The following is a 57,671-nucleotide window of genomic DNA, read 5'->3' as shown; positions in this document are numbered from 1 at the left end:
TCTCTTGGGTTTGTAGCTCAGGAATAAGATCTTTTTTTCTTTCGAAGGTGTTTTTATTTTCATTTTGTTGCGCTGTAGCAAATGTGCTAATGGCACAGAAAACGAAACTGTAAATTATCTTTTTCATATTGATTTTTTAAGGTAAAATGATCGCATCAAGGTACCTTCTTTTTACAACTATTACATTAAACTAAAAATCTAATTTAAGTCCGAGATTAAAACGAGCTTGGTAATATTCTACTTGTTTGGTATTTGCTACCACACCTTGATAATAACGTAACGGCTGGTTAGTTAAATTATTAGCTTCTGCAAAAATGCGAACATGCGGTGTCAATTTGTAAGAAGCATTAGCATCAAGAAAGAATTGCTTGTCATAATAACTATCTTGGTAATCAGTAGCGCCCAATTCATCCAAATAACTAGCTGTATAGTTGGCTGAAATTCGAGCAGAAAAACGTTTGTCTTCCCATGATAGTGATCCATTAAACATATGAGGAGCCGTTCCCGGAAGACTCACATTATCTCTTTCGTTACCATCTTCATCAGTAATTCCTTTTGCTTTCGAGTCAGTGTACGTATAGTTGACATAAATCCCGAAACCTCTCAAAAATTTACTATTGAAAAAATCTAGCTGACGCTGAAAGGCAACTTCAAAACCATACACTTCAACTTTATCCCCATTCCTAGCTTGCACAAAAGACCAGTTTTCTCCTGTTGGAATAGGATTTAATTGACCGCTGAAATCTGCATCAAATTTCTCTGTTGTAAATTTATTATCGCTGTAAGTATAAATAAAATCATTTAATCTTTTATAGAATACACCTCCAGAAATTAACCCAACCGACTTGAAATAATTTTCGGCCATGAAATCATAATTATAAGCGTAAGTTGCCTTTAAGTTTGGATTTCCTGCTGAGATTTCTTTATCCGCTGCTAAATTGTTTAAATAAGGTGCTAATGCGTAATAATTTGGTCTTGCTAAAGCAGTTGTAGCAGCTGTTCTTAATACCAAATTGTCAGTGGCGTTGTATTGCAAAGTAATACTTGGCATCACATTAGTATAGGTGTTTTTAGTGTTGATTTCGCTTTCAAACTCTTCCTCATCTAGGACACGATTTCCTTTATAATTAATGTGAGTAGTCTCAGAGCGCACACCTACAACCATAGATAATTTATCATTGAAGTCTTGATCCCATCGAATGTACGCTGCATAGATATTCTCTTTGGCGTTGTAATTTTGAGTCAAATATTCTGATGGATCCGCTTCCTTGTCAAATAAACTCGCATTATTAAGGTCTAATTCCCCTAAATAAGCTGTAGATGCAAAGGTTCCGGCCACATACTTTTCCCCAGGGTTGAAGCCAACACCGTCGAAATATTGTTGAGGAACATTTGATAATAAATCCAAATCACCATTAGTAGCTTCGTAAAAATAAAAGATATTGTTTCTCGATTTTTCTTTCATTCTTAATCTTAATCCGGTTCTAAGTCGGCCTTTTTCTGAAGGGATAATCGAAAACGGAATTCGGATATTTACTTTTGCACCAAATTCACTTTCACTGGTATCATCTGTATTTTCGCTAACCGAATCAAATGTAAAGTCTTCGATTGATTCATCCGTAGTTGTTAACAATGGAAATCTATGATCAGAGAAATCCTGAATCATCCCCACTCCTTTTTGGCGGTATTCAATATAACGTTCGCCCGGACGGTATTCTCTTGCCTTAGCGTAATTTGTAGACCAATCTAAATCTAAATTTGAATTAATTAAATGCTCCCCTCTTAAAGAGTAGTTTTGAACGCGCTGATCTTCTAGCCTTGTGTTTTTATTTCTACTGTTGTCTACTCCACCTTTACTTTGGCGTTTAACACGACCTTCAAATCCAGTAATCGTTGTCCCATCATAAATAGGATCAATATCATCATAAGTAGTTCTATAGCGATTTTCGCGGTCGTCTCTCCAGTTGTAAATGGCATTTGCAAAAATAGTATTGTTGTCATTGAATTTATAATCCAGCGCTATAGAAGCACTTCTTCTAATTCTTTGCACCAAGTATTCTCTAATTTCTGAAGCTTGTAGGTATTCATTTCCGAATTCATCTTTGGTCCATTCATTTTCAATATTATCAGAACCGTAGTTGACATTGTTGTAAGATCCGCTTAAAACAACTCCTAATTTATTATCAATAAATCGATTACCGTAAACAAAACCTCCCGTATACGTTGCTTTTTCTCTAATAGGTGCATACCCACTCGCTAATGTAGCCGAAATACGCTCCCCGTTAGGAGTCGCACGAGTGACTAAATTCACAGAACCACCAATGGCATCTGCATCCATATCGGGCGTTAATGTTTTATTCACCTCGATTGTTGCAATCATGTCTGAAGGGATTAAATCCATTTGAACATTTCTATTGTCTCCTTCCGCCGACGGTATTCTGTCGCCGTTCAAAGTCACTGAATTAAGCGAAGGTGCCAATCCACGAATGATAATATTTCTAGCTTCTCCTTGGTCGTTTTGCATCGTAACTCCAGGCACACGTTTTAAAGCGTCTCCCACATTGGCATCTGGAAACCTTCCTGCTTGGTCAGATGAAATGATGTTACCAATATTTTTATTTGTTTTTTGTTGGTTCAAAGCTTTTGCCTGACCTTTTAATCGATCACCCACAATTACCTCTTTCAGTTCTGTTCCTGAAGCTTTCAATAAAAAGTTGCTTACTGTATTTCCACCATCTGTTACACTCACATTTGCAGTCCCAAAAGCATATCCTATATAGGTCACTTTTGCTGTATACGAACCAACTTCTACATTTAGAAATTCGTACCGACCATTGAAATCTGAAACAGTGTATTTATTCATTCCTACTAATTGAACCATCGCTCCCGGTAATGGTAAATTATCCTCGGAATCTAAAATCTTTCCTGAAATCACTCCCTTTTGAGCATGACTAACAACTGCAAATAACATGAACATTACTAATAAAAAACACTTTTTCATTTTAAGCTAATTTTGATTTGATGCAAATCTAGAGGTCAAACTTTAATTTAAGCTCCTAAAAAAGTTAACATATCATTATGAAAAAATAGAGGAAAGCAAAATATGATAACTTAAGCATAATCCTATAAATCACGAAATTTACTATCTATTGCGATACAAACTATTTAGCAAAACTATCCGGTTTTAAAGACATTTTATTCATTAATAAAAATAATTAGACTTATGAATTTTAACACTTAAATAAAATATAACCAGGCAATTAGCCATTTACAATTATTTTGGCTTTAAATTTGCTAAGCTATTTCCAATCCGTTCACGAATAGCCATCACAATCAAATCAATCAAAATTATTCCATCATGTTAAAACGATTCTTCATCATCTGTTCTGGGGCAGATCAAGACATTCTAGGGGGATGTTCAAATGGCGAGCAAACAAAATACGTAGGTATTGGTGCCACTGTTTTCTTTACTGCAATTATGGCGCTTATCGCTAGTTCTTATGCTTTATATACCGTTTTTGACAGCCTTTATCCAGCGGTGTTTTTTGGGGCAATTTGGGCACTTCTAATTTTTAACCTCGATCGTTTTATTGTTTCTACTATTCGAAAGAGAGATCGTTTTGGGAGAGAATTTTTGCAAGCAACACCACGTATTTTATTAGCAGTTATTATCGCAATTGTTATTTCGAAACCTCTCGAAATAAAGATTTTTGAAAAAGAGATCAATACTGTGTTGTTGAAAGAGAAAAATGCTATGGCATTACAAAACAAAAAGGAAGTTGCTAATTACTTCAAATCTGATTTAGACAAAAATAAAGTAGAAGTTGATCAATTGAAATTAGAAATAGTCAACAAAGAAAAAGAGGTTAATACTTATTATGATACCTACATCGCGGAAGCGGAAGGAACGGCAGGTACTAAAAAATTAGGCAAAGGACCTGTTTTCAAAGAGAAAATTGCCAAACATGATTTGGCTAAAGCCGAACTTGACAGCTTACAATCAAAAAACTTATCTAAAATTGCACAGCTTGATAAAGCAGCAACAGCATTACAAACAGACTTAGATAAAAAAGTAAATGAAAGCCAACCTATAATAGACGGCTTTGATGGATTGATGGCTCGAATAAATGCCTTAGACAAATTACCATGGTTGCCCTCGTTCTTTATCATGCTTCTTTTTCTAGCTATTGAAACATCTCCCATTATTGCTAAATTATTGTCTCCAAAAGGAGAATATGATTTCAAGATCGAAGATCAAGAGACGGCACTACAGGCAACAATTGAACAGGATAAGTACCAGCGAGAATTGTTAGTAAAAACTTCTGCCGCTATGCATGATAAAATCTATGAAGACCTCGCAAAGGATAAAAGCATTTATGATTTGCAAAGGAAAAATGCAACAGAATTATTGAAACTGCAGTCCAATAATTTCTTAGAAAAACAAAAGCAAACTTTATAAAAACACAAAACCCGACTAGTTAATTGACCGTCGGGTTTTTATATTTTTAAGCTAAATTAACTTTACTTGCTAAGCGATTACATATAGCTTAATATTTCTTTTTTATAATTATCGTACTCGCCTTGCAGAATCAAGCCATTGTCTAACAACTTTTTATAATTCTGAAGTTTTTCAAAAAGCTCTTCTTGAGATAAATTACTTAATAGACGTGCGTTGTTATCTGGTTTTTCTGCTTTTTCGGTCACAGGTTCTGTCGTGAAATTATGTTGAGGAACAGAAATAATCTCCGCGTAATTTGTCACTTCTTCAGCTTCAACTTCTTCAATTACTTCTTCGTCTTGAATTGGTTCTGCTACGATTTCCTCAGTATTAATTATTGCTTGTGTAGCATTGAATTTTAGTAAATCCATTTGCTCTTTTGCGTACGTATACAATTTTCGAGCTTGCGTTTTCGGAATATAATCAATCGTAATGGTTAGTTCGCTTTTTGTCGAAAACGAGAAATCAGAACCCAATATGTTTTCCTTAACGAAAGCCGCAATTACATCCTGCCAATCATAATCTACAAAATCCATCGATAGCCCTAAATTTTTAGGTTTACACAAGATTATTCTTTTATTAGTAACTACGATACTATCTGGGAAAACGGTTAAAGCTGGCTTTTTTTGAACGCCTATATAACCAATCTCTTCATTTTTCATTAATAAATCCTGAAGCTTAATAGTTATTTTCTCTATCGCTTTTGGATCTTGATCTTCATTTAAGAATTTCTTTATTTGGTCTTTCATATTATAAGCTTCTTTATTAGACAGTCATTGCTACAACAACTGTTACTCTACAAAAGTAATACCAATTTAAGATATATCATTACAGAGAGAATTTTATTTAAAGGGGCACAAAAAAAGGCTGTGTTTTAATTACACAACCTTTCACTACACTAGTAATTACTATTTCTATTTTATCTATAATGGATCGCAATGTGACCTATTTGGAATACGATTTTTAACGAGTCTTTAAACGACAGTTTAGAGCCGTCAGCATGAATCCATCTTTTTAAAGGTTGCTCACAAACTATCTTTTTAGTTTCTTCATCACCGTAGATTTTCTTCATTCGCATAAAAATCTCCACGTCAAACAACCACTTTGTAATAAACTTAGTTTGAAACGTATTTTCGATAACATCTTTACTCATTATTTTGGCACCGCACTGCGTATCATTAAATTCCATCCCGATTGTTTTTCGAATAATGAAATTGATAATTTTGCTAATAATTGCACGCGCAGATTCCTTAGTAATATCTGCACCCATACGCGCCATTCTAGAACCACTAACCACTTTAAATTTAGAATTAGAAATTGTTTTTACAAGATCATGAAAGTCTTCAAAATCAGTAGATAAATCAGCGTCTAAAAAACCAATGTAATCAAACTGCTCTTGCTTGGCTAGATGCAGCATTCCCAAACGAACAGCCTCAGCTTTACCTCCATTTTTTTCACAATCATAAATACTTATGTGGTCTTCATGTCCTTTTCTTAGTTCTTCTAAAACCTCTAGTGTTTTATCAGTACTACCATCATTTACAAAGCATAAATGATATCCTAAATTAGAGTTTATAAAAGTCCTAAACTCATCACCTAATAATCGAAGCTCCTCGTTATAGCAAGGTATAACCACCCCGATACAATCATTTTGAATAATCTGATTTTTTTTAGTGTTTGTTGCAACCTTTTCCCCACTACCAATCAAGCGTTTCACACGAGCGCCAATTTCGCTTAAGCTTAAAGGCTTCTTCATGTAATCATCTACACCTAAGTCAAATCCTTTAACAATAATATCTTCATCAGTATTACCAGATAATATCATTACTGGCGTGGTATGTCCTCTCGTCTTTTTAACGTGTCGTGCTATTTCGAGTCCGTTATAGGCTTCCTGTCCCTCAATAATTTCAGAACCAACACTTTTCTCATTGCTATAGGGCATATTAATGTCAGCAATGACTAAGTCAGGGTTACTTTCATCGTATTTTGTAATACCATCAGATATCGAATTTGCAGAGACTACTTCATATCCTAAATCTAAAAGACTTTTCTCTAAAGAGAGAACAACTAATTCTTGATCATCAATTATAAGAATTTTCATAATGGTTTTATTTGGATTTGGTTACTGTAAATATATTAAATATCCACGAACAACCAACAAAATATGAATCCTTACCCTGTATAATTTATCTAATTAACAGTTTAATCATTACTTTTACAAAAACATAACATTCGAGCCTTGGCAAAAGAGAAATCAAATAAATATTTAATTGTAGCATTGCTTATTGGAGTTGTTTTTCATTCCAGTGCGATCTTTTTTACTTTAGAGAGCACTTATGATGCCTTGATACACATGTTTTTTGCCCAGCACTATGCCACAAGCTGGTTCGAGCCGTGGAATTACAGTTGGTACACCGGCTTCACCGTTATGGGATACCCGCCACTTGTTCATCAAGCCATAGGGCTGCTTTCCTTAATTGGCGGTTTAAAATTTGGAATGTTTACCGTAGCCATCATAGGAATTGTACTCTTTATAACGGGTGTGTATCGCTATACTTTGATGATTACGGGTAACCGCACAGTAGCGGGTTATGCTGCAATTGTAGCTGTATTTTCATCGTCTTTTGTCGAAACGCTGCACATTTTTGGTCAATTACCCAGCATTATAGGTGTTTCTGTATTGATGCATTGCATGCCTGAAATATATCTTTGGATAAAAAATGGTAGAATCAGGCATCTTATTACCTCCTTTTCTTTACTAGCAGTAACCATCACCTCACATCATGTGACACCCATCTTTGGAATGATTTTCTTTATTTTCCCTTTGATAGGAACTGTAATTATGGATGTCGCTCGAGAGCAAGTCAACTCTTATAAAGAAATTAAATTCAAGCTGTTCTTAACTACTTTTTTCAAATTATTCAAGCGTATTGTTGCTTTTGGTGCAGGTTCGTTATTCCTTATCATCTTTTGTATCTTTCCTTATTGGGTAAATTCAAAAGCAAACCCTATTACACAGGTTCCTATTCCGCATGGTAGTAGGGATAATTTTATCGAAGTAAACTCATCTGGATTAATGTTTTTTGTGATTCCGTGGGGGATTTTGTTCTTCATCTTACCCTACATCCTTTACCGTTATTACAGCAAGCGGTACATTTGTTTTGGGTTGTCTATTTCCTTATTAATTGTTCTGGGAACTGGAGGAACTACCCCTATCCCATTAAAAGTATTAGGAGAAACGGCATTCAATATTTTAACCCTTGACCGTTTTACTCTATGGGCGTCTATCATGAGTTTACCCATGTTTGGAGAATTTGTTTATCGCTTGATTGAAGGCGACTTGAAAACGGCCATTCAAAACCGATTTGGTAATGTGTACCACCGTATTTTAGGAGCGTTATTTGCAGGATCATTTTTGTTTTTTGCTGGTTTCACTATCACTCTTGGATATTTCAGACCTTTCCAACCTCAAAAAATAAACACTTTACCTCTTGTTAACTTTTTAAATCAGGATCAACATGATCAGTGGCGTTTTCTACCGTTAGGTTTTGGGGATCAAATGGCCACATTATCATCTCAAACAAAAGCCAAAACAGTAGATGGAAACTACCACTCCGCTAGAAGATTGCCAGAACTAACCTCGAGAGCAATCGAACGATTGGAGAATTCGAAGTTTAGAGGAATGGAAGGAATTGGTTCCTTACAGCAATTCTTGACTGTTCCTGAAAAGTACAATTTAAAGTATGTTTTTTCGAATGATAAATTCTACGATCCCATACTCTACTTTTGTGGCTGGCACCGACTATCATTATTAGAAAACGGCATTATGGTATGGGAAAAACTGAATGTAGCCCCCTTACCAAAAGTATTACCTAAAGACGAGGTTCCTTTATATTTGAAACTAATGTGGGGAATAATTCCAGTGCTTACTGTGATACTCGCATTTGTAATAAACATTCAAAGCATCTTTTTTAAAGCATTAAAAATTAAGGATGAAGTTAAACCTGACTTCTTTAAATTTGTTGTTCCCTACAGTAAATTTCCGTTCAAAATTATTGTAATTCTCCATCTCTGGATTGTATTATTATTAGGAGTAATTGGGTACGGAATTTACCAATCGTACCTTTTTAATGCCTCACAAATTAGTCCTACAAATGTGGTTAAAGCCTATTATGATGCACTCGATTTTAAGTATTATGAGAAAGCGCATTCGTTTATTAACCCCGAAAGCCACCTTTCTATTTCGCAGTTCATGCTAGAGACATCGGTTGCTGATGGTATTTTAAATTCTTACGCAAAACTCGATGCTATCGAAATTAAAGTTATTAAAAGCGGGGATAAAAGAGCGACACTAGTAGCCAAAACAAAATGGATTACGCCACTCGAAATTATCAATAAAGATTATTATCACGAGGCAGTAAAACAGAAAGGAAAATGGTATCTGGTGCCTAACAAACAGCCACTTGATATTCCGCCAGATCAATTCTTGGCAAATAACTCGACCGAATATTACAAACAAGGAAGACGAAAAATAACAACCCAGCAAACCTACCACGAGGATGTTTTAAAACAACCTGAACTCGAAATCTTATCGGCAAAACTTATACAATATAAAGGGGAATACATCATCATAGGTGAATTACAAAACATCGATAATTTCCCTGCAGATGTGGTACTCAAATCTACTTTGTACAACCATAATGATAAAGTTTTGGCTACCTTTAATGCTAAGGATGTTATCAAACATAAAATAATGCCTAAGGAGACAACGCCTTTCAAAGTGAATTTTGAAGAAATATCGTGGCTAAATAAGGGCGTGAGTCAACCTACAACTTTCAATCCTAATGAATATACACCAAAGGACATAAGTGAAACACCTGCTAATTTTGACATACAATCTGCCGGGAATGTTGCTATTACTGATTTCTACATACAAGTAGCTTTGTCTGACTTAAAGATTGAGAACAACCATCTTAAAGGAACGCTATTTAATTATGGAATACAAGAAGTGACTGTTCCTGAGCTTTTAATTTCTTACTACACTGATAAAAAAGAGTTATTATACGTGGACCACTACTTTTTAAGAGAAGGCGTGCGCGTGCAAAGAAAACAATATTTTGACTATAAAATGCTAGATTTATCGAGTTGTAAAATCATACTCTCGTCTTTAGAAAATTGCTATGTAAATGGTTTGCCAAACGGAAATCTCGCGAGAACGATTATACCAAACCGGGACAGAGAGGTCGAAAAAGACTTGCTGCAAAAAGTAGATGGGAAAGGTTTTAGCTTTATAAAAATAGAAATGAATAATTACATCGGTAATCCAAAATGATAAAAAAAAGCCTACATATTGTATTCCCCATTCTACTTGTTTTTTTGTTTGCTTTCGCTGCAGCGAAAATAAATAATCAAGCCGATAGTTTTATACTACAAAGTAAGCAACAGCGTTTTATTGCAGGCAAGCCTATCACTTTATCATTTAGTAGTACATCAAAAACAGCAAATCCAAAACTGTTTTTAATACATACTTATGGGAAAACGGTGCTGGATTCACAAAATAACAACGGACAGATTACCTTTAAAATCCCAGCCATGTATTGCTTGAAAACAGGCGTATTATCCTGGTATTTGATTCAAGATGAAACAAAAATTACTAATGGTAGTTTTACCATTTTACCTAACGACAATACTGTCACCAAAATCGAGAACTATCTAGGACCGCCTAGCTTGCTTACGGGCACAGACCATTTTACTATGATGGTTGCAATACCTACCGATAAATTTGACAACCCAAAACAAGATGGAACAGAAGTGTTGATTAAAGATCAGTTTTTAAATGACATTACAGTAACACAAAAAACAACTAAGTCATTTATTGCTTGGAAAAATATTTATTCAAGAACTAAATCAGGTAAGATGCTACTATCTACTGAATGCAACAACACGGATTCTAAAGAATTTGAAACCGAAGTTAAGCCTTCTATAGGTGAAGATTTTACGATTGATTTTTCTCGAAACCACAGCTTTGCTGATGGAAACCAGATTACAAGTCTGACTACATCGATTATCAAAGATCGCTATGGCAACCTTGTAGGAGACGGCACGCTAGTAACTTTTCAGGTTGTAACAAATGAAAACGTCTTACTTAAAACCTATGCATCAACCATTAATGGTGTAGCAATAGGACAGCTTTTACATCCTGATCATCAAGATACTTTCAAGGTTAAAGCGTATATTACAGGTATTGCACAAAGCAAAACTATTAGTATACCTTATTTACCTTTAATTAAAAACTTTAAGTACACATTTACAGAAAAAAACCGAAGAATTACTGTGGGGCCCGTGCGAAGTTTCATGAAACAATTGGTTCCTGATGGTGTAAAGGTCGAACTTAAAATATTCCGAAATGAAGAATTACTTGAAACTAAAATTGTGGAAACAAACAAAGGAATTGCAACTTTTATTTTGCTTGCCCCATTTTATCCTGAAAAGGAGTACCAATTTGAAATAACAACTTTGGGTATTACCCAAAAAACAGATACAAAACAGTATGAAGTTAATTAACAACCGCAATATTTACAAGACGGCCTTTGCGCTGTCCTTTATTTTAATTAGTATTTTCACGATGCTAGGTATTGGGCGCGTTCTTGATTATTTAAATACAGGCGCCAGTAGAACCAGCATGCTGCATCTTGAAACCGAAAGTGAAGATGTTTATTTACCTAAAGTTTCTTGGACTAATTTAGTTAATCCAGCTCGAGAAATGGAGAAAAACACACTTGGAAAACTGGAACGAGATTACCTTTTTTCGTGGTATGTGAAAAATAATGCTTTAGAGCACAACACTTCAAAAGGCATAGCGGATTACTATACTCAAAATACCCGACATAACTTATATCAAACGGTAAATTACAACAAAGCTCACGACATCACCATTGAAAACACTACACTAAAACATTTCCCTGACCTCGAATTCTATAGCGAAGACGGGCAGCTAGTGGTTTTTAAAGATCGAAATGTAATTGAATATCAAAAAATTTATCAGAATAAAAAGTTACTCAGCATTGTTCAAGACACGGCCAGTTATCAAGTAATGATGTTACTAGAAGATGGTTTCTGGAGGGTGCGTCATTTATTAAAAATGGATGCCGAACCTTTTATAAAAGACAGCATACAGCCACATCCCATCTATACTGTATCTAAAAATAAAATTCTAAAAAACAACAAACCTTATACCATCAAGGGGATTAATTACTATCCTAAAAATTCGGCTTGGGATACCTTTGGGGAACGATTTAACAAGGATACTATTGCTCAAGATTTTGACATAATCAAAAAAGCCAACCTCAACACTGTTCGCATTTTCATTCAGTATGGTGATTTTGGTAAAGCTGTCATCCATCCCGAAAAGATGCAAAAGTTAAAAACATTTTTAGATTTGGCTCAAGCCAAAAATTTAGCAGTAATCGTAACATTATTTGATTTTTACAGTGATTATACGTTAGAGAGTTGGACCTTAACACACCGCCACGCTGAGAATATTGTTTCAACTTTTAAAGATCATAAAGCAATACTCGCTTGGGACTTAAAAAACGAACCTAATCTCGACTTTGAAAATAGAGACAAAGGAAATGTACTTGCTTGGTTAGAGCACATGACGACAGTCATTAAAGAGAATGATCCCAATCACTTACTAACGATAGGATGGTCAAATTCTGTGGAAGCCACCAACCTTTCAGACAAAGTAGATTTTATTTCGTATCACTTTTACAACGATATTACTCATGTAGAATATGAAACAAATAAGCTAATGAAAAGTACTCAAAAACCTGTGGTGATTGAAGAGTTTGGAATTCCCTCGTATGGTGGGATTTGGAATTTTTGGGAAAGCAGCATTCAAAAACAAGCTGACTATCATAAGCAGATTCAAACTTACTTCAAGAAAAATGATTACTCATTCATGTCCTGGACGCTTTATGACTTTCCACAAGTTCCTGATCAAGTAGCTGGAAAATGGCCTTGGCAAAAATACCGACAAAAGAAATTCGGGTTCATTGATGAAAAAGGAATCAACAAACCCGCATTTAAGTATATTTCGAACTAAAAAATTATTTTTTTGACTGGATAATTTCCTTGAAAGTGTCCATGTACATTCCTGTAATTTTATCCATAGAAAGTGCGCTGGCAGCTTTATAATTTTGCATAGCGATTGCTTTTCTATTCGAATCATTATTGATGATTTTTTCGATTGCTTGCGCTAAAGATTCGGCGCTTTCAGGATCAAAGAATTCCCCTTTGTAACCTTCCTCTTCGACTAATAAAGCCAAGTCACCTAGATCAGGCATTACAACCGCCTTACCATAGCTACCTGCTTGATGCAAAACTCCTGAACTTCCAGTAGTTGAAGTATAGGGGAACGCAACGACAGTACTGTCACCAAAGATTACAGGAACATCGCTTTCCTCTACATAACCTGTAAATCGAAGTCCTTCTACATGTTTGTACTTTTCTTGAACTGCGGCTAGGTAACCTGGTGTGTTAGGACTATCTGTTCCTGCTATGACTACTTCTATTTTTTCTGTACTACGTTGTCGTATTATGATGGCGGCATCTATAAGAATTTCGACCTTTTTATAAGTACCAAACTTACCAAAAGCCATAATTTGTTTTGGTCCAGGCGCTAGTTCAAAGGAAGGTTCAGGGATGCTATCGAAAGTGCCGTGCGGAATCACTTTTACATTTTTTACCTTATACTTTTTCTCTAATACTTCGACATATTTATTAATAGTTACTGCAACAACATCAGATTTTAAAATGAATTTGGTTAAACTAGTTCCAATAAAATTATAAATTTTTTGAGCCATTTTATTATCTGTAAAACCGGCACTCTCTAAGTCCACTTGTTCTAATATATTATGCAATAAGGAAACCGTGGGTACATTACTTGCACGCAATACTACAGGAATCATCAAACCTAAAGCTGCTGGAACCTTTTTATCACCAAATTTCATGAACTGGAGATTAATTAAAACTGCATCTGGCTTTTCCTCACGAATTGCAGCACTAATAGATATAATATTTGTGAAGCTATTAAACGACCAGCATTCGTTGACTTTTACTTTGTTACTATTTTCAAAGTCAAGTTGTTTTGGCTGCTCTGTTTTGTCGCATAATAAGACAACCTCTGAAACATCGTTTTTTTGAGCAAAATTTTTAACTAAATGGTATCCGTACTCATTTAAGGTAACTTTGCTCGGTGGAAAGGCGGTGATAACAGCAATTTTCATCGTAGTATAGATTTGGTTGGAGATTCAACTAGTCGTTGTTATTAACGCTAGTTACTTTTTATTTTTATAGAAGAAATAACAAAGTTGGAAAAACAATAAAACAATCATAGCGAATATTTGCATGTGCACTACTTGTTCTAACGAATTATGGTAAGCTATGATTAAGCCTATTTGTGTGGAACCTAAGATTGCCGATACAACTACCGGTAAATATTGATCTAAAGACAAATAGTAATAAGCAAAAATATTTGCTACTGCAAAGAGCGAGGTTGCTAAAGCGTACTTCCAGAGAAGAAACGAAATAGAAAGATACTCTTGACCAAACATAATACCAACAACGAACTCTGGAAACAAAGCTGTAAATGTTACAATGAATGTAGACAGTAGCACGATGTAACCAACATACTTCATTAAAATAGGTAGTGTCTCTTGATTGTCTTTTTTCATCTGGATGACTTTAGGCAAGAGTAGCATTACAAACATCCAGGCTACAAAATAAACTACTCGTCCTATCAAGGCTAAGGAAGCATACAAACCAGCATCTTTACTGTCAAAAAAGTGTTTCACTAAAATGATGTCACTGTTGTTGATAATAATTTGTGTAAGTTCATAAAAAGCAGTCAACAAAAAAAAGTTCCTAATTGATTTTGTGTCTATTGTGATCTTGCTTGGTATTGTTAGCCCTTTCAAAATTGTTTTTTGAAAAGGAAGTACGCCAAAAACGAAAGAAAATAAAATTCCCAGCGCCACAATAATAGAGGTAGCAACGTTAGGTAGCAACAGTAATCCCGCTAGCGTCAACAGCAACCTACTCGCCATTTCTGTTTGATAGGTAGTTGCTAATTTATTTAATACATTTTGTCCTTGATATAAACCTCTATTAACACTCATCATAAAGTACAATGGAATACCAAAACCGAAAATATAAAACATTGCAGCCGTCTTAGTATGGAAAGCGGCTTGTAATTCTTGATTAAAAATAATAATAGCAAGTCCAAAGAGCACACCTATAATCGATGCATATTTAGTAATCAGTTTAATAAATACCAGCAAACTACTTTCTTCAAATAAAACTGCGTACTTAGCGGTGACAATCTGGAAGGTCATCCCCACAAAAGAAAGTATTAATAATAATGTAATTAAAATTGCTGCATCAGAAAAAGCTTCTGGCCCTAGCATTCTACCTAATATTAAGTTGTAGAGGTAATTCCCTCCATTAACTAATAAGATGGTTACCATGAAGAGCTGTTCAGGACCTAATTTTCGAGGTATTTTAGCAATTAAATTGGAAACTAAATTCATTCCTTGTATTTATTAATATACGTTACAGTAATATATTGCAATGGTGTGAAGCTTCAAATTGATCATTTACAATCTTATTTTTTTTACCTATTATAAAAAATGATTTGTCGCTCAATAGTATTTTTTCTTGAAGGAGGACAACTCTATTTATTGCATACGTATCGATTGATGTAATTTTTTCTAATGAAAGGACAATACCAGTCTCATTTAAAATTATAGCATTCATATGATTCTCTAAATATACACTGTTTTGGGAATTTAACAATCCTTTAATTTCATAAACACCCGAATTATAATTTATTTTTAAAGCTATAATTTTTTACTTTTTTGGTTCTTTTGTTGCCACAAATGTCGGCTTTATCCTAAAAACGGTTATTATTGTTAGATGAATGACTTAAAAGTGTAGATGAAATATTACTAATTAATCCTTAACTTGCATCATCGAACCCTAGATCACTATTCATGAAATTTTCCCACAAAATTATCCTATCATTTTTTTGTATCATTAGCTTCACAATGCATGCCCAAGACATGAAAAAAGGCTTTTCTCAATTGGAGAAAGGAGATTTTGCAAGTGCAGAAGTTTTTTTCAAGGAAATACTAAAAGAATATCCTGAAAATAAAACAGCGCGACTTTGTTATGCAAGAGCTATTGGATTAAACAATAAAGCTGACCAGGCATTAATCAATTTTATACAATTAAAAAAAGAGTATCCTGGCGACTTAGAAATTGAGCTCAACTATGCTGAGGCTTTGCTTTGGAATAAAAAATATGACGAGGCCAAGGTGTTTTACCAAGAAGTTATAAAAGACAATCCTACAAATTTTGTAGCCCATTTGGGATTTGCTAATACCTTGTCTAATTTAAAAGAGTATCCTGAGGCGTTGATTAATGTTAATAAAGCATTGCAATTATCAGATGCAAATCCAGGAGCTTTAGTTTCAAGAAAATATATTAAATTAGGCTATGCCTACCAATTAGTGAACGAAAAGAAATTTGATGATGCAGCAATTTACTATGATGAGATTCTGGCTGATTTCCCTTTAGACAAAGAGACGTTAATGAACAAAGCAAATATGTATCTTATTACTAAAGAGATTCAAAAAGGAAAAGATGTCTATAATTTACTAAAACCTGACAATCCAGTAATTGCTTTAAATGGTTTATCACTACTCGAGCATATTGATAAAAAGGAAAAAACTGCTTTAAAGCTAGCTACAGAATCTTTAGAAAAATCACAAACTATCACAGATGAAAGTTTAAAGAAGCAAACGCAAGAGCGTTATGTGCAAGCATTGATTTGGAATAAAAAATACAAGGAAGCTGACTCGTATATAGAGAAACTAGAAACTACAAATAGTAATGAAAACTGGGTACTTTCTCTTGCTGCAACATTAGCAATATATAAAAGTAATTTTCCCGAAAGTATTACTAACTACCAACAAATATTAAAAAATGACAGCAAATCATTTGATGGAAATTTAGGGATAGCAAATGCATTTAAAGCATCTGGGGAAATTAGCTTAGCTTATCAAGCGGCGGTTACTACTCTAGAAGTTTTTAACAATCAAAGTGATGCCTTAAATTTTATAAAAAAGTTAAAGGAAGACTACACTCCATATGTAGAACAAAAATTTAGTTACTCCTTTGATAATGGTGACAATACAGCAATGGCATCTCACACCGAAATCAATTTACCATTGTCAACAAAATGGTCTGTAAACAGCACCTATCAATTTAGAAAAACTGATAATAAAGTAACAAGCGCTAATGCAGAAAGTAATGATTTTCTATTAGGCGCCACCTATCAGTTTCACCCAAAGATTAGTTACGCATTTGAAGTGGGTGTAAATTCAGCCAATTCTGTTACTACAAGCTATAACCAGCTTCTAATTCACACCTACTTTAAAATTAAACCTTTAAAACTTCAAGATTTAGAAGTTGGGTATAAAAGAGAGATGCAAAATTTTAACTCTGACTTAATTGATAAAGAGATTGCAACAAACAACTATTACTTTAATTATAATTTAAGTACCAATTTTAATTTTGGATGGTTTACACAATACTTTTTTACAGCTCAAACTGATAATAACAATAGAAATTTATTATTTACTTCATTCTATTATAACTTCATGTCTAATCCCGTTCTAAAAGGTGGACTTAATTATCAATACATAGCATTTAAAGATCGTGTACCTGCAGATTACTTTAGTCCTAAAAAGTTTAATGCAGTAGAGTTATTCCTAGAGTTACTTCGAGATGAAAAGGGTGTGGAAGCTAAATCATGGTTTTACAATGCAAATCTTGCAACAGGTTTTCAATTTATAGAAGATGATAGCAAACAATGGACGTACCGTGTCCAAGGAAAAATAGGTTACAAATTTTCAGATCGATTGTTAAGCAACTTTTATGTAACTAGAAGTAATATTGCATCTACCACAGCATCTGGTTTTACATTTAATGAATTTGGGTTACGTATAAAATGGAATTTAACAAGCCAGCCCCTATTTAAAATCAAGTAAAGAACGCTTCTCTTTAAAGGCATTGCTTAAAAAATATAGTACAAAAAAAAGACTGCTCGTGGTAGCAGTCTTTTTTTTGGATATTAACTAAAAGGACAGTCAATACTAAATTTGTTTTTTGAAAACTTGCGATATTCTTTTACAATCTTATTCCTTGACAGGTATTAAAATGTAAGTGGTTTTTAAATCTTATTTCATTTTGGGACAAAAAAGGTGATTTGATGATGTTTTCAATTCAAAGTTAAGTACAACTGTCTGAACTTTTTTAATGTTTTCGATGAGATCAAATTTGCATTCGACCAGTGGTAATTTTTAGACGTTCAGATAGAATTTTGAGCATATTACTTTTTTAGGTTAAAGTAATTTTAATTAGCTAGCTGCAACTCATTTCTGTCAAATCCTATTAAACTACGTATCTCACTAGTGTTAGGTAAAACTAGTTCTCCATTGTGGTTAACAAAAAATGATTTAATAAGTGCATGGCTTACCATAATAGTATTTTTGCTTTTACTGCTAATGCTTTTTGTTTCTAGCTTATTATTGGGACCAGCCCAATTCGCATTATAACAGTAACCTAAACCGTTAATTCTTACAAAAGTTATATTACTATCATTTATCATAGTCCACCGCTTAGATATTAAATAGTAACCTGTAGCATCATCATCGATCTGATTTACATTTGCACTTCCTGTAATAGTTAAATTGATTTCCATAGCTATCGTTTTAAATACAACTCTAATGTACAATAATTTAGATAAAACAACATATTTAATCGATGAACTACATTATTAACATTAATTCACAAGATTAAACTTACGTTTACAAAACATTTAACCGATTTAATAGCTCTGTTCTATTAGAACGACTGACTGGTACAACGTCTTTAGCTATTAAGACACTATTGTCTTCAATATCTATAATTTTACTAATGTTAATTATAAAGGAGCGATGCACCTTCAAGAAAATGTCTTTGGGTAATTTGTCTTCGATTTTTTTAAGAGTAGAATGAACGATATAATTTTTAATTTCAGTTTTAATATGAATATAATCTCCTTTAGCTTCGATTATATTAACTGAATTAAAATTAATTTTTATTAATCTGCGATCAATATTAACATAAAAATTTTCATCGACGACTTCATCAGTTTCGACTTTCAGTTCCTTATTTAATTGTTTATTTTCAGGTTCTGCTAGTAATGATGATACTTTATGAATGGCTTTAATAAATCGAGATTCGGTAATTGGTTTTACGAGATAATCAACAATACATTCATATTCAAATGCTTCAATAGCAAAGTTCCTATCAGATGTTACAAGTATAACATGTGGAGGGTCTTTTATAGTTTGGATAAAATCAAAGCCCGTGAAGTTAGGCATGTGAATGTCTAGAAAAATAACATCTACCTGATTTTGATTTAAAAACTTGATTGCTTCAATGGCGCTACAAAATTCACCTACGACCTTATAATTAGTAAAATTAGCCACGAATTGCGACATAATAGCCCTAGCCATTTCTTCATCATCTATAATAATGCAATTCATTTAAGGTTGTTTTACAGTTGTACAACAAACTCTTCCATAGCTTTTAATATTAATTCAAAATTATCTTTTAAGGCTACTGAGTTATCATTTAAATTATCTTCATAATCAGAAGCAAGATAATAACTTTTTTCGAGACCTAAAATGGAAACTTTGTGTTTTAATTTATGTACTGCTTGTGCAGCCTGAGTATAATCTGGTAATGCCATTTGTTCTTGATATGTCCCAATTTCTACTGGAAGTTCTCTTTTTAGTATCCCAATAATTTTGATCTTAAATTCTTCATTACCGCCAGATAAATCGTTTATGTAATTTAGATTAGGCTTCTCCATTTGTTTTTGGTATTGTGAAATAAAAGGTTGAACCTACTTTTTCTTGACTTTCAAGCCAAATTCTCCCTTTATAATATTCAATTATTTTTTTTACTATTGACAATCCTATTCCTGAGGAATTTCCTTCGCTGTGTAATTTAGTGAAAACCTCGAATATCTTAGATTGATACGCCTCTGGAATCCCAACTCCGTTGTCTGAAATTTTAAAATTATAGTCTTGATCACTCTCTGAACTAGAAATGGTAATTACAGGATTTTCTTTATCATTATACCTTACAGCATTATCTATTAAATTTTGAAAAAGCTGCTTCAATCTAAAATCATTGCCTAATAACTTGGGTAGTGGATTATCGATCGAAACTGAAACTCGTTCGGAAATATTCATCGTTTTTAAAAGGTCTGCCACTAGTATATTTAGATCAATACTCCGGGTTTCATGCGACTGACTTTCGATAGAGGAATAATTTAAAATCCCATTAATCAGTAAATCCATTTTTTCGACATTAAAAAGTATTTTATGTAGAGACTTCGTATTAGTTCCATTCATCATCTCATGGTTGTCTTGCATGAACCAATTTACTAATGTATCAATAGTCCTCAATGGTGATTTTAAATCATGTGATACCATATGCGCATACTCGCTTAAAGCTACATTTTGCTTCTCTAAGTTCACTAAAAGCTCTTCTCTTTGCTTATTTATTCGAACAATTTCTATTGATTGGTTCTTGATATAATCAGATGAGTCAAAATTTTCTTCTATCAAGGTAAGTTCAGGATCTAAACTCATTGACTCTAAAATTTTCTTCAGGTTTTTATTAACCTCCTTTAAGCTTTCTGCTTCATCACGTAATTTTTGATTAGCATCAAATAATTCATCCGAGCTTATCTTCATTGCGCGTTGTAACATATCAATTTGACTCTCGTAATTTAAGTACGACTCATCAACTGCTTCTAAAAAAACATCTAAATCGTTGAGACCTCCCTTAAGCTTTTTATCTATCTGTCTTTTTAATAATGAATGCATTACTCGCTAATTAAGGTTAGTGTCATTGTTTGATTATGTAATTCACACGAGGTGCTCCCATTAAACGGAGCCATTTCACCGTAAGAGTAAAAGCCTGCTAACGGCACATTATCTCCCACAACTTCTCTTACTTGTTCAATTTCTTCTTCTACTCTTTGATTCATAACTAATTTTCTTCCTATACAACTAACTAATAATGCTAGCTCTGGTCTATTTTTTCTATTAGTCATCGCCAAATCTGCAGCAGTTTGAGCACCTTGAGCAATACCATCCACAGATGCCATCATTAATTGTACTCTTGAATTTACAGGAACATCTCCAGCGAGTATCATTGATTGATCTTCGTCATTTATGTTTAAAATTGTACGTACAACGGGATCTTTCTTTCCATCTGGAGTTACATTCAATGGATATAACAACGATGCTTGAGGGAGTTCATTTGATTTCTCTCCCAAATACTTTTTATACAAATCAAGAGCAGGCTGCCCATCAATTTCATATAAAATATTACCTTCAGATCTAGTGATAATACGCTCGGGACCAAATGGAATCCAACCACCAAAACTTGCATAAGATATTTCTAAACTATCTCCATAAAAACCTATTAAAATAACTTCTCCCTCTTTTGGATTTTCTTTAAACGAAGCTACGGTCTTTTCAAAACGCGCATCATCGCCACACATACCTCCAGTAATGGACAAACTCGCATTAAGATTAATTTCTAATCCATTAATTAACGAACTACCATTTACAAAACTACCTTCTGAAAGTACAAACAAATGTTTTAAATTATCCTTTGGCATTTTTTCATAAAGTGACTTGCCTAATTCAACTGCATTTTTATTAAAATCTAAAATATTTTCTCTCTCAACTTTATACGTAGCATTTTCAAATTCTATTGCTGTTACCGAAATAGAATTGTCATTAACATGACAACATAATATTTCACCTGCCGTAGACCCAAAAACAATATTCTCATACGGGAATTCTGTTCTAATATTCTCAATGATTTCAGATTTCTCTAATAGATAGCGATTACCAAAAACTAAAACTAAAGGATTGTTAAGAATTGCTTTCTGTTGGAAATATTCCCATTGTTTGCCGTCTTTTTTATATGCTTGAATAATTTTCATAGTTATTTTTTAAGTTTAACGTAAAAGGTAGTTCCAATTCCTTCCTCACTCTCTAACCAAATTTCACCTTTATAAAAATCAATTACTTTTTTCACTATGGATAAACCTAATCCTGTAGAATGCTTACTGTTAGTAAACGTTTTGAATGTCTCAAATATTTTAGAATGAATTTCTTTTGCCATTCCTATCCCGTTGTCTTTTATCGAAAAAACAAAACTAGTCTCTAATTCCTCAGCTGCAATTTCTACTAATCCTTCCTTTTTTTCAATATAATTCACGGCGTTACCAATTAAATTTTGAAACAATTGTTGAATTTTAAAACGGTCGGCTTTTATAGTAGGTAATGTATCGACAATCCTTATCGTGATGTGTTGTGGTACGTGAATAATACCGATAATACTACTTATTATCGCATGGGTATCTACACTCTCGTTTCTAGTTTCGTCTTTATCAATTTTAGAATAAGTCAATATTCCTTCGATTAGATGATCCATTTTTTCGACTTTGTGCTCTATTAGAGAGAAATATTTGATGGTTTGTTCGTCAAAACTATTCTCGTTCTCTTCTTTAATCCATGATATTAAAGAATTTATACTGCGCAACGGAGATTTTAAATCGTGCGATACAATTTGAGCATAGTCTTCTAGCTCTTTGTTGGTTTTTGCTAAATCACTTATTAAATTCTCTTTTTGATCTTCAAGATTTTTTTGTGCTGTAATGTCCTCTTCTATAGCAAAGTATTTAATTATAGCACCTTCTTTATCATATAATGCCTGCCCTTGAATTCTAACCCAATATTTTTCTTTGGTTTTAGAGTAATTGACGATCTCGCAATTAAATGGCAATCCTTTTTTTATTTGTTCTCTAAGGTATTTCACTGAATTTAAATCAGAGTCGGCTCCTTGAAGTAAGCGACCAGGTCTGCAACCTATAATTTCCTCCTGAGTATATCCTGACATTCTTAAAAAACTGCCATTTGCCCACTCTATATAGCCTTGGGCATCACATATAATAACCGCATTAATATTTTTCTCGGCAATTAACGATAGTAGATACAACTGCTCTTCTTGGTTTTTTTGACCCGTAATATCTAGATGTATGCCTATTGAGCCTATTACGTTTCCTTGAAGGTCATAATTTGGAGCTCCACTAACCAACCATGATTTTCTTTCTTTATTTTTATTTATAGCAGTAACTTCAAAAGAATCTGTTATTTCATTATTCCTTAAAATTCCTTTTGATTCTATCAATTTTATACTTTCTGGAGACAAAAATTTAATTGCTGCTTTTTCACCTAATAAATCGTTTAATGCAAAGCCACTCATTTCTAAAAAGCTTTGATTTGCCATAGTGATTCGATCGTCTAAATCTACTTCAAGCAAGCCTAAATTCATGTTTGCAATGATGCTTCGGTATTTTTCTTTCTCAATTTCTAGACTTTCGTCGTATCTTTTTTTGAGTGACACATCTTCTAGTATAGCAAAATATTGTGTAGCAACACCTTCATCGTTCACTATGGGTTGTCCTTTAACACGCGACCAAAATGAGTTACCATCTTTTCGAGCGTGATGTAAATCCACCTCAAAGGATTCACTTGCATTGAACGCAGCAATCATCTTTACTATTTCTTCCTTGTCTGTTTTTGATGTTCTACCTACTTCAAGAGGGGTCTTACCTAATATATCTTCTCTATCAAAACCAGTTAAACTAGTGTATGCATCATTACACCAAAAAATAGTTCCATCGAGTTTTGTAAAAACAACTCCGTTTTTATTAGCACTGGCAACATACGACAAGCGATTCAACTCTTCTTGGTCTGATTTAAGTTGGTTTCTTTGTCGATTTATCGTTAGCAGTAATTCTTTTAATTCTTTAGAAGTATTCTCGGCATTATTTAAAACGTGCAGTAAATCGAGTAGAGGATCATTATGAGCAAAATCTTCAAATGTTAAATCTCTATTGATTACCTCATTCATTGATGTGAACCAAGGTGACCCCACAAATAATAGGGTGTCGTCCATGATTTCAAACTGACCTCTAAGTGTTAGATCAGTTTTTGCATATTTTAATAGAATGTGTTGTTTGTCGTTTTTTAATAGCTCTGCAAACGACACCATTTCTAATTGTGGTCTTGTGACAGCAAAACAGTTGCTAAATGATGCATTTCTTTCTAGATCTGGACAAACTTTAGCAAGACTTTTTCCAAAGTTTATTATCTTTAAATCTGAACTTAACTGAAAATAGAATGGAAATATTCTATTAAAACTATCTTCATTAAAATGCATTGCTACTTCAGCCATTTCTTTACCATTTTACTTTAAACACTTCATGTGTACTTCCTTCATTTCTAGACGCTATTAACTCTAGGACAACAGCTGTTTCATAAACATTACCTAAGCCTATTAAAATGCCTCTAACAAAGTCTTGTAGTCCTTCTCTGTGTGAATAGTAATGTAAATTAAGACTTTTTTCAGTAACATCACTTACTTTAAATTCTGGCGGAGTGAGTTTGGGGTAGATTAACATTACCCTATTATGAAAATTGGGTAGGTTTACTAGAAAATCCCGTAAATTATTTCCTCCTGATTCCATTAATCCAGGATACTTCTCCTTTGTAGTTTTCATAACCCACCACTGCCCAAAAGCTATAAGCACTTCGCTTAGCGTCATGTTCATCACTTCTCCTACAGCTGTGGCTATTTTATATGTAACATCATCATCATAAACTTCATTACTTAAAAAGAAATCAATATTTACGCCACTTTTTTTATGAATAATATCCCATTTCTCTTTTCCAAAATTAGTGATAACTAAGTCTTCGATTGATTTATTGACAATTCCGTACATAAGATTTTAATTCGTTATTAATTCATTACAACTCCAATATTCAATTAATTTAGTAATCCTGTCTACATAATCGTCATATTTCAAAGGTTTAATAACATAACCAGCAATACCAATTCGGTAACATTCTAAAACGTCTTTGTGGTTGCTTGAAGTAGATAATATTATTGCAGGGATATATTTTAAATAATCGTCCGCTTTCAAAATTCCTAAAAACTCAATACCGTTGATTTTGGGCATGTTTAAATCTAAAACGATAATATCGGGAACGATTTCCTTAACCTTTAAAATCTCAATCGCTTCTTCGCCATTGTTAGCTTCTACGATTTTATGTTTTAATTTTAAAGTACTTAATACCCTATTGAATTTCATAATTTCTATTTCGTCGTCTTCTATTAAAAGTATATTTAGTGCCTTGCTCATGGTATTTTCTATAAAAAGGTGAAGAATAAATTTACTACTATTTCTTCTAGTGAGAAAGTTTTATTCGTCACGGCTATCATAATAGTAGTTGAATCGACAGTAAGTATCGACGAATGGTTATTCAAGATTCTCGATATTTTTTTGTGTTATTTTAGGTAAACTACGAAACACCAAATCATACGAATGTTCGATAAGTTCTTCCAGCAATTGGTCATTGACCTCCTTGTTAATTACCACAGTATTCCAGTGTTTTTTATTCATATGAAAACCCGCTGTAATAGCATCATATTGCGCCCGTAATTCCTCAGCAAATTCTGGATTGCATTTTAAATTTACTGCAGGCTGACCTTCTTCCCATTTTATTAATGATGACAAAGCAAAGATTTTTCCTCCTACCTTAAAAACTAATGTGTCATTATCAAAAGGAAAATGTTCAGTTACGCCCTGCTTTGACAAACAGTATTCGTGAAATTTTTCTAAATTCATCTTGCTAAAAATTTTGCGTTTTACCCCAGTACACCATTTTTTGAGGTGATATTAATAATTCAAAATAAATTGATTCTTTCAGTAAAGCCAAAATTAAAAGATGTAATCAATTGTTGACTGCACTTCCTCCAAAACCAAAAGCTACTCAACAATCCTCTTTTATTAAAAAAAGTAAAAAAGGAGCATTCACTCTGTTTTTATGTATGGAGACGGTAATTATATTTTATACAATACAGGTTTACTAGGCGAAGCGTCGTTCTCAAACGAGGCTATTTGAATATTTAGCAAATACGCACCATCTTGCACGACATCATCTACAAAAATCATCTCGGTTATTGTTGCGGTTAATCTAGCGTCATTATTTAAGCGATTAACATCAGTAACATTCCAAAAAGCCTTGTGAGCCAGCAGTTTTCCCTCATCTTTTTCTTTATCTACACTAGGCAAATCAATGAGTAAATGATGAATTCCGCTTTCGCGAATGAAACGCGCTGCTGCTTCCTCTAGATAAGGAGGATTAGTGTGGGAATATTTTCTAGATCTCTTACTCGAACTATTTGGTAATGTCCTTATAATTATAGCTTCAGGAGCTTTACCGTTTAAAACCCTTTGTATTTCATCTTTGCTAATAACTGAATCGCCTTCTTTATTTTCTAAATTAACAGAAACCAATTCAGCCCTGAAAAAAAACTGTTTCAAAGCCTGATTAATACTGTAAAAATCTTTTGTAATGTGCCCCAAACACTCTGTGTGTGTACCGTGCCCATGAGGATTAAAAAGAATATTATTAAAATTTGTAGAAGACATGCCCGATGATACTTTGCCGACCCATTCTCCAAATTTCACAGGTTCAATTACAGGTTTATCAATGTACCAGGCAATTGGATTTTCGTCATTATTTGTAATTGGAATCGAAATATCAATAGGTTGAGATAAATCGACTTGAAATATGGTATCGTTGTGATGGATTGTCGTTTTCATTTATGCTGAATTTATTTCAGCATCTCGTCTTGAGACACTTTTATATCATCAAATATAAATCTTTTAATTGTGGTTCAAGCAATTTTACTGGCTTCAACTTATTGTCTTCTTAGCAATTTTTAAAATATTTTCTTTTATAAAGCTATCATAGAAATACTGAACTATTCACAAAAATTCTAATAATCTCATTGCACATCGTCGTAAAAGAAACAGTCGTATTATCTAGATAAAACTAATTAAGCTCTTCGATTATTCAACTATTCTATGGTATATGCAACAACTGCTTTTGTAGATTTGAAATAGGCATTATTTACAAACTAAGTCAGCTAATTTAGCATGAATAAATCGCTTGCTATTCCATCCGTTAAAAACTTTCCTTTTTTTGTAGGTTTCAAAATATCGTTTTCAATTTCAAGTAGCCCGTCTTTTAGGAATTTATCTGCTTGTTTCATTAGATAATCTGAAAATGTTTGGCCAAATTCTAATTGTATTCTACTTATAGAAACGCCCCAAATCGTACGCAATCCCGTCATAATATATTCATTGTAGCGATCAGACTGAGAAAGTGTCTCAATTTCGTTTGGTAATTCGTCAATTGCAATTGCTTTTAAGTACATAGGATTATTGGCAATATTCCAAGAACGAGAAATACCATCATAGCTGTGTGCCGAAGGGCCAATGCCAATATATTTTTTCCCTAACCAATAAGCCGAATTATTTTTCGAAAAATAATTTTCTTTTCCAAAATTAGACAGTTCGTAATGCACAAAACCATTTGCAGTAAGTGTATCTACAAGAATAACAAAATGTTCTTGTGCTACCTCGTCGTTTGGCTCAGCCACTTTTCCAGTTTGAATTAACTTTTTCAAGGCTGTTTTAGGTTCGACCGTCAACGCATAACTAGAAATATGCGGAATTCTGAAGGACAATGCTTTTTCGATATTGAGTTGCCACTTTTCATTTGTCATTCCGGGAACACCATAAATCAAATCAATCGAGATATTATCAAAATATTTTGATACTTCAGACAAACATTTTTGGGCTTCCACGGAATTATGTGCGCGGTTCATCATTTTCAAGTCATCTTCAAAGAAAGACTGTATTCCTATGCTTAGTCGATTTACTTTACTCTTTGATAAGGCTACAATTCGTTCGGTAGAGAGGTCATCAGGATTGGCCTCAAGTGTGATTTCAGGATTCTCGACAACGGAATAATTCTGATATACTTCAGATATTAAAAAGTCAATTTCAGCTGAAGTCAATACACTAGGTGTTCCTCCTCCAAAATAAATAGTCTCGACCTCTTCATTTGCAGATTCACTTCTGCGTAAGCGAATTTCTTTGGCCAAAGCCAAAACCATTTCTTCCTTCTTATTCATCGATGTCGAAAAATGGAAATCGCAGTAATGACAGGCCTGTTTGCAAAAAGGGATATGTATATAGATTCCGCTCATTTTTTAACTCGTTCTTCATTTTGTTTAACAAATGCATCCCAGCCACTGTAGCTTTTAGTACCAATCACCTTACCTGAATTAAAAAAATGACAAACTGCTGCTGCCAATCCATCAGTTGAATCGAGATTTTTAGGCAATTCCTTCAGACCCAACAATTGCTGGAGCATCTTAGCAACCTGTTCTTTACTAGCATTACCATTTCCTGTGATTGCCATTTTTATTTTTTTTGGCTCATATTCAGTTATAGGAATGTCTCTCGACAAACCTGCAGCCATTGCAACACCTTGAGCCCGCCCTAGCTTTAACATAGATTGCACATTTTTTCCAAAAAACGGAGCTTCAATTGCAATTTCATCAGGGTGATGTGTATCAATCAATTCAATTGTTCGTTCAAAAATGCGTTTCAGTTTCATGTAATGGTCATCCATTTTATTCAACTGTAACTCATTCAATTGAATAAATTCCATTTTTTTGTTCACTACCTTGATTAACCCAAAACCCATTATCGTGGTTCCCGGGTCAATTCCTAATATAATGCGTTCGTTTGCCAATTTATTATATTTTTAAATGAAAATCATTCCTAATCTCGAATCATCGAAATTGATAGAAGTAAGTTAAATGCTTGAGTATAATTGTAACTCATAGGATGCGGTTTGCTAAGATAATTCTACAATCATTCCCCTGATAATTTCATTCTTCAAGCATCATTACTATTCGATACAAAACTACGCAATTCATTATAGTTGTGCTGCTATTTTTAAAACGCACTATTGCTTTTATTTTCTTTTAACGAAGCGAGAGTGGCCATAGAATTGCCAAAGCAATGCCTGTAAAAGATTTTGAAACGAACAAAGCAGAAAGTATACAACTTTTTAATTTGCTGTTTTACTTTTATATAATAAGCCAACAACGGTAAGCGCAATCATTCCCGAAAATAAAATACTTACAATTAAACTTCCTATTTCCTGTAATTGTAAACCAAAACTAAATCGCAACGCCAGTATTACTGATGTTATTAAGGTTACTGCCATCCAATATTTCATAGGTTCAGTAGTGGGAGTTGTAGGTAGGACTGGAAGTTTATAAATAAAATGCAATATTATGGCTAAACCCACGATACTGCTTAAATGTTGCATTAGTTTATAGATTGGGATATTTAAAATCGGAGCGTTTAAGAAAGCTACTCGCTGTACAATATAGCCATCCCAATGAGTCATCGAGTCCCAAAAAAGGTGAGAAAGCGCTCCAATTATAAAGGATATACAAACGACTAACATATTATCTTTCAAATAAATAAACCAATTACTATTTTTTAACAACTGTAATCTAGCTTTAAAAAAAGACGGAAGATGATCTATTAAGCTATTTTTAATAATGCCGTGAAATACACACATGACAAAAATACCAAGTGGAAAATCAATTAACAAAATACCTAAAAAACTATGACTGATTTCACTTTGCATTTTCATTCTGAAAAAATATTCAAAATCAGGAGACATAGAGCCAACAACTAACGCAGTTGCAGATATTTTTTCATGTTTAAAAAGCGGTAATATAATTGCAGGATGAGAAAAAGTAAAAGGCATTATTTATTCTACTTTTATTATTACAGGTAAAATAAACTGCGTTTTAACGGGAATTCCACGTTTTATTGCAGGATTAACTTTAGGAAAATCAATCAGTCGAGCATGTAAAATACTGTCGATTTTAATTGTGTCATAAGCAACAGAATCCTTCGGGAATTGAGGTTCGAATTTAAGTTTAGAATTAGGAAAAACAGTAACTAATACTTGAATGGTATCTAACTCAGGATACATAATTGACAAAGTATCAACCATAATCTTCTCTTGAATCAAGGTCGTTAAATATTGAAAAAAACATTGTTGGCGTTCTGTTTTACTATCCATTTTATTGCAATCAACAAAAGAGGGGTACTCATCAACCTCATTCCAGTTGATCGATTTCAACTCCTTTTGCAGCAACTCCTTTTCAGAAGGAACTTGCTTGTCAAAATATTGACAAGAATTGAATAGCATAGCAATAAGTAGTAACTGGTAATATTTCAAAATGTTATTTTAAATTAGATACCATTATATTGTAGCATCATTATTTTTATTTTGGTTGAAGATCGTACTTCATTTAAAGACAAAAGCACAACTCATTATCGAACAATCCATAGAACGCAAACAAACAATTGAAATAAAAAATACTATTTTTATACGTTTTCGAAAATAACCTGTTCTTTTATCAAGAGAAAAACCAATTTACGATTTACTATCTTAATCGGGTATAAAACTACAAAAAATTACGTTATGGACATCTTACTTTTATTCTTAGGATTACTATGTATGTTAATAGGTATAGCAGGAAGCATTTTACCCGTTTTGCCTGGTGCCACCATTAGTTGGTTAGGACTTCTTCTATTACACTTTACTAGTGTTGTCCCGTTTAACTATTATCTCTTGGGTTCCACGCTGTTTATTGTACTTGTTGTAACGGTGCTAGATTACATCATACCATCAAAAGGAACTAAACATTTTGGCGGAAGCAAATATGGTATTTGGGGAACAAATATAGGTTTAGTCGCTGGTTTCCTGCTACCTATTCCACTTGGTTTTCTGTTGGGTGCTTTCATTGGCGGACTAGTTGGCGAACTAGTGTTTAACAAATCTAATATACAAGCTGCTTTAAAAGCGGCAACAGGTTCACTAATTGGTTTCTTGATTTCTATAGTATTTCAATTTGCTGTTTGTCTTTTTTATTTAGGTCTTTTTATTAACTTATTTTGGAAATATAAGGAGCAGCTGCTATAATAAATGAAGCAGCCTTCGATAATATTATACACTATTAAACTAACTACAATTACAAAAAAACATGAATGATCAACACACTCCATTAATCAGTAATGATGCAGTCGTACTAGGTATTTTACTCATAATACTCGGCGTAATATTCATTACTTCGTCTAGCGAAAAAGCTTTTTATAAAAAATTCTACAGCATTGTGCCTTCAGTATTGCTTTGTTATTTTATTCCGGCACTTTTAAATACCTTCGATATCATTTCAGGAGAATCTTCTAATTTATATACCATCGCTTCTCGCTATTTATTACCAGCCAGCTTAGTATTACTAACTTTGAGCATCAATTTTGTTGCTTTAAAAAAGCTAGGTAGTAAAGCTATAATTATGTTTTTGGCGGGAACACTTGGTATAGTGATAGGCGGCCCCCTAGCTTTGTACATCGTAGGTAATTTTTTCCCTGAAGTAGCATTATCAAACGGTGAGGAAGTATGGAAGGGCTTATCAACAATCGCAGGAAGCTGGATTGGAGGAGGTGCAAATCAAACAGCAATGTTAGAGGTTTTTGGCGCAAGTAAGAGCCTCTTTGCACAAATGATTGCAGTAGATGTCTTAGTCGCTAACTTATGGATGGGGTTCTTACTATATGGCGCTCAAAAATCTGAAAAAATAGACAAGTGGTTAAAAGCAGATAGCGCTCCCATAGCTGAACTAGAGAAAAAACTAGAAGAAGAGCAAGCAGGAAAAAGACAATCATTAACTACAAATAATATAATGATAGTCCTTATGGTAGCATTTGGACTAACAGGCTTAGGCCACTTTTTAGCAGATATAATAGCCCCGTTTTTCAAAGTCAACTACCCCGAACTAGAAAAATATTCTTTCACTAATGAATTTTTCTGGTTAGTTATCATTACGACCACGGCAGGAGTATTATTATCCTTTACTAAAGTTCGTAAAATAGAAAGCTTTGGTGCTTCAAAAATTGGAACCGTATTCCTGTACATTCTTGTTGCAACCATAGGAACACACATGAATCTAGGCGCCTTACTTGACAACCCTCTGCTGTTCTTAGTGGGAATAATATGGATAACAACACACATCGTAGTGATGATTATAGTGGCAAAAATTATCAAGGCACCATTTTTTTATGTTGCAGTAGGAAGCCAAGCGAATATTGGAGGAGCTGCATCGGCACCCATTGTTGCAGCCGCCTTTAGTCCGTTTCTAGCGCCAGTAGGCGTATTATTAGCAGTCTTAGGATATGCAGTAGGGACTTATGGTGCCTATGCGTGCGGCCTTTTATTACAACAAGTTTTTCTCCTAATTACACATTAAACTATAAGCCACATTCCAACTTAAATCGTTTAGAAATGAAAATTTTATGGTGTATCCCTGCGGGTCGGGCTATTCGTTCTATCTTTTATAATAGTGCAATTTCCTAAAAAGTCAACTACACATTCATAAAAGGATGCCACTGCTATCCCTTACACAAAGTGATCCCATTTTCGATTATAAACCCTATTCATAAATCAGAATAGGGTTCTTAAATAATTATAACTAGTAGACTAAAACTTTCCTACTAACTGATCGTCCGGCACTGCTTACTACAACAATATATACTTCATTTTTTATTCTCATTGAAAATGGATGGATCATTTTTCCTTCTACTTTTTTGTTGATCAACATTCTTCCTGAAATATCAAAAATCCTAACATCTGTCATGTCATCGATCGAACTTAAATCTACGTTGATATTAATTCCGTCATAGTAAATAAGTGCCGCTAACTTAACTGTTTCTATTGTAGCTGGCGGTGTAACTTCTGGTGTGACGTTTATAGGTGTAAAATGAATTATAAATCTATCGGTCGCGTCCTTAACCGAAGCTTTAAATTCATAAGTTGACTTTATATTTAAATCAGTTATCGTTTTTGTTTTTTTATCTTCTAGTAATAAATAAGGAAAGTTGGCTGCTTTACTATCAACACTAACCGCATAATTCCCATCTATTCCCGCTTTGAAATTTAATGAAACGGTAGGATTTGCAACAACATCAGTTAGGTATCGTACTGATAAGTCCTTATCCGAAACAGTCAAGTATGCTGATGGTGCTGTTGGCGTTCTACTAAACAACTTCATAGCTCCTGACTCATTAGTTTGTGCTCCAAATTGTAATAAAACCTCATCAAATCCAGTACCGTCTTTTGCTTCAATCTTAACTTTTAAACGATTTTCTTTTTCTGCTTGAACTCTCATCCAGTTGTTTGCACCAGTATTTACTCTCACCGCATTCCCCATCGTAATTGAACCTGCTGTACTTGCACGTACAAAAAATCCTTGTGTCGGTGCGATGTATTGCGTAACACTGTTAGTCCCAGTGGTTCCATTAGAATTAAATACACCATAATTATTGGCGGCAGGATTCCAAATATACATATCATAACCGCCTGCAGCAGTAACCAAAGCTGATCGAGTCCAACCTGTAGTTGCCTTCCAGTCAATTGTAGAGGGGTACGGATTCCCTATTAAGTTAAACCCTTTCACTGTCAAATCTGGACTACTATTGGTTAACGGATACGTTATAGTACCATTATTAAGTAAGCCTGCAAATTCTTTGGTAGGGTTGACTGCTTGAGTTGAATACAAATACCCTCTAGCTGTTACAAAATTAGCCGACGGATGTAAGGATGGCCAAGTAGGTGCAGCCGTCGTATTTAACAAGTAAGTCCAACAAGGCGTTGGTTCGTTCCATAAATATAAATCATAGCCCGTACCGTTACCGTAAGTACCTGTTGGTGTCCAATCGGTTCCTGAAATGGTTTGATTAGAAACTGGTGAGGCTATAAAATGCCAGGCTTCTTTAACACCACTAATATATCTTTTTACGGTTGCGGGTACATTATTTGAATTGTGAATTAGCGAGGCATTTCCCGAACTATTTGATTCCAAAATTAAACCTGCTGTACCGCCATTATTGGTAATTGTGCCTGAGACCGTTAATGTGTTGGCTGCATCCACAATTAACTTCTTATTACTATTGATCAATAATGTTCCTGATATTCCTATTTGAGCCGCATTACTAATTGTAACCCCTACTCCGTTGTTAATGGTAAGATTTGTAAAGCTTCCAGCTACTGCATTTTGAGCGGCATCAACATTATATACAACAGTTCCACCCCATTCTTTGCCTGCAGGAATAGGATAAAGACTCTTAACAGCTGGAACAGCAGTAAGTAAAGTTCCTGAATTGTTAATGGTATTGCCAACTGACAATATAAAATTACTCATATCAAGAATACCTGAATTGGTAAAATTACTGCTAGCCGTTAAATCTCTTGCAGTAGTAACGGTACCACCCGTATTAGAAATAGTTAAGCTATTTAGCAATAATGGCGTTGCTAAACCTCCAATACTTTGAGAAGCTGATCCATTCATTTCTAACGTACTACCAGTTGATGCCGTAAAGCTTCCGTTACTGATGAAGTTCCCTCCCACTTGATGTGTAAATGCTCCAGTTGTAAAACTAGCCGTGGGGTCTATGGTAAAATCACCTTTAATCGCTAACGGATTGACAGTAGTTGAAACCGCTGTTCCGCTGATAGTGAAGAATCCATTAATTTTCAAAGCCGCACCACCTGATGTTGGCAACATCGTTTTGGTACCACTATTACTAAAGATTAAATTATGATACCCTCCAGTTCCTGCAAGCGGGTTGATGACCGTTTGATTCATACCATTGTATTCAAAAGTATTTGAGAAGGCAGACACATTGAGTAAGCCATTATTGGTCACTGCATTTGCAACTCTAGTTATAGTTCCTGTTTGAGGTGTAAGTGTACTGTCTGAATTGACAGTTAAATTATTAAAATTAGTAGTGCCTGAAATTGTTGCCGTTGCTCCAGAAAAAGATACAGTAGCTGTACCTGCGGTGAACCCACCATTATTGACCCACGCATTTGTATTTCCGGCAACCGCAATGTCATAGTCACTTACTACAAGAGTAGCCCCAGCAGCAATTTCTAAAGTTTTTGCCGTTGCGGGAGCAATCAATGGTAACACATTACGGTAAGGAGCCAAATCCCCATTATTATCCGATGGTAAATTTGATGGGTTAGGAATCAAAACTGCATCATCTATATTAGGTACTCCACCATTCCAGTTTCCTGGTAAACTCCAATCCCCATCGTAGGAGGCAGAACCATTCCCTGTCCAAGTATGCACCGTTACATTCGAATAACTTAAACTCCATTGTTTCACATCTAAAGATGTTGACGTCGCCAAAAAGTCGATAGCAGGACCTGTTAACTGAAGCCAGTTGTTGGTTGCCTCGTTCCCATTTTGATTTCGCGGAAAGGATTTAACAAAATTATTTACAGCCAAATTTGGATCGTACCCATCCCAATAGACAAGCTGTGTTTCATCTGTTTCTGTTCCGTGTAATTCGCTGTCTAAATAATGTAGTTTCACGATCATTCTGTCGTTTCCGCCAGACTGAGCAAAACTGTAATATCTATTGATTGCACTAGATCTCCATGAAGGAGCTGTACCCAATACAATTTTGCTACTAACCCAAGTAGGTTTTGTACTTCCTGTTACGTTTAAGAAATTGATTGTCGTGTACGGATTACCAAAATCATAGTCTTGTCCGTTATTGAAGACATGTTCTCTGCGTACAATTCCACTTACATCACCCATACCAATAGTTGCTGCAAGTGCGCCCATATTTAAGCTCGTTGTTCCAGTCATGTTTAAAGCACCCCTAACAGCTGTAGGATTTGCTGTAACCAAATTTAAATTGCCTTCTACAGTTAGGTCCATGCTGCTATTTACTCCAGCACTATTATTTATCGAAAGATTCTTAAAAGAGGTCAAACTTGCACCCGAGATCGTTTGTAATGCGGTGCCGTTTAATAAAATAGTTGTTCCTGTTTGAGTCGTAAATGATCCATTATTAACAAAGTTTCCTCCTATTTCATGATCAAATAAACCCATATTAAATAAGGAACCTGAGCCTATTGATAAACTTCCTGCAATATCCAGGACATTATTTGCAGTAATGCTAGCCATACCAGAAGTAGTTACATCTCCTAAAACATTCATAACTTGGTTAGGCATTGTTTTAACATCTGTACCACTTAAACTCAAATTATAATACCCTGGAATCGTTCCATTTGCATAAATTACAGTTTGCGTAGCCCCGTTATAATTGATTGTATTTAAAAATGACGTTGCATCTAGAATTCCATTATTTGATAATGTTCCTCCAATACCAATAGTGCTATTTGCCTGAGGAGTTAAACTAGCTCCAGTATTAATTATTACACTATTAAAATTAGTAGCACCACTAATTTTTAAATCAAGATCAGTAAAAACAACCGTACTCGTACCTGCATTAAATATACCACCAGAATTTTGCCACACGACCTCAGCATTTTCATTGTAGAAATACAATTCTGATGTTGGACCAGCATTTAAGATACCCGCATTTTGAATAATCAATTGATGAGACTCGGCCAATGCAGGTAATATTGGATCATAGGTTGTTGTAGTTGCATTAGGAATGGTCATTCTAGTAAACTTATTAGGATAACTATTTGGACTCCAGTTAAAAGGATTATTCCAATCTGTAGATTGCGAACCATTCCAAGTAATATTTGGATTTTCAGAGGATGACAAAGCGATTTCTGTTTGACCAAAAGCTGATGGCCTTGCACCTACACTAACATTTATTAAGTCAATACTGTTATTAGACTCATCTTTTGAGTTGTATCCATACTCCACTACTGTAGGTGTTGGTAATCCTATTGCTCCAAAAAATACTAATTGTGATTCATCAGCACCATTAAGTTCTGAATCTAAATAATTTAACTGTATGGTAGCGAAGTTGTTATTTGCGCCCACTTGTGCTAAGTCATAAACCCTTTTAACAGCAGTGGTCTTCCATGTTGGCGCAGTACCAATTTTAGTTTTCACACTTACTTGTGATGCCTTTGTACCTGTTGATCCAAAAATCATCAAAGTTTTACTATTCCCAAAAGTATAAGTCTGACCCGTTACAAAGGTATGTGCACGTTTTACAATTCCGGTAACATCTCCTATCCCCGTATTTGTAGCCGTAGCAGCCAATGACAGCGTATTTATTCCCATATCCAAACTACCTAAAATAGCAGTTGGATTATCACTTTGCAAATCTAAAGTTCCGTTAACCGTCACGTCTTTACTAACCGTTACACCAAAAGTATTTAAAACCACCAAGTTATTAAAAGCCGTCGTAACCGCTGTACCAGATATACTTTGAGCAGCAGTCAAACCATTCATTACAAACGTACTCCCTATAGTATTGAGTATCCCACTGTGAGTAAAGTTTCCTCCAACTGTATGCGTATTGGCCCCAGCGTCAAAGGTTGTGTTGGCCCCTAGTGACAAATCCCCTACAATCACCATACTGTTTGGAGTAGTGACACTAACTGTTCCTGCCAAAGTTAAATTTCCTAAAATAGATAGGTTTGTTGAGGGTAATGTTTTTGTACCGCTTCCGCTTAAAATCAAGCTTGAATAACGATTTGTAGCAGCATACGGAATGACGACATTTTGATTAGCGCCATTGTACTCTACCGTGGTTACATTCCCATCCCAAGCCGGACGCCAAACACCATTATTATTCATGGCACCAGCGATACGCATTGTACTTCCGGTTTTCATCAATAAATTGGCATCTGTATCAACAGTTACATTATAAAAGCTAGTTGCTCCAGAAATATCTGCAGTATCACTTTTAAAGAGAATCGTACTTGTATTTGGATTAAAAACTCCTCCTTCATTCACCCATACATCAGCGCCATCTATTAATGTCATTTGAGCATTCGCAACCGCATTCAGGATACTACCGCTTTGTAATTCAATTGCTCTGATGGTTGTTGCGATGGGTACAATAGGATCAAACGTCGTTGTAGCTGCGTCGGGTATAATGATATTCACAAAATCTGACGGAGCTCCATTTGGAGTCCAGTTATTCACGGTAGTCCAGGAGGTACTCACAGATCCGTTCCAAGTTAGGGTTTCGATCTCGTTTGCACTTAATCCAAGCTCCAAAGTACCGAAAGTAGATGGGAAAAATGCCATATTAATATTGGACAATTTCACCCAGTTTTCAGTTGTATTAATGCTAGCACGACCATGTTCAAATAAAGTTCCAGGTGGATTTCGATAAGAGAAATACACCAATTTACTTTCGTCGTTATTATTTAACTCAGAGTCCAAGTAACCTGCCTTGATTGTCGCTGCAGTTGGACTGCTTCCCACAGCTCCTGTTTGAATTAGCGCATACATTCTTTTCACTCCACTTGTTTTCCAAGATGGATTTGCAACAATAGACAATTTCACACTCACGGATGTTGGCAACGTTCCCGTATTTTCAAAGAAAACTACCATGTTTTTACCGTTAAAACTATAGTCCTTATTTGCAGAAAAACTATTTCTTTGAACAATACCCGTTAAATCACCATCACCAATAGTTATAGCGTCTTCGCCCATTGTAATGATTTTTGTTCCTGTGTCAAAAGTTCCTTTTACATCTGATGGATTGGCGCTTAATAAATTTAAAATGCCAGTAATAGTAAGGTCACTATTTGAAGTCACCCCCACTACATTATTGATGGTAAGATTCGGAATCGTATTCGACACAAAGGCTCCACTTGAAATAGTTTGCAGTTCGTCACTTTCAAAAATCACAGTCGACCCTGCAACAGTAGCATCGATTTGTCCACCGTTGGTGAGATACAAATCGCCACGAAGCGTTAAAGCCTTACCGTTTACTACAAATTTGTACGTAGCCGGTCCATTTACTATACTTCCGACTATTCGATCTTGATCCAACACACAGTCTCTAATGGGAGAAACAGCAAAAACAATCGATGCTTCTTCTAGCGGAACCGAACCTGCAGACCAGTTACCAGCAGTATTAAAATCGGTATTTATGTTCCCTACCCAACTGTTGGTATTGAACTCCCAAGCTCCAATATTTGGCGGAATCCCACGAGCAGTTTGCGCATAATCAAGAATTATACCTGTACCTGCTACTCCAACGGTTGAAGAATTTACTTTATAATCGGCAGCTGTTAAACCTCCTGCATTAGAAAAACCTGGAATGCTAATACTACTATTTGCGTCTTGACCACTAACTATTGGTAACGATGTAACATTGCTTCCGTTGTAATTCCCTATCACACCACCCGTACCAGATGCCCAATAGATATTGTAATCTAGCGTTAAATTACTTGCACCGCTATAGTTCAAAAACACTGCATAATGTGCATTTGTGCCAGCTGAAGTGGTTCTAAAATTCGAAAAAATATTATTTCTAAAATCTCGTACTGTACCCCCTGCTGCTTCATAAAAAGCATACGATTTATTTGCAATTCCACTACCTAACGACCCATTGATGTAAACGGTATTAAAGTAAAGACTTGAGCTACTGCCACTTGTTCCACTGCTGTAAATACCGTAAATGGTTGTCGCGGTATTACCGCCTAGTGTGACAATATTATTAGCAAAAGTTGCCGTTCCTTGCCCAATTCGAATACCATAAATACTCGCATTTGCAGCACTAGAACTAACGGATAGATTTCGAATAAAATTTCGATTCACTAAATTCGCCCCTGTACTTCCCGAAAAAGAAATACCCGTAATGTAGCCCGTAAAAGCGGCATTTGTATTTGACAAGTTGTAGATAACCGTTTCTGTTACCGTATTTACTGCCGCCGTTCCAGTCATCTCCACCCCAGAAACCGTGCCCGTAGTGGTACCCAATGCGGTGCTAAACAAATCATGAATACTGTTTTTCACCAAGGTTGCTGTTCCTGCAGTAGTATACACACCCACTGTTCTAGATACTTGCGTACCTGTGTAGGCATTGATCAAATTGACAATCGTATTACTTGTAAGCGTATGATTTCCGGTAGATTGCAAATACACCCCTATCAAATTTTGCCCCACAGATGCTGTTGAAGCTGTCGAAAGCGTTGCGATACTGCTTGATGTACCTGTGCTTCCAATAACATTCTGCGTAATATTGATTGTTCCTGCAACGCCCGATTTTTTGTAAATTCCAGTAAAACTATGTGCAGCCGTTGTACTGCTTCCATAAATTGAAATAGAGCCAATATTATTTTTCGAAATAGACACCGTGTTGTCACTTCCTATATAAATTCCATAGGAATCCGCATTAGTATTTGTTGTCAAAGTAATGGATCCTGTTCCTGTTGCCGAACCAATAACATTACCCGTTGTCGTACCAATATTAACAGTACCTGCATTTACTTCTATTCCGCGCCAAGGAGTTGCACTTGAACTGGTGTAATTGAAATTCTGAATCGAATTTGACTGAATTGAACTTGCTGTAACAGCACCAACATTTAGATAAATTCCTCTAAAACTATGATTGGTATTGGCGTTTACTGTCCACGCACCACCACCGTTTACTGCTGCTTTACCACCAATATAATTACTAGAAATTGTAAAATTATTTCCGTTTACATCATCAATAAGGATAGCAGTGTACACATAAGAGCCCGTTGTAGGGACCATAGTATTCGTTTCATAAAAACTGTTGTTCGAAATAGACCAATCGGATGAGTTTGCAGCCAAATTGATTCCGTTTGAAGAACTATTATTATTGACAAAATCAAAAATAGTATTGTATCGTATGATATTTGAACTGTTTTCCTTGCCTGCAGTACCAAGGGAATAGATTGCATTTATAGGTCGGTTTCCTGCAGAATTGCTTATCGCATTGTATTCTATAACAGTGTTGTCATTACCGTTCCCTGTGGTTGAGGTAGCAAATTCAATCAATCCGTTTATAGCACTACTAGATGATCCGTTGATATTTAGATATTTTAAGGTATTTGATTCGGCTGAATTACTCAAACGAATTGTTGCGGTACCTGCACTATTTGACGTACTTGTGTTGACGATACTCAAACTTTTTGTTGACCCCGTTTGGTTCACACGTCCATCGAGAGTAACATTATCGGCACCGTTCAAACTGATTAAAGGTGCGGCTGCAATAGTTCCAGAAACGTACAAGCCTGTTTTAGTAGGATACATTTTCAAGCTAGTCCAGGCTCCTTGATTAAGTGTCGCTGTAACATCTTCGGTAGTACTACCAATTAGCGTCACTACTACATCTTTGCCTGTTTGATCATAGCTATTAATGGCCGCAAAAGCGCCAGAGACCTTACTATAACTTCCGTTACTTAAAGCATTAGCGTTTGAAACTATGACATTTGGCAATTTTCCATCAAATTCATCAGCCCCTATATCTGGCGCAGATCCCGCCCCATTTGTTTGCACTGCATAACCGCTGTTCCCTGCTCTGATTTGACCTTCAAAATCCGCAGTTATTCCCGAAATATTCACAGCACCACTTTCGATAAAAGTGATATCGTTGTTGCTTATTTTTAGAAAATCAACACTAGATCCTACTGTACTTATAAACTGTGGATTTTCGGATACTGAAAGTTGATCACGAGGAGCAATTGTACCCGCTGTAAATGTACCTGCCTTATAAGCTGTTATATCTTGGGCAGAGTTCGTACCATTAGAATAAATCAAATTAGTTGCACTTGGAACTCCACCGTAAAATAAATTATTATTAGACAACGAACTATAATTATTCAGCCTTAAAGAGGTTCCTGAACTTTGTCTAAAAGCAACCGTCAATCCAGAACCATTGGCTGTAGAAAGATTTACAACAATATTATTTCTTAAATTTAATGTACCCGTACTCGCAGTCGTATTCGCTGCATGAAACACTGCACTAGAACCAAAATTAGTTCCAGTAGATGTCGCATTTAGATAAATACTATTAAAATATACATTAGTTGTCGATCTAACACCGGTATTGGTCATGCTTATTCCTCGCACATTGTCCGTTACGTTTGCAGCTGGGGCAGTTATTGCAGCAATTCGGTTGTTATATATTGTTGCAACTTGATCAGCGGCTGTTCCCGAAACCAATATTCCGTTTACCGTACCAGTTGTAAGACCTGAAGCTGATGACGAAATATCATATATTTTATTTTGATAAATTGTAGTACTAGAACCGCCCGAAACTCCAATTCCGCTGACGCTTCCTGTTGTGATATTATTCGCTTGAAGACCGTAAATGGTGTTTTGATAGATATTTTTTTCAGTTCCGCTAGTGATAGCAATACCGTTTACAATCGTAGCCACAGTTCCTGTAGAAACTAAAGAATAAATGTTATTCGAATAAATTTTGTCATTTCCTGCTCCTGTTGTAATTCCGTAAATCGATCCCGCACTAGTATTGTTTCGAATAGTATTGTTTGTCGTTGCATTGGCGGTACTGGTAATATTAACGTTCATTGCGATCACCGTTCCTGTTCCTGCATTCCAATTTTCAAATGTATTGCCTGAAATTGTTTTGGTAACCAAACCTGTTCCGGCATCGGTATTTACCCAACCCGCGATCGTCGCCGCTCCATTTATCGCGATATTCGAAAAATTATTGTTGTTATTATTTACAACGACATTACTATTGTTTGTGGAGGCGATACTGTTGAACAAGGTAATTGCTCCACTTGCTGCCGTACGTGTAAATGAGGTCGCAATACTGTTACTGTTTACATTTTGGATTCCGTTTGCAGGCATGATCACACTGTTGGAGATAAAAATAATTCCTCCAGTAGTGTTGACATTTAGTGCTGTAAAAGTGTTTCCGCTAATCGTTTGAGACAGAGTAGTAGCCGAATTGATAATATAGGTGTTGGCATTCGTACCCGCAACTGCATACGTAATTCCTCTTATATCATTATTTTGAATGGATAAAGCACAGTTTGCAGAACCAGCTGTGTTACTGATTCCTAATAAAGTAGCTGAATTGGCAACAGAATACGTGATTAAACCACCTGTAGTATTTCCTAATTGGTTGTTTTCAATACTGATTTGAGACAAAACAGCCCCACTATTCGAAATTGCTGTAACTGCCCCAGTCGCTACCGACTTAGTAAAATTTCTAATTTTATTTGCCGTAATCGCTACCGTTGTAGCGATTGCAGTATTTGATATACCACTAAGTACTCCTGTACCTGTATTAGTCGCTGCAATTATAGAATTATTAGTAATTGATACTATTCCAGAAGCTCCACTATTTAAAATTCCATTTAAAACAGATGCCGACGTACCGTAAGATGAAACATTTTGAATCGTATTGCCACTAATCGTGATTCCTCCTGTGGCTAGATTGTAGATTCCGTTCAAAGTACAAACCCCTGTTGTGGTCGTTCCTAAAGTTCCTATGGCAATCGAATTTGCCGTACTCGCACTTCCAATAGTATTGTCTGCCACTGAAAATTGCCCACCTCCAACGGTATTGATACCGTGAAAAGTATACCCAATCCCTAAAGCTCCAGTAGTACTAATGGAACCAATAGTATTATTTTTTATATTCACCGTACTCGTTGAGGTACAATAAATACCTGAAAGATAATTAGCCGTAATACTTGATGTCAATGTGATGGAACCATTTCCTGTAGTCGCACCAATTGTATTTCCGGTTGTAGTACCGATATCTAGCTTTCCTCCTAATACTGATATTCCGCTAAAAATTCCAGGAGCTGCTGTGATAGCTGGAGAAGCAGTATATGATAAATTAATTCCTGCAATTTTATTTCCTTGAACACTAGAAGTAGATAGCGTTCCAACATTCATTTCGATACCAAAAAAACGATTACCTACTGCACCGGCGTAGGTTGTAGTTCCTGTAGCTGTCGCAGTAGCATATCCTATAGTATTGTTTAGTATCGAATAATCAACTCCCGACGCAGTTATAATATTGATACCTCTATGCGTATTTGATGTGGTCGCAGTACGAGTTGCTGTTTGAAAAAACTTATTTCCCGAAATGGTCCAAGCAGAACTATTGGAAGCAATTAAAATTCCGTTTGAAGCCAAAGCAGCATTGTAATAATCCTGAATGGTATTATTGCTGATCGTAATTTCGCTATTGTCAATCAATACGGAACTTCCCGCAGAATAAATCGCATTGGTAGGCAAGTTAGTTCCAACTGCTTTGATCGTATTGCTGACAATCGAATTATTAACATTACCTACCGATGCAGCTGTTGAGAACAGTATCGTAGCAGTGGAAGCTAATGTTGATGCTCCTTCGATAGTACAATTGCGCACTGTATTATTTGTTGCATCATTTATAAAACGGATAGTACTCGTACCTGCCGTACTCGCTGTGCTCGCATTCGAAATGGTTAAAGAATTTCCGCCACTGTTCAAACCGTCAACAACAACGTAATCTGCCCCATTAAAATTAAGTAAGGCGCCTCCTGCTACTGTACCAGAAATTGTTCTAGCTGCTCCTCCACTTGGAGAGATGGTCAGCGTACTAAAATCGGTACAACCATAATTCAATTGATTCAATGCATTTGTTCCAGGCTCTACAATATCGCTAATAATATTGGCTGTCAAGTTAGCAGAAAGTCCTTTGGAATTTAACTCGGCAAACAAACCACCAGTACCCGTTAGTGTTGGATAAGTTCCGCCAGTTCCCACAGTTACAGTCCCGCTTAGTCCCGCCAAAATTGTAAAATTGTTAATGGTACCCCCGATAGGAAAAGCAGCAGATGTCAACGCTACACTTGTAGGCGCAGCCGCGTAGGTACCTGTATTGATACCCACATAAGGCGACGGTGTTACAATGTCTTGGGCAGTGATAAAATACTGAATCACATCATTGGTCGTGGCCCCACCAAAAAGTAAACTATAGTTAATGGAAAAATCAAACGGACTTGCAGTACTTGTTGTTTCAATGTATTTCCAACCATCTGTACTACTTGTATTTGTAGCCGGCAAAACATTGCTATTAGTCAATTTCTTAAAATAAATTCTAGGTCTCGTGCCAGTAGTGACATTTACTCCAGTTGCATCTGAGATAATAGCCGAAATAGTTTTGTTACTCAAACAGCTATTGTTGGTTAAAGCGGTATATGTTATCGAAGGAGCCGAAGCATCAATCGCTACATAATCATTTTCATAGGCACCCATATCTGGCGCTGAGGTACTCGCCCCTGTATACCCTGGATTTCCTTGACGTGTAGTACCTAAATAATCTACTGTATAATCAGCAATATTTACCGCTCCACTTTCTATTTGCGTAGCGATACTGGTGTTTACTTTTAAATAATTCGCATTGGAACCTGCTGTGCTAATAAAATTTAAATTTTCACTTACCGAAACTTGATCACGTGGCGCGATAGTTCCAGCAGTAAAACTTCCGGCCTTGTATTGTGTAAAAGTTTGTGCCGTACTCGTTCCATCACTATAAATTAAATAGGTTGAGCTTGGTGTTCCAGCATAAAACAAATTGTTTTTTGAGGTCGTTGCATAATTGTTTAATGCACTTGCACTACCTAAGCTTCGTCTAAAAGCTACCGTTGTTCCTGTTCCTTTTGGAGTGGAATTATTAATGATAATATTATTTCGAAGATTCAATGTCGCGGTAGTAGCAGTTGTACTTGTTGTATGATAAATACCCGATGAGCCCGAGTTAGTCCCGCTCGAAGCTGCTGCATTTAAATAGACTGTATTGTAATAGACATTGGTCGTCGAAGTCGTACCAGTCGAGATAAAACCCAGTCCACGAATCAAGTCTGTTCCACTAGCTGCACTTACTCTCAAATCTCCTATCACATTATTTGTAACATTAGTTATCAAGGAAGCCGTATTACCCGAAACTTGAATACCATACACCACACCTGTTGAAACCGCAGTACTGGAAGAGGATAAATCATAAATTTTATTTCGGTCTAAATTTACCGCAGATCCTCCGGTAACCCAGATTCCACTGATTGTCCCTGTAGTATTAGCACCTGCAGATAAACTGAAAACTTTATTTTCATATACATTTACAGTTGTCCCACCAGAAATTAAAATTCCACGTACAGATCCGGTTGTTAATGCACTTCCTACTAAATTAGAAATCGTATTTTGATAAATGTTTTTTGTAATTCCGCCAGTACTATTTATACCGGTAATGCTAGTTAATATCCCTCCCGAAGAACTCAAGTTGTTTATAGTGTTTTGATAAATTTTATCACTTCCCACTGCTGTAGTGATCCCAGTCAAAGAACCCGTACCACTTATGTTCTGAATACTATTGCTATAGGTTTTATTCGTTTCACTAACAACATTTACATTCAGCGCTGTTACTGCTCCTGAACCACTTATCCAATTTTCAAATTTATTATTATAAATTGTTTTGTCTACATTACCGGTTCCTGCATCCTGATTTACCCAACCGTTGATAGATGATGTTCCACCTTGGGTAATGTTCGAAAAGTTATTATTATTATTTGTTACTACTACACCCGTATTATTGGTAGTTGCCGTACTTGTAAACAATGTTATTGCTCCGAAACCAGCAGCTGAATTTCGAACAAAACCAGTAACAATACTGTTATTATCAATATTCTGAACACCGTTTGCAGGCATAGTTACATTGTTCGAAATGAATGTAATTGTCCCTGTAGTGTTTACATTAAGATTAGTAAAAGTATTGTTGCTAATGTTTTGTTTTAAGGTAGCTGCAGTATTACTGATATAAGTATTGGCATTTGATGCTGATGCTCCGGTATAATTAACACCTCTTATATCATTATTCTGAATCGAAAGTTCAGAACTCGCAGCACCACCTGTATTATTTATCCCGAATAACGCGACTGTATTTGCTGCCGAATAAGTAATTAATCCACCACTCGCATTTCCTAATTGATTTCCGTTAATATTTATATTCGTCAAAACAGCGCCAACATTTGCTATTGCTGTAAAATAACCTCCAGTAGCAGTTCTTGAATGATTCCTTATAATATTGTTGTTAATACTTAAAGTAGAAACTGCAGCCGAATTATAAATAGGATAATACGTTATGGCAGTGCTTGAATTTGTACCGGTATTGGTTCCCGAGATCACCGCGTTTTCTGTTATATCGACACTATTTGATCCTGCAGTATTTATAATTCCGTAATAAACTGAAGTACTTGTTCCATAAACCGTTGTGTTTTGAATCGTGTTAGTAGTAATCGAAATTAAACCTGACCCACTATTAAATATTCCTCGAAAGGTACACACTGCCCCCAAAGTCCCCGCATCACCAATCGTGATTGAATTTGCTGTCGTTTTACTTCCAATAGTATTATTAGCTATAGAAAAATTTCCACCCACTCCTAAAGTATAGATTCCGTTAAACGTATAACCAATGGTAGTGCCACCATTTGTACTGAAACCTCCTATATTGTTATTACTGATCGCTACAGTTCCTACTGACGAAACATATATTCCGTTTATTAATCCTAAAGAAGTAGTACTAGAAACCTGAATAACATCAGTACCTGTAGTGGCTCCAACAATGTTTCCAGTTGTAGTACCCATGTTTACATTTCCTGCCAGTACTGAGATACCCGAAAAAATACCTGCAGTAGTAGCCGTACCAATAGTTGTCGAAAAATTGATATTACTAACAGTGTTTCCTTGTACATTTGATACTGTCGCTGTTCCCACTGTCATTTCAATCCCTCTGTATAAGGTTGATTGGCCTGCGTAAGTGGTAAGACCTGTTGCAGATGCACTATTATACCCGATGACATTATTATTTACAGTATAATTTATTCCAGAAGCTGTAAGAATATAAATAGCACGGTGCGTTAAACCTGTAGTTGTCGTAGTACGAGTGGCTGTTTGATAAAATTTATTGTTCGAAATTGTCCAAGCCGAACTATTCGAAGCCAAATAAATTCCGTTTGAAGAAGTCGCAGCATTAAAATAATTATAAATCGTACAATTACTTACGACGTTTGTACTGTTGTCTGCACTCACAGAAGATCCTGCAGAATAAATTGCATTAGTAGGAGTAGTTGCCCCATCACGTATGTCGCAATATTCAATCGTATTATTATCGTTCCCCACAGCGTCACCTGACCCAAAAACGATTAGACCACTTGCTGCAGATGAAGTTGTTCCTTGTACATTGCAATATCTGATTGTATTTGAAGTGGCATCATTTATAAATTGAATAACACTACCACTACTGTTTGTATTCGAAAATGACAAACTTGTACTTCCTAGCTGGTTTACTCTACCATCAATAATTACATTGTCTGCCCCATTCAAATTGATTAATTGTCCCGCAACACTTCCTTCTATTTTTAAATTTGGTGCCGTAGGATAAAGTAAAACCGAAGAATACAAAGAAGATCCGTTTTCAGAATTATTCAAAGTAGCCGTAGCTGTTTCAGTTGTATTCCCTCTTATTTTAATGGTAATTACTCCTTGATGTGTCCCATCATTAATTTTATCAAAAGCTTCTTTTACTGTCGAATAGCATCCAAAAATTGTTCCGGTACTTGCAGCAACTTCAACATTACCAGTACTAATTATTGCCGTTACTTGAGTTCGCGTTACTGTGGTACAACTCGTATTTGTAGCATCAACCCAATACGAAGTTGTTGTTGATAATACGGGAGTTGTGAAACTCGTACCCGTTCCCAAAGAACTTCCACCTGTAGCTGCAGCATACCAATTTATGGTCCCTGCCGAAGCAGTCGCACTCAAAACCACACTTCCTATTCCACAACTAGATGCATTTGTAGTTTGTGTAATGGTAGGAATAGGATTCACCGTTAAAGTAGCCGTTGCAGTCGCTCCAATGATATTAGCTTCGTTTGTGAATTTTACTCGATAGCGATTCCCGGTCATGATAGCGGTTACACCCGTGAGCGTAAGCCCTACCGATGTTCCACTTGCTACAGTTCCCGATTGACCCGATAAATCAACATAGGTACTTCCGTTATTAGTACTTACCTGCCATTGGTAACTAACAGTCGTGTTGGCTGTTGTTGCTGGAATAGTGGTCAAAGTAGCTGTTGTTGCCGTGGCTGAAAAAGTTACATTTTGCCCCTCACAGGCTGTTTTATTTACAGGAACCGTGGTCACATTGACACTAATTCCTTGAGTATAGGTACTTTTTCCACCAGAAGTGGTCAATGGAGTGGCATAACTTGCACTTAAAACTTTACCAAAAGCATCTACTTGTGGAGAACCTGTTATCCCGCCATAAGTTCCGTCATTGTTGGTGTCCACTAGCGAGCCGTAGGCTTCATTAGCATCAAAACAGCCATCGTTGTCACTGTCGGTATCTAAATGATTCGGAATTCCATCATTGTCATTGTCACATCCTAACACTATTTTACTGATCTCACTACCAGATAAAACCGAAGGATAATGCACTATATCATCCATCAATCCCCCAAAATAATTTGCTGAAGAAGCACCAAAAGCACCTCCGTTTGAATACCCAATATGTTGTGCATCCGAATGTGCTGCTAAATCACCAAATCCTGTAGCCAAGGTGGTTGAAGCAACTCCATCGAGATACAAAATCACGTTTCCATTGCTATAGGTAAGCGCTACATGATGCCATAAGCCATCACCCGGATACGTGAATGTAGCCGTATTTTTCTGCGTTGCATCGCCACCTTCGCGCACTGCTGCCTCTAATGTTGCACCGTTTAAACGAACAGCAACACCATTAACCGTTCCTCCTTCTTCAAAAATGGTTTGAATACCCGAAAGTGAACTTGGTTTAATCCAAATAGAATACGAAAAATTAGTGATTGCTTGGTTCAAAAAAGTACCATTACTGTACTGCAAATAATTAGAAGTTCCGTTGAAAGATGCCGAATGCGTTCCCTTTTTACTATCTGTGGAAAATGAAACAGAGCTGCCCGATTGTGCATTATAATTATTTCCAGACAAATCAGTAGTCATGTTGTCCAATGACCAATAGCCATCATAACCCGCAGTAGGAGTACAATTGTTTTCAATCGCGTTTAAGATACCATCATTATCTGCATCCAAATCAAAAATATCTCCCACACCATCCCCATCCTTATCGTTTGGAATCGTTACAAAAACATCAATGCTCCCCGTTTGCGAACAAACATTAGACAGTTTTTCGGTAAGTGTATAGGTGTAACTTGTATTCGTTGTTGGATTCACAGCAATAGTAGCCGTATTTGCACCTCCCGGACTCCAAACTATTGTAGGATTCAACGGAACGTCATCATCATAGGTTGGACTACCATAAAGGGCACCGTCCTCAGCACTTACGGTACTTGACAGATCTAAAACCGAATTATCAAAATTGATATATACATCCAAATCGGCATCAACCACGGGTGCATTTAGTACGTGGTCTTTTTCGATAATAACCTCAGATTGCAACAAGGATCGGTTCCACAATTTAAAACCGTCTATCCTTCCATTAAAATAATTATTTGAGCTCGTCGTATTGTTTTGAAAACGAATATTAGAATTGGATCCAATCGCTACAGCGCCAGAATGGGCATTGATACCGTTGCTCGCTTTTGTCCCTTCATTATAAGCACCAATAAGTGTCCCGTTCAAATACCCTTTAAAATGGTAACCATCAGTTGCATTTTGATCAAATACAAAGGCAACATGATACCACTGTCCTGTAACAATATTGGCACTAGGTGCGTTCCAAGGTGTATTACTTTCCCACGGTAAGCAATACACTTTTCCACCTTCAATATACATCGAAAGTCCATTAGTTGCACCACCTTCGTTATACAAAACCTGACGAGTTGTTACATCGTTGGCCTTAAACCATAACATTACTGTGCGGTAATCTGTAGTAGCAAGATTGATTAAACTCGAGTTTGAAATTCCAACATAGTCGGTTGTCCCATTTAATTTAATGGATTTGTTAGCAAAAGTCAACCCAATATTGGTTGTTTGTCCCGCTACAATGGTTGGATTTGATGTGGCCGTAAAAGCTGCTTTTTGGTCAATATAAATTCTTTTCGATACAACACCTTGAGAAGCACCACCGATAAACCCTTCAAATGTTAGGGTACCTCTGTTTCCATATCCCCAGGTGACATTTATCGTTGACGAAGTGGTGCTAGTAGGAGTTCCTCCAACCACTGTCCATTTATACGTATCATAAGCCGTTGCATAGCTATAGGTTACCTCTTCATTTTGACACACAATATTCTGTGTTGGAGCAATTTGCGCCAGCACGTAATATGAGCTTAAAAATAAGGTTAATATGTAAAGTAATTTTGTTTTCAAAATCGTATTTTTTTGAGAATAAAAAATATCATTTTAAAATAAACTTTTGATCATATAAAGTGAGTACTATTTTTTAGGCAAGCTATACCTAACACCCTCTACATACTTCACAATAAAAGCATCTTGGATCCCTTTACTAGTTATTTTAAATTTCATTTTTTTTGCCTCGTTAAATGTTTCAAATTTTCCTGAAACATATCTTATTAGATCACCTTCTATTAATTCATAGTAGACAGGTTGAAACTCTTCAAGACGGCTCGAAGGCACGTAGTTTTTGAAAGTTCCTATTTGTATGCTAAAAAAAGCTTCTTTATTATCGAAAATCCTTCCGAAGGAAATATTTTTTCTGGTCGTAGTCTGCTTTTCTCCTAAAATGGGATTGGCAATATTGCTGAAATCATTTTGCTTTTTATCATTAGATTCAGCATTCAGAATTACCTTCCCATCTTGGTACTCTACTATTGATGTATTGAAAATCCCTCTAAAAACTAAGATGTTTTTTGCAATAACAGCTCTCTCTTTAGTATCAAATAGCCCATAATAATATTGAACAGTACCATCACCCCCATCTTCGTAAAAAACTGTATCCAGATTCTCTAACTTTTTAGGCAGATTATGATCTTTATAGTCGCCAACTTTCACTGTAAAATAAATTTTGTCGCTTTCTACATTTTGCTCAAATGGTGCTACCGTTTTATTACTTAGCGAATTTTCCTCTACTACTTTATCAACAGGTTTCGCTATATTAAAAGTGGAGGATAGACTTTTCTCTCTACTTGTAATATAAAAATCCAATCCTTCTAGGACTGTCCCGTCTTCAGTTATATCGATAGCTATTTCGTGTGACTTAGGACTAGATTGATAATCTAGATTATTCAGTTGTTTTGCATCAGGGAGAACGGTGTACTTCCCTGGTTTTAGTCCTAAATAATTGAAATATCCATCTGACTCGCTTAATACTTCAGCAACTTTTTTACCCACTGAATTAAATATCTGTACTGAGATTCGACCCAACCCTTTTGACTGATTGGCTTTATTCATAAATACCGTACCACCTATTTCGCCCATAACGACAATAGGCACTTCTACTTTCTTGTACTGATTAGGATCTACTAAAATTTGGTAACTATGATTTTTAAATTTCCATGAAATATTTTCCAATTCGGCATCTGAAAATTCTATGTTATATTTTACGAAAGCATTTAAATCAGAAATTCTTATAATAGAATCTTTCTGACTAATAACTGCTTTAGCTCCAGATATTCTCACGTTATTTAGCAAAACTATTTTTTCCCCATCATCACGTTTTCCATTTTGATTAAGATCTAAATAGGGGTATAGCAAAATACCTCCTTTACCTAACGCCGAATTATTCCCCTTATTAACATAACCATTATTGCCTCCAAAAGTCAAACTTCCCTGAGCACCTTGAGCTAAATTCATATTGTTATTTGCATAGGTAGCTGATACATTTGTACGAGCATAAGGCAAATCGTATTTAAGATTGAAAAATAAGTTGTCTGTTGAGAACTGTACATTGCGTTCATAAGAAGCCGAAAAAGACATCTTCGCCAAACGTTTTTCAAGATCTGCTCTAAAACGTATCATATTAGAATCACTCACATTGTATTGAAATGAAGGCCGAATTGTGAATCCATTTCTCAGGCGATGTGCAAAAACAACAGTGGTGCTTATGAATGGATCCTTATCGGTAATCCAGTTAGAAGACAATGAAACATTAGATGAATAATTTTTATAGCGACCAGAAAAAACAGCATTAAACTGATTGAAATTAAAAGTATCGTAGCCATATTGCATAAAATTAAACTGTGTACTCCCTGAGATTTTCGAACTTTTAAATGGTAAAGTCAACTGGACTCTGAGTTCTTCATTAGTTATATTCAAAGTAGCTCTCTGACCTTCCACATAATTAATATAATCAACCTCTAAAAATGTGCTTTGTCCAAAGTAATAATTTAACAACCCGCCATAACTTACACCATTAGCATATTTCATTTTAAGAACCATTTTAGTAAATGGTTGATAGGCCACATTTGCAAATGGAATGGCTGGCTGATCAATTATAGATGATAAATACTCTATTCCTCCACCTACAGTTAGCGATTTAGTTACACCATAATTGAATTCTCCTCTACCAAACTGACTCCCTCTATCATCTTCTAATACACCGCCTGTTACGTTGTACTCCATAACATTTTCAGGCATAAAAGTATATGGAGTATTCATGGTACGCTCTTCTACGCGCTCTTCGCCTAATAACCCATAAAACTTTAATTTTAGTGTAGTATAACCATATATAATTGGGACCTCAAAAATATACAACCCAGAAGCATCAGATGCCGTATAATTTATAAGAACATCGTTTAAATAAAGCTCTACCGTCCAGTTAGGTTCAGTATAATCTCTAATAATATAAGAGCCTTTTGCTTTTCTAATTGTATTAGGTGAATTAGTAATAGTTGCTCCTACTAAAGGCGCACCCAAAAATGAAATACTTTGTGCTGGAACTTTACCAACTTGAGCCTGCTTTATGATTTTACTCTCATTATCGATCCATCGCCAGTTGTAGTAAAGTTGTCTACGATCAAACTTAACTTGATCATAATATGCAAAACCTACTTTAGCTTCACCATATAATAACTCTGTACCTAAACCAAGAGCGTAATTATTGAATGACTTTTGCCCCCCTATTTGGCTCAAATTAACTCCCCAATCAATAGCCAATCCTTTTAATAAGTGATAGTTTCTACCAATAATAGTGTCAGATTTCACTTCATTTTGTGTCTGCAACAACGATACATTTTGTCTTATTTTCTCTAATCTAGTCTTTTTTACTAACGGTAACTCAAAATTTGCATCCATTACAATAGATAAAGAGCGGTAATTGAAAATCATATTAAAACCAAATGCTTCGTTAAGCACTGTTGATTCTACGAATATTGCAGCTGATTCTTTAGTAAATCCATTTGGCGAGCGAATTGTATTTTGGTCAATTGTGATTTGTTTTTCTTCGAAATCAATTACATAAGGTCTATTCTCATTTTCAATGAAACCAGTGAATTTATCATTTGTTCGTACGCACAAAATCCCTAATTTATCAAACAAATCGTTGACATCAATATAAATTCTGTTCCTATCCGTGATAAGAACATCCGCCTCTATCCGCCCATATCCCTTAATAAAAATTTCTACTGGTATTTCGTCAATTGACATTATAGGATCTAGCTTTATAACTTTGTTTATCGGATTCTCTGCAGCATGACCAACTGCAAAAACCATAAAAATAAGCAACAAAAACAGCCTCATGCAGATTTTTTCAGCACGCTGACTGACTTCAGTTTTGAAAATATTTATTTTTATTCCGGCCATTATTGTTGGGTAAAAGTCATAGGAAAACTCCCGACATAAATTCCTGGTACAGCATTAGCCGGTACAATAAGAGTACCTCCTGCTCGAAGTATTGTTGTAAATGTACAGTTTGTATCCACTGCAAATGAACTGCCATTTTTCAATATGTCGCCCAAGCCATCTCTCTTAGCTTCACCAATTACTAGCTCTAATTGACCACCATTACTACCGTTAATATATACAGAGTACACATTGCTCAGTGTAACAGTCCTACCTTGACACAGCTTAATTTCAAATATCGCAGGAGTCACAGAGCTAGTATTAACAGATATAACTCCACCAGTTGTAGTTACATTTCCCTGAAAGTCTACTTTGATGGAACCCGCACTAGTTACATAAAATGTACCAAAGTCGATAGGTTGTGTAGGTACTACTGTAATTTCACGTTGTGGTAATCCCGGCTGTGCATTTGAATTATTTATAAAAAGAAAAAACATTGCCAGTAATAGCAAATGCAAAAATCGGTATTGATTACTTTTTATCTTTATCATTATTCAGTCCGGTTTACTGATCGGCAATGCAAATCACTTATCGCAAGTTTGCTTTACAAATTCAAATCAGCTTCTGCAAGAATTTTTTTGCTCTCATTCTCAGTAAATACAACTTTAAACGAACCTCCTCTAAAATTTACATTACTTAGTGTATTAAGTGTAACTTTCATATTACGTACGGTCCCTGGAAGATATAGTCCAATACCTTTAACAGAACCTACTTCGTACAGCCTGCCATTTGGGGTTATGTAAGTAATTACAAAATCACCATAAGCAGACATATTACCAGTCCTATTTAATTTAAAAGCAAGGAAATTCTCTTGGTCTTTGCTTTTTGAATAAGAAATTTCAGAAATCGATAAATACGTTTTATCCTCTCCTTTACGTATGATACATGCTATAGAAATCCCAAAAATGGCCTCAAGTTTCACAGAAACCAAAGACTCATTAGCTTTAGTTGCCGTACCTAATGCCGTTTTTTCTTGCTCAGCTCTAAAATATAAGTGTGATCGATATTCCCCATCGGCAATATTCTCTGTGTTATACAGCTGTACTTTTAAAATTTGCGATTCATTGGGTCCCAATTTAACAATGCGAGGGTAAAGACGCACATAAGGCGAAGCAAAATGTAAATTTTCCTCTTCCTTCTCTATAGGCAGTAGTTCCCCGTCCTCCTTCATCTTATATTCTATGAACGAAATGTTATACACTGCACTGTCTTTTCCAGTATTAGAAAGTACTAATTTTTCTGTCTTTTTTTTACCATCAAATAAGATTCGTTTAGGGTGTATCACTAGGTTTCCCTGAGCTAACAATGAATGTCCAAATAAGAGGCAAAAAATTAATAAAAAGGCGGTACGCAAAAGTTGCGGAGATAAAGTGAGAACCTTGATTTCTGTATTCATTGCAATTACAATTTACATACTGGTTACATTAAAGCAAGAAAAACCCAAATACACAACACATTGTGGTATTTGGGTTAAAGCTTAACAAAAGGATTTTTAATTATAGTTAACAGTAACCTTCAAGTCAGCTGTATTTGTATATACTCCTGCTAGTTGAGATCCCACTAAATTTAATTTACCACCTACGAAGATATCTTGTGTACCTCCCGTCAGCGTTCCAGCAGCACCTATACTGTTGCCGATATTTGTTACTTGCATTACACTAGTTGTATTAGTGTGTGTCAGAGTAATTGCTGTTGGTATGCTTATAGAATAGGCATAACCAGCCTTACCAGTAACTGTAAATTTAGCAGAAGCAATTGTTCCTGGAGAAGCAGTTGAAAAGGAAGCTCCACCTGTTGCCACTCTTCCACTTGCATAATCTAAAGTAACAGTTCCGTCAGTTCCATTTGTCGAAATATCACCAAAGTTCATATCGACAACTTTTGTAATGGCAATAGGTGTGATAATAGTCGCAGTTGCTGTAGCAGCTCCACTTACTACGGTTTGAGCAAAAGCGCTACTTGCAGAAGCAGCGATAGCTAGGATTGTCAATAGAGTAATTTTTTTCATAATACATTTGAGGTTAAATTATTGTTTGGGAATAATTTTTAAAAATTATCTTAATTTTTACTCAAAGATTACAGATAACATTTTTAAAATAAAAATATAATGCAAAAATCAGCATACTTTATCGACTAACTACAATGAAAAATGATTTATTACAGTTATACCTTACGTTAAATTTTGTGCAATATAAAATTTTTAATAAAAAGTTAACATATTAGAACAAGTTGAGACGATTTCAAAATATTAATAATCGTCTGTAGTTTTCGAGTTTGATAAAGTAATTTAAGATCTATCACTTAACGTTTGATCGTCCCTTCAAGATTTAAACATAGTCGCTTGAATAACAGATTAAATGATAAATAATCACTTTACCGTTAGCTATCCGGAGTAGCATTCTGGTCAAAGGAACATATAGCACTCAATAATTTGCAACTTTTATTAATAAGAAATTAATGGATAATATACATCTTAGATAACTTGTAATTGGAGGTTTCTATGGCGTTAATGGTAAAAACTTCAAAGACGATAAAATAACATCTTAATTTTTAGTGCTCAGAAACCTAGAGAGCATGCACGCCAATGGATTAAATATCCCCAAAACATGGAAACTTATTTAGCTATTGACGAAGTATCCATATCTTAAGCCGACCTATACTTTATTGTCACCAGTAAAAAGGCTAAGGGCAAAAAAGGTTCGTTGGTAAGTGGCAATTGTTAGTGGAACTAAGACAGAACAAGTGATAGAACAAGTCAGTAAAATTGACTCTAAAAAAAGACAGGCAGTTATAGAAATCACTCTTGATATGGCTAATTCCATGAAGTTGATAGCTAAAAAATGTTTTCCAAAAGCTATACAAGTAACAGATCGTTTTCATGAACAGAAATTAGCATTAGAAGCTTTACAAGAAATTAGAATCAAGTACCGATGGGAAGCAATGGACAGAGAGAATCACGCCATACTACAAGCTAAATCAGAAAACAGAGTACATACTCCCCAACTTTTAAACAATGGAGATACTGTAAAACAATTATTAGCCAGAAGTCGATATATACTGTATAAATCTAGAGAAAAGTGGACTAATAACCAACAAGAAAGAGCACATCTATAATTTGAATTATACCCTGATGTAAAGAAAGCTTATATTTTATCCCAGCAACTACGAGGTATCTACAACAATGATAAAACTGTAGCGATGTTGAAATTAGCGCATTGGTACAGAAAAGTAGAAGAATCTGGATTTAAGAACTTCAATATTGTTCTCAATACGATAACGGTTAATTACCAATCAATACTAAATTACTTTGATAATCAAAGCACAAATGCTTCAGCTGAATCCTTTAATGCTAAAATTAAAGCTTTTAGAAGTCAATTCAGAGGAGTTAGGAAAATTGATTTTTTCCTGTTTAGATTATCTAATCTTTTTGCCT

32 protein-coding genes and 1 pseudogene (1 of these 33 running past the window's edge) are annotated in these 57,671 nt (G+C 35.3%); 8 read left to right on the top strand and 25 right to left on the bottom strand.

Annotated elements, in window-relative coordinates; translation table 11 throughout:
* Both H603_RS0111300 and H603_RS0111295 read right to left on the bottom strand, forming a co-directional pair.
* Window positions 1–127, bottom strand: partial view of a purple acid phosphatase family protein gene (locus H603_RS0111300; protein ID WP_026708710.1) — the 5' end (the start) only. Its footprint begins 866 nt before the window's first position; 127 of the gene's 993 nt are visible here — the first part of the coding sequence; its start codon is at window positions 125–127; its stop codon lies beyond the left edge, outside the window.
* Between the two features lie 63 nt (window positions 128–190).
* A complete protein-coding gene (locus H603_RS0111295; protein WP_026708709.1) occupies window positions 191–3,001 on the bottom strand; it encodes a TonB-dependent receptor in 2,811 nt (936 codons plus the stop codon).
* 357 nt (window positions 3,002–3,358) lie between these two features.
* Here H603_RS0111295 and H603_RS0111290 point away from each other — a divergent pair, with 357 nt between their 5' ends.
* Complete coding sequence (locus H603_RS0111290) at window positions 3,359–4,459, top strand: DUF4407 domain-containing protein (RefSeq protein ID WP_026708708.1); 1,101 nt, start codon at window positions 3,359–3,361, stop codon at window positions 4,457–4,459.
* 77 nt (window positions 4,460–4,536) lie between these two features.
* Here the strand turns inward: H603_RS0111290 and H603_RS0111285 are convergent, their stop codons facing one another.
* Both H603_RS0111285 and H603_RS0111280 read right to left on the bottom strand, forming a co-directional pair.
* Window positions 4,537–5,247, bottom strand: a complete 711-nt coding sequence (locus H603_RS0111285; RefSeq protein WP_026708707.1) for a PH domain-containing protein — start codon at window positions 5,245–5,247, stop codon at window positions 4,537–4,539.
* Between the two features lie 170 nt (window positions 5,248–5,417).
* Window positions 5,418–6,599: a glycosyltransferase gene (locus tag H603_RS0111280; protein WP_026708706.1), complete on the bottom strand. Its 1,182-nt coding sequence runs from the start codon at window positions 6,597–6,599 to the stop codon at window positions 5,418–5,420.
* 138 nt (window positions 6,600–6,737) lie between these two features.
* Between H603_RS0111280 and H603_RS0111275 the strand changes: the two genes are divergently transcribed.
* Genes H603_RS0111275 through H603_RS0111265 form a run of 3 tightly spaced genes read left to right on the top strand, consistent with a single transcriptional unit; the run spans window position 6,738 to window position 12,602 of the window.
* Window positions 6,738–9,830: a glycosyltransferase family protein gene (locus H603_RS0111275; RefSeq protein WP_035675918.1), complete on the top strand. Its 3,093-nt coding sequence runs from the start codon at window positions 6,738–6,740 to the stop codon at window positions 9,828–9,830.
* A complete protein-coding gene (locus H603_RS0111270) occupies window positions 9,827–11,062 on the top strand; it encodes a hypothetical protein (protein ID WP_035675916.1) in 1,236 nt (411 codons plus the stop codon). The genes H603_RS0111275 and H603_RS0111270 overlap by 4 nt, the downstream gene beginning before the upstream one ends.
* The gene (locus H603_RS0111265; protein ID WP_026708703.1) at window positions 11,049–12,602 is read left to right on the top strand and encodes a glycoside hydrolase family 2 TIM barrel-domain containing protein; all 1,554 of its coding nucleotides are present in this window, start codon (window positions 11,049–11,051) and stop codon (window positions 12,600–12,602) included. The genes H603_RS0111270 and H603_RS0111265 overlap by 14 nt, the downstream gene beginning before the upstream one ends.
* A gap of 4 nt (window positions 12,603–12,606) precedes the next feature.
* Here the strand turns inward: H603_RS0111265 and H603_RS0111260 are convergent, their stop codons facing one another.
* Window positions 12,607–13,785, bottom strand: coding sequence for a glycosyltransferase (locus H603_RS0111260; protein ID WP_026708702.1), 1,179 nt, complete (start codon window positions 13,783–13,785; stop codon window positions 12,607–12,609).
* Window positions 13,786–13,836: 51 nt separating this feature from the next.
* Entirely contained in the window at window positions 13,837–15,087 is a 1,251-nt protein-coding gene (locus tag H603_RS0111255) for an MATE family efflux transporter (RefSeq protein ID WP_026708701.1), read from the bottom strand.
* Window positions 15,088–15,618: 531 nt separating this feature from the next.
* Here H603_RS0111255 and H603_RS0111245 point away from each other — a divergent pair.
* Entirely contained in the window at window positions 15,619–17,610 is a 1,992-nt protein-coding gene (locus H603_RS0111245) for a tetratricopeptide repeat protein (RefSeq protein WP_245576109.1), read from the top strand.
* A gap of 365 nt (window positions 17,611–17,975) precedes the next feature.
* Here the strand turns inward: H603_RS0111245 and H603_RS0111240 are convergent, their stop codons facing one another.
* The 14 genes from H603_RS0111240 to H603_RS0111175 form a co-directional block, all read right to left on the bottom strand.
* Window positions 17,976–18,323 carry a hypothetical protein gene (locus H603_RS0111240; protein ID WP_026708698.1) on the bottom strand — a complete coding sequence of 116 codons (348 nt, stop codon included), beginning with the start codon at window positions 18,321–18,323 and terminating at the stop codon, window positions 17,976–17,978.
* A gap of 106 nt (window positions 18,324–18,429) precedes the next feature.
* Window positions 18,430–19,152 carry a LytR/AlgR family response regulator transcription factor gene (locus tag H603_RS0111235; protein WP_026708697.1) on the bottom strand — a complete coding sequence of 241 codons (723 nt, stop codon included), beginning with the start codon at window positions 19,150–19,152 and terminating at the stop codon, window positions 18,430–18,432.
* 11 nt (window positions 19,153–19,163) lie between these two features.
* Window positions 19,164–19,481, bottom strand: a complete 318-nt coding sequence (locus H603_RS0111230) for a histidine kinase (RefSeq protein WP_026708696.1) — start codon at window positions 19,479–19,481, stop codon at window positions 19,164–19,166.
* Window positions 19,468–20,505, bottom strand: coding sequence for a sensor histidine kinase (locus H603_RS0111225; RefSeq protein WP_026708695.1), 1,038 nt, complete (start codon window positions 20,503–20,505; stop codon window positions 19,468–19,470). Before H603_RS0111225 ends, H603_RS0111230 begins: the two co-directional genes overlap by 14 nt.
* Entirely contained in the window at window positions 20,505–21,638 is a 1,134-nt protein-coding gene (locus H603_RS0111220; RefSeq protein ID WP_026708694.1) for an FIST signal transduction protein, read from the bottom strand. The genes H603_RS0111225 and H603_RS0111220 overlap by 1 nt, the downstream gene beginning before the upstream one ends.
* Before the next feature lie 2 nt (window positions 21,639–21,640).
* Complete coding sequence (locus H603_RS0111215) at window positions 21,641–23,938, bottom strand: PAS domain-containing protein (protein WP_026708693.1); 2,298 nt, start codon at window positions 23,936–23,938, stop codon at window positions 21,641–21,643.
* A 4-nt stretch (window positions 23,939–23,942) separates the two neighbouring features.
* A complete protein-coding gene (locus H603_RS0111210) occupies window positions 23,943–24,485 on the bottom strand; it encodes a heme NO-binding domain-containing protein (protein WP_026708692.1) in 543 nt (180 codons plus the stop codon).
* A gap of 6 nt (window positions 24,486–24,491) precedes the next feature.
* Window positions 24,492–24,905: a response regulator gene (locus H603_RS0111205; protein ID WP_026708691.1), complete on the bottom strand. Its 414-nt coding sequence runs from the start codon at window positions 24,903–24,905 to the stop codon at window positions 24,492–24,494.
* A 117-nt stretch (window positions 24,906–25,022) separates the two neighbouring features.
* Window positions 25,023–25,391, bottom strand: a complete 369-nt coding sequence (locus H603_RS0111200; protein WP_026708690.1) for an MmcQ/YjbR family DNA-binding protein — start codon at window positions 25,389–25,391, stop codon at window positions 25,023–25,025.
* Window positions 25,392–25,607: 216 nt separating this feature from the next.
* The gene (locus H603_RS0111195) at window positions 25,608–26,372 is read right to left on the bottom strand and encodes a cyclase family protein (protein WP_026708689.1); all 765 of its coding nucleotides are present in this window, start codon (window positions 26,370–26,372) and stop codon (window positions 25,608–25,610) included.
* Between the two features lie 326 nt (window positions 26,373–26,698).
* Entirely contained in the window at window positions 26,699–27,826 is a 1,128-nt protein-coding gene (gene hemW / locus H603_RS0111190) for a radical SAM family heme chaperone HemW (RefSeq protein ID WP_026708688.1), read from the bottom strand.
* Window positions 27,823–28,377, bottom strand: coding sequence for a crossover junction endodeoxyribonuclease RuvC (gene ruvC / locus H603_RS0111185; protein ID WP_026708687.1), 555 nt, complete (start codon window positions 28,375–28,377; stop codon window positions 27,823–27,825). Before ruvC ends, hemW begins: the two co-directional genes overlap by 4 nt.
* Window positions 28,378–28,698: 321 nt before the next feature.
* On the bottom strand, window positions 28,699–29,412 hold the full coding sequence (locus tag H603_RS0111180; RefSeq protein ID WP_026708686.1) for a DUF4184 family protein: 714 nt from the start codon (window positions 29,410–29,412) through the stop codon (window positions 28,699–28,701).
* 3 nt (window positions 29,413–29,415) lie between these two features.
* Entirely contained in the window at window positions 29,416–29,862 is a 447-nt protein-coding gene (locus tag H603_RS0111175) for a hypothetical protein (protein ID WP_157510434.1), read from the bottom strand.
* Window positions 29,863–30,138: 276 nt separating this feature from the next.
* Here H603_RS0111175 and H603_RS0111170 point away from each other — a divergent pair, with 276 nt between their 5' ends.
* Both H603_RS0111170 and H603_RS0111165 read left to right on the top strand, forming a co-directional pair.
* Window positions 30,139–30,639: a DUF456 domain-containing protein gene (locus H603_RS0111170; protein ID WP_026708684.1), complete on the top strand. Its 501-nt coding sequence runs from the start codon at window positions 30,139–30,141 to the stop codon at window positions 30,637–30,639.
* A 61-nt stretch (window positions 30,640–30,700) separates the two neighbouring features.
* The gene (locus H603_RS0111165) at window positions 30,701–31,963 is read left to right on the top strand and encodes a DUF819 family protein (protein ID WP_026708683.1); all 1,263 of its coding nucleotides are present in this window, start codon (window positions 30,701–30,703) and stop codon (window positions 31,961–31,963) included.
* A 222-nt stretch (window positions 31,964–32,185) separates the two neighbouring features.
* On the opposite strand, the gene H603_RS16730 is transcribed toward H603_RS0111165, so the two are convergent.
* The 5 genes from H603_RS16730 to H603_RS0111140 form a co-directional block, all read right to left on the bottom strand.
* Window positions 32,186–50,809, bottom strand: a complete 18,624-nt coding sequence (locus H603_RS16730; protein WP_157510433.1) for an Ig-like domain-containing protein — start codon at window positions 50,807–50,809, stop codon at window positions 32,186–32,188.
* A 66-nt stretch (window positions 50,810–50,875) separates the two neighbouring features.
* The gene (locus tag H603_RS16725; protein ID WP_157510432.1) at window positions 50,876–54,136 is read right to left on the bottom strand and encodes a hypothetical protein; all 3,261 of its coding nucleotides are present in this window, start codon (window positions 54,134–54,136) and stop codon (window positions 50,876–50,878) included.
* A gap of 62 nt (window positions 54,137–54,198) precedes the next feature.
* On the bottom strand, window positions 54,199–54,729 hold the full coding sequence (locus H603_RS0111150) for a DUF4402 domain-containing protein (RefSeq protein WP_026708682.1): 531 nt from the start codon (window positions 54,727–54,729) through the stop codon (window positions 54,199–54,201).
* Between the two features lie 53 nt (window positions 54,730–54,782).
* Complete coding sequence (locus H603_RS0111145; protein WP_051219278.1) at window positions 54,783–55,634, bottom strand: fimbrial biogenesis chaperone; 852 nt, start codon at window positions 55,632–55,634, stop codon at window positions 54,783–54,785.
* Between the two features lie 96 nt (window positions 55,635–55,730).
* A complete protein-coding gene (locus H603_RS0111140; protein ID WP_026708680.1) occupies window positions 55,731–56,246 on the bottom strand; it encodes a DUF4402 domain-containing protein in 516 nt (171 codons plus the stop codon).
* Window positions 56,247–56,947: 701 nt separating this feature from the next.
* Here H603_RS0111140 and H603_RS17330 point away from each other — a divergent pair.
* Window positions 56,948–57,671: pseudogene (locus tag H603_RS17330) on the top strand (ISAon1 family transposase); the annotation flags it as partial.

This window comes from Flavobacterium frigidarium DSM 17623, assembly GCF_000425505.1.
GTDB classification, from domain to species: Bacteria; Bacteroidota; Bacteroidia; order Flavobacteriales; family Flavobacteriaceae; genus Flavobacterium; species Flavobacterium frigidarium.
This window is presented reverse-complemented; position numbering and strand designations above follow the sequence as displayed.

Bases quoted from the DNA above. Each gene is read 5' to 3' on its own strand.
- H603_RS0111295 (WP_026708709.1), bottom strand. From the start codon at position 3,001: ATGAAAAAGTGTTTTTTATTAGTAATGTTCATGTTATTTGCAGTTGTT.
- H603_RS0111290 (WP_026708708.1), top strand. From the start codon at position 3,359: ATGTTAAAACGATTCTTCATCATCTGTTCTGGGGCAGATCAAGACATT.
- H603_RS0111285 (WP_026708707.1), bottom strand. From the start codon at position 5,247: ATGAAAGACCAAATAAAGAAATTCTTAAATGAAGATCAAGATCCAAAA.
- H603_RS0111280 (WP_026708706.1), bottom strand. From the start codon at position 6,599: ATGAAAATTCTTATAATTGATGATCAAGAATTAGTTGTTCTCTCTTTA.
- H603_RS0111270 (WP_035675916.1), top strand. From the start codon at position 9,827: ATGATAAAAAAAAGCCTACATATTGTATTCCCCATTCTACTTGTTTTT.
- H603_RS0111265 (WP_026708703.1), top strand. From the start codon at position 11,049: ATGAAGTTAATTAACAACCGCAATATTTACAAGACGGCCTTTGCGCTG.
- H603_RS0111260 (WP_026708702.1), bottom strand. From the start codon at position 13,785: ATGAAAATTGCTGTTATCACCGCCTTTCCACCGAGCAAAGTTACCTTA.
- H603_RS0111255 (WP_026708701.1), bottom strand. From the start codon at position 15,087: ATGAATTTAGTTTCCAATTTAATTGCTAAAATACCTCGAAAATTAGGT.
- H603_RS0111245 (WP_245576109.1), top strand. From the start codon at position 15,619: ATGAAAAAAGGCTTTTCTCAATTGGAGAAAGGAGATTTTGCAAGTGCA.
- H603_RS0111240 (WP_026708698.1), bottom strand. From the start codon at position 18,323: ATGGAAATCAATTTAACTATTACAGGAAGTGCAAATGTAAATCAGATC.
- H603_RS0111235 (WP_026708697.1), bottom strand. From the start codon at position 19,152: ATGAATTGCATTATTATAGATGATGAAGAAATGGCTAGGGCTATTATG.
- H603_RS0111230 (WP_026708696.1), bottom strand. From the start codon at position 19,481: ATGGAGAAGCCTAATCTAAATTACATAAACGATTTATCTGGCGGTAAT.
- H603_RS0111225 (WP_026708695.1), bottom strand. From the start codon at position 20,505: ATGCATTCATTATTAAAAAGACAGATAGATAAAAAGCTTAAGGGAGGT.
- H603_RS0111220 (WP_026708694.1), bottom strand. From the start codon at position 21,638: ATGAAAATTATTCAAGCATATAAAAAAGACGGCAAACAATGGGAATAT.
- H603_RS0111215 (WP_026708693.1), bottom strand. From the start codon at position 23,938: ATGGCTGAAGTAGCAATGCATTTTAATGAAGATAGTTTTAATAGAATA.
- H603_RS0111210 (WP_026708692.1), bottom strand. From the start codon at position 24,485: ATGTACGGAATTGTCAATAAATCAATCGAAGACTTAGTTATCACTAAT.
- H603_RS0111205 (WP_026708691.1), bottom strand. From the start codon at position 24,905: ATGAGCAAGGCACTAAATATACTTTTAATAGAAGACGACGAAATAGAA.
- H603_RS0111200 (WP_026708690.1), bottom strand. From the start codon at position 25,391: ATGAATTTAGAAAAATTTCACGAATACTGTTTGTCAAAGCAGGGCGTA.
- H603_RS0111195 (WP_026708689.1), bottom strand. From the start codon at position 26,372: ATGAAAACGACAATCCATCACAACGATACCATATTTCAAGTCGATTTA.
- hemW (WP_026708688.1), bottom strand. From the start codon at position 27,826: ATGAGCGGAATCTATATACATATCCCTTTTTGCAAACAGGCCTGTCAT.
- H603_RS0111180 (WP_026708686.1), bottom strand. From the start codon at position 29,412: ATGCCTTTTACTTTTTCTCATCCTGCAATTATATTACCGCTTTTTAAA.
- H603_RS0111175 (WP_157510434.1), bottom strand. From the start codon at position 29,862: ATGCTATTCAATTCTTGTCAATATTTTGACAAGCAAGTTCCTTCTGAA.
- H603_RS0111170 (WP_026708684.1), top strand. From the start codon at position 30,139: ATGGACATCTTACTTTTATTCTTAGGATTACTATGTATGTTAATAGGT.
- H603_RS0111165 (WP_026708683.1), top strand. From the start codon at position 30,701: ATGAATGATCAACACACTCCATTAATCAGTAATGATGCAGTCGTACTA.
- H603_RS16725 (WP_157510432.1), bottom strand. From the start codon at position 54,136: ATGAGGCTGTTTTTGTTGCTTATTTTTATGGTTTTTGCAGTTGGTCAT.
- H603_RS0111150 (WP_026708682.1), bottom strand. From the start codon at position 54,729: ATGATAAAGATAAAAAGTAATCAATACCGATTTTTGCATTTGCTATTA.
- H603_RS0111145 (WP_051219278.1), bottom strand. From the start codon at position 55,634: ATGAATACAGAAATCAAGGTTCTCACTTTATCTCCGCAACTTTTGCGT.
- H603_RS0111140 (WP_026708680.1), bottom strand. From the start codon at position 56,246: ATGAAAAAAATTACTCTATTGACAATCCTAGCTATCGCTGCTTCTGCA.